The 47,235-nt window shown below is 53.5% G+C and carries 40 protein-coding genes and 2 pseudogenes; 19 read left to right on the forward strand and 23 right to left on the reverse strand.

Going from position 1 to position 47,235, the window contains the following annotated elements; all coding sequences use genetic code 11:
* Nucleotides 1-81, reverse strand: a pseudogene (locus E2F43_RS19515) (IS6 family transposase); the annotation flags it as partial.
* A gap of 626 nt (nt 82-707) precedes the next feature.
* Between E2F43_RS19515 and E2F43_RS00020 the strand changes: the two are divergent.
* Nucleotides 708-1,814, forward strand: a complete 1,107-nt coding sequence (locus tag E2F43_RS00020; protein ID WP_133208850.1) for a zinc-dependent alcohol dehydrogenase family protein — start codon at nt 708-710, stop codon at nt 1,812-1,814.
* A gap of 55 nt (nt 1,815-1,869) precedes the next feature.
* Here the strand turns inward: E2F43_RS00020 and E2F43_RS18975 are convergent, their stop codons facing one another.
* Nucleotides 1,870-2,007, reverse strand: a complete 138-nt coding sequence (locus E2F43_RS18975; protein WP_165954127.1) for a hypothetical protein — start codon at nt 2,005-2,007, stop codon at nt 1,870-1,872.
* A 737-nt stretch (nt 2,008-2,744) separates the two neighbouring features.
* Between E2F43_RS18975 and E2F43_RS00025 the strand changes: the two genes are divergently transcribed.
* From E2F43_RS00025 to E2F43_RS00070, 10 genes are all read left to right on the forward strand, one after another.
* A complete protein-coding gene (locus E2F43_RS00025) occupies nt 2,745-2,987 on the forward strand; it encodes a type II toxin-antitoxin system Phd/YefM family antitoxin (protein ID WP_133208851.1) in 243 nt (80 codons plus the stop codon).
* Complete coding sequence (locus E2F43_RS00030) at nt 2,984-3,247, forward strand: Txe/YoeB family addiction module toxin (RefSeq protein WP_133208852.1); 264 nt, start codon at nt 2,984-2,986, stop codon at nt 3,245-3,247. The genes E2F43_RS00025 and E2F43_RS00030 overlap by 4 nt, the downstream gene beginning before the upstream one ends.
* A 25-nt stretch (nt 3,248-3,272) precedes the next feature.
* Entirely contained in the window at nt 3,273-3,797 is a 525-nt protein-coding gene (locus E2F43_RS00035; RefSeq protein WP_133208853.1) for a DUF6933 domain-containing protein, read from the forward strand.
* A gap of 16 nt (nt 3,798-3,813) precedes the next feature.
* Nucleotides 3,814-4,683, forward strand: coding sequence for an integrase core domain-containing protein (locus E2F43_RS00040; protein WP_165954128.1), 870 nt, complete (start codon nt 3,814-3,816; stop codon nt 4,681-4,683).
* 35 nt (nt 4,684-4,718) lie between these two features.
* Nucleotides 4,719-5,933, forward strand: coding sequence for a helix-turn-helix domain-containing protein (locus E2F43_RS00045; RefSeq protein WP_133208855.1), 1,215 nt, complete (start codon nt 4,719-4,721; stop codon nt 5,931-5,933).
* Between the two features lie 180 nt (nt 5,934-6,113).
* A complete protein-coding gene (locus E2F43_RS00050) occupies nt 6,114-8,345 on the forward strand; it encodes a TonB-dependent receptor (protein WP_165954129.1) in 2,232 nt (743 codons plus the stop codon).
* Between the two features lie 114 nt (nt 8,346-8,459).
* Complete coding sequence (locus E2F43_RS00055) at nt 8,460-9,686, forward strand: Ca2+-dependent phosphoinositide-specific phospholipase C (protein ID WP_133208857.1); 1,227 nt, start codon at nt 8,460-8,462, stop codon at nt 9,684-9,686.
* A gap of 54 nt (nt 9,687-9,740) precedes the next feature.
* Nucleotides 9,741-11,261 (forward strand): alkaline phosphatase, encoded by a 1,521-nt coding sequence (locus E2F43_RS00060; protein ID WP_133208858.1) that lies wholly within the window; start codon nt 9,741-9,743, stop codon nt 11,259-11,261.
* Nucleotides 11,262-11,319: 58 nt separating this feature from the next.
* On the forward strand, nt 11,320-12,639 hold the full coding sequence (locus E2F43_RS00065) for a sugar MFS transporter (RefSeq protein WP_133208859.1): 1,320 nt from the start codon (nt 11,320-11,322) through the stop codon (nt 12,637-12,639).
* 432 nt (nt 12,640-13,071) lie between these two features.
* Nucleotides 13,072-13,776, forward strand: coding sequence for an integrase core domain-containing protein (locus E2F43_RS00070; protein WP_238946774.1), 705 nt, complete (start codon nt 13,072-13,074; stop codon nt 13,774-13,776).
* Nucleotides 13,777-13,874: 98 nt separating this feature from the next.
* On the opposite strand, the gene E2F43_RS00075 is transcribed toward E2F43_RS00070, so the two are convergent.
* Nucleotides 13,875-14,543, reverse strand: a complete 669-nt coding sequence (locus E2F43_RS00075) for a winged helix-turn-helix transcriptional regulator (protein ID WP_133208860.1) — start codon at nt 14,541-14,543, stop codon at nt 13,875-13,877.
* Between the two features lie 160 nt (nt 14,544-14,703).
* Between E2F43_RS00075 and E2F43_RS00080 the strand changes: the two genes are divergently transcribed.
* The 4 genes and pseudogenes from E2F43_RS00080 to E2F43_RS19155 form a co-directional block, all read left to right on the forward strand.
* Nucleotides 14,704-15,291, forward strand: a complete 588-nt coding sequence (locus tag E2F43_RS00080) for a carboxymuconolactone decarboxylase family protein (RefSeq protein ID WP_133208861.1) — start codon at nt 14,704-14,706, stop codon at nt 15,289-15,291.
* A gap of 58 nt (nt 15,292-15,349) precedes the next feature.
* On the forward strand, nt 15,350-16,138 hold the full coding sequence (locus E2F43_RS00085) for a PhzF family phenazine biosynthesis protein (protein ID WP_133208862.1): 789 nt from the start codon (nt 15,350-15,352) through the stop codon (nt 16,136-16,138).
* Between the two features lie 49 nt (nt 16,139-16,187).
* A complete protein-coding gene (locus E2F43_RS00090; RefSeq protein WP_133208863.1) occupies nt 16,188-16,745 on the forward strand; it encodes a carboxymuconolactone decarboxylase family protein in 558 nt (185 codons plus the stop codon).
* Nucleotides 16,746-17,157: 412 nt separating this feature from the next.
* Nucleotides 17,158-17,277: pseudogene (locus E2F43_RS19155) on the forward strand (IS3 family transposase); the annotation flags it as partial.
* Between the two features lie 113 nt (nt 17,278-17,390).
* Here the strand turns inward: E2F43_RS19155 and E2F43_RS00095 are convergent.
* The 14 genes from E2F43_RS00095 to E2F43_RS00160 form a co-directional block, all read right to left on the reverse strand.
* Complete coding sequence (locus tag E2F43_RS00095) at nt 17,391-18,428, reverse strand: phospholipase A (RefSeq protein ID WP_133208864.1); 1,038 nt, start codon at nt 18,426-18,428, stop codon at nt 17,391-17,393.
* A 39-nt stretch (nt 18,429-18,467) separates the two neighbouring features.
* A complete protein-coding gene (locus E2F43_RS00100; protein WP_133208865.1) occupies nt 18,468-19,049 on the reverse strand; it encodes a hypothetical protein in 582 nt (193 codons plus the stop codon).
* A 54-nt stretch (nt 19,050-19,103) separates the two neighbouring features.
* Nucleotides 19,104-19,637, reverse strand: coding sequence for a threonine/serine exporter family protein (locus tag E2F43_RS00105; protein WP_165954130.1), 534 nt, complete (start codon nt 19,635-19,637; stop codon nt 19,104-19,106).
* 14 nt (nt 19,638-19,651) lie between these two features.
* On the reverse strand, nt 19,652-19,786 hold the full coding sequence (locus tag E2F43_RS19385; protein ID WP_275259499.1) for a hypothetical protein: 135 nt from the start codon (nt 19,784-19,786) through the stop codon (nt 19,652-19,654).
* A 22-nt stretch (nt 19,787-19,808) separates the two neighbouring features.
* Entirely contained in the window at nt 19,809-21,476 is a 1,668-nt protein-coding gene (locus tag E2F43_RS00110) for a M81 family metallopeptidase (protein WP_133208867.1), read from the reverse strand.
* Nucleotides 21,477-21,779: 303 nt separating this feature from the next.
* Nucleotides 21,780-23,276: a serine hydrolase domain-containing protein gene (locus tag E2F43_RS00120; RefSeq protein ID WP_238946666.1), complete on the reverse strand. Its 1,497-nt coding sequence runs from the start codon at nt 23,274-23,276 to the stop codon at nt 21,780-21,782.
* A 130-nt stretch (nt 23,277-23,406) separates the two neighbouring features.
* Complete coding sequence (gene bla / locus E2F43_RS00125; protein ID WP_133208869.1) at nt 23,407-24,405, reverse strand: class A beta-lactamase; 999 nt, start codon at nt 24,403-24,405, stop codon at nt 23,407-23,409.
* Between the two features lie 198 nt (nt 24,406-24,603).
* Nucleotides 24,604-26,193 (reverse strand): amidohydrolase family protein, encoded by a 1,590-nt coding sequence (locus E2F43_RS00130; RefSeq protein ID WP_238946667.1) that lies wholly within the window; start codon nt 26,191-26,193, stop codon nt 24,604-24,606.
* 220 nt (nt 26,194-26,413) lie between these two features.
* Nucleotides 26,414-26,632, reverse strand: a complete 219-nt coding sequence (locus E2F43_RS00135; RefSeq protein ID WP_238946668.1) for a hypothetical protein — start codon at nt 26,630-26,632, stop codon at nt 26,414-26,416.
* A gap of 151 nt (nt 26,633-26,783) precedes the next feature.
* Nucleotides 26,784-27,191, reverse strand: a complete 408-nt coding sequence (locus tag E2F43_RS19390; protein ID WP_165954131.1) for a wax ester/triacylglycerol synthase domain-containing protein — start codon at nt 27,189-27,191, stop codon at nt 26,784-26,786.
* Entirely contained in the window at nt 27,176-27,496 is a 321-nt protein-coding gene (locus E2F43_RS19395) for a wax ester/triacylglycerol synthase domain-containing protein (protein ID WP_338054584.1), read from the reverse strand. Before E2F43_RS19395 ends, E2F43_RS19390 begins: the two co-directional genes overlap by 16 nt.
* A 69-nt stretch (nt 27,497-27,565) precedes the next feature.
* A complete protein-coding gene (locus tag E2F43_RS00150; RefSeq protein WP_133208871.1) occupies nt 27,566-28,759 on the reverse strand; it encodes a mandelate racemase/muconate lactonizing enzyme family protein in 1,194 nt (397 codons plus the stop codon).
* An 85-nt stretch (nt 28,760-28,844) separates the two neighbouring features.
* Nucleotides 28,845-32,291 carry an indolepyruvate ferredoxin oxidoreductase family protein gene (locus tag E2F43_RS00155; RefSeq protein ID WP_133208872.1) on the reverse strand — a complete coding sequence of 1,149 codons (3,447 nt, stop codon included), beginning with the start codon at nt 32,289-32,291 and terminating at the stop codon, nt 28,845-28,847.
* Nucleotides 32,292-32,637: 346 nt separating this feature from the next.
* Nucleotides 32,638-33,786: a CaiB/BaiF CoA transferase family protein gene (locus E2F43_RS00160; RefSeq protein ID WP_133208873.1), complete on the reverse strand. Its 1,149-nt coding sequence runs from the start codon at nt 33,784-33,786 to the stop codon at nt 32,638-32,640.
* 311 nt (nt 33,787-34,097) lie between these two features.
* Here E2F43_RS00160 and E2F43_RS19400 point away from each other — a divergent pair, with 311 nt between their 5' ends.
* The 4 genes from E2F43_RS19400 to E2F43_RS00180 all read left to right on the forward strand — a co-directional run bounded on the left by E2F43_RS19400 (nt 34,098) and on the right by E2F43_RS00180 (nt 38,310).
* Complete coding sequence (locus tag E2F43_RS19400) at nt 34,098-34,706, forward strand: TetR/AcrR family transcriptional regulator (protein WP_133208874.1); 609 nt, start codon at nt 34,098-34,100, stop codon at nt 34,704-34,706.
* A gap of 207 nt (nt 34,707-34,913) precedes the next feature.
* Nucleotides 34,914-35,951: a glycoside hydrolase family 88 protein gene (locus tag E2F43_RS00170; RefSeq protein ID WP_238946670.1), complete on the forward strand. Its 1,038-nt coding sequence runs from the start codon at nt 34,914-34,916 to the stop codon at nt 35,949-35,951.
* 67 nt (nt 35,952-36,018) lie between these two features.
* Nucleotides 36,019-37,161 carry an acyl-CoA dehydrogenase family protein gene (locus tag E2F43_RS00175; protein WP_238946671.1) on the forward strand — a complete coding sequence of 381 codons (1,143 nt, stop codon included), beginning with the start codon at nt 36,019-36,021 and terminating at the stop codon, nt 37,159-37,161.
* A 3-nt stretch (nt 37,162-37,164) separates the two neighbouring features.
* Nucleotides 37,165-38,310, forward strand: coding sequence for a CaiB/BaiF CoA transferase family protein (locus tag E2F43_RS00180; protein WP_133208875.1), 1,146 nt, complete (start codon nt 37,165-37,167; stop codon nt 38,308-38,310).
* Nucleotides 38,311-38,688: 378 nt separating this feature from the next.
* Here the strand turns inward: E2F43_RS00180 and E2F43_RS00185 are convergent, their stop codons facing one another.
* The 6 genes from E2F43_RS00185 to E2F43_RS00210 all read right to left on the reverse strand — a co-directional run bounded on the left by E2F43_RS00185 (nt 38,689) and on the right by E2F43_RS00210 (nt 46,756).
* Complete coding sequence (locus E2F43_RS00185; protein ID WP_133208876.1) at nt 38,689-40,638, reverse strand: serine hydrolase domain-containing protein; 1,950 nt, start codon at nt 40,636-40,638, stop codon at nt 38,689-38,691.
* Nucleotides 40,639-40,937: 299 nt separating this feature from the next.
* Nucleotides 40,938-42,020: a hypothetical protein gene (locus E2F43_RS00190; RefSeq protein WP_133208877.1), complete on the reverse strand. Its 1,083-nt coding sequence runs from the start codon at nt 42,018-42,020 to the stop codon at nt 40,938-40,940.
* Between the two features lie 124 nt (nt 42,021-42,144).
* Nucleotides 42,145-44,373 (reverse strand): TonB-dependent receptor, encoded by a 2,229-nt coding sequence (locus E2F43_RS00195; protein ID WP_165954133.1) that lies wholly within the window; start codon nt 44,371-44,373, stop codon nt 42,145-42,147.
* A gap of 22 nt (nt 44,374-44,395) precedes the next feature.
* Entirely contained in the window at nt 44,396-45,577 is a 1,182-nt protein-coding gene (locus tag E2F43_RS00200) for an NAD(P)/FAD-dependent oxidoreductase (protein WP_238946672.1), read from the reverse strand.
* A gap of 136 nt (nt 45,578-45,713) precedes the next feature.
* On the reverse strand, nt 45,714-46,100 hold the full coding sequence (locus E2F43_RS00205) for a RidA family protein (protein ID WP_165954134.1): 387 nt from the start codon (nt 46,098-46,100) through the stop codon (nt 45,714-45,716).
* Nucleotides 46,097-46,756 (reverse strand): helix-turn-helix domain-containing protein, encoded by a 660-nt coding sequence (locus tag E2F43_RS00210; RefSeq protein WP_133208879.1) that lies wholly within the window; start codon nt 46,754-46,756, stop codon nt 46,097-46,099. Before E2F43_RS00210 ends, E2F43_RS00205 begins: the two co-directional genes overlap by 4 nt.
* Nucleotides 46,757-47,235: the final 479 nt, after the last annotated feature.

The following is a 47,235-nucleotide window of genomic DNA, read 5'->3' on the forward strand; positions in this document are numbered from 1 at the left end:
GCCGAGATTGAAGCGATAGTACAGCCAGACAGCGTAGCTGATGATGTCGGGAGGGAACCGGTGGCGCTTATATGTATTCATGCGCCAATTCTATCAAGTTCGGCGAGTTAACTTGTCGATACCTAATGAACGCTACCACGAATCACTCAATAACCTGACGCCAGCTGATGTTTACTATGGACGTGGACAGCAGGTCCTTGACCGGCGAGAGCAGATTAAACTGAACACCTTGGCGATGCGCCGCAAGATGCATTACGATAATCAGATGAAATTACAGCCCCTGATGAGCTGAAGCGTCTCTTAAATCGGGACGTAATCTGTCCGGAAGGTTCTGACGACCTACAAGTTATAGCTATTTCTCCGTTTATTGCCGTCGTGGTAGGCCTTCAGATCTTTCGGCGTGCAGGAAATTATGCGGTCACAAGACCTGCCAGGGAAATGCTCTTTACCCGAGTGGACCGGAAAACTCGCTTCAAGGCAAAACCCGTAATCGATATTGTTGCATATCGCGGCGGTGATACGCTGATGGCCTGGGCATTTACTGGACTAACACAAGGCCTTGGCCTTGGTTTAGCGGCAGTGGCCATCATCGGCGCTGGAATAGCAGCTCTCTGGGCGATCGTGGGTATATATCTAGGGCGCTGGTTTGAACGCGAAGAGCAGTCTTCGCAATCAGCCAGCATACGATTTAACTACAGGACTACACTATGAAAACTCTTTCTACCGTTTCGATTTTGATATTTTTCCTGGGGGCCGTATCTTTGGCTCTAGCGGGCAATAGCAGTGGCGCTGGGCAACAAGACGGCGGCGCAAAGCTTAAATACGTCGAATTCAGCCAACTTGGTAATCCCGCAGAAGTACTCGTAGTAAAGGTAGACGCGCCGCGATCATTAAAGAACGGTGAAATAAGAGTACGAGTGCTGGCTACCCCAATTCACCCATCAAATTTGTTACAAATAGCCGGTAAATATGGCGTTGAACCCGCATTACCCTCCACTCCAGGTAGCGAAGGCGTAGGCCGGGTGGTAGAGACCTCCGCTGAGGTGACTAACCTGGTCGTGGGCCAACTGGTGCTTCTTGCCGGTGGTGGAACCTGGCGTGATGAAATAGTTGCACCGGCAGCCAATTTTATTCCCTTACCTGATCTTGGCAGTCCGAGTACTGCGGTGATCGAACAACTTTCTATGACGACGGTGAACCCGCTTACTGCATTACTCATGCTGACTTCCTTTGTTGAACTTGAAGAAGGCGACTGGCTTGTGCAGAGCGCTGCAAATTCTGCAGTTGGGGGATATGTTATCCAACTCGCAAAACAACGTGGAATAAAGACGGTTAATGTTGTTCGCCGAGAGGGCTTAGCCGAGGAGATGATGTCAAAGGGTGCAGATGTCGTATTGATCGATGGGCCAGATCTTGCCGATCAAATTGCCAGTGCTACTGGCAATGCGCCTGTTTCACTCGCAATCGATGCCGTTGGTGGTGAAACGTTTACTCGCCTGGCTAAGAGCCTCGGCCATGGTGGTACTCTAGTGGCTTATGGCGTACTGTCTGGGAAGCCCGCGACCTTAAATACAGCAATAACGATTTTTAACGACATTCGTATAAGGGGATTTTGGTTATCAAAATGGTTTGAAACAGCCGGGATGAAAGAAAAGCAGGCGGCCTTCGGAGAAATTATTCCGTTGATTGCCAGTGGCGCTCTAAAAGCCGATGTTGATTCTCGCTTTACCGTTGACGAGATCAAGCAAGCAGTCTCGCGCGCTGCGCAACGTGGCAGGAATGGCAAGGTACTTATTGTGCCAAACCCTGGCTAATAGTGCTTGACTGCAGATTGGAGCAAGAGTTCGATACTTCTCGCGCCATTTCCAACTAGCGACTGAGCACCACGCGATAGCGCGCGTTGCCACTTTCAAAACGCGCTATCGCTTCGTTGACCTGGTCAAAGCGAAAATGCTCTGTTTCGGGCTTAACATTATGGCGAGCGGAGAATTCCAGCATCTGCGCCATCGTGGTGGGACTCCCAACCTGGGAAGCTGAGACTGATTGCTGTGCATGCAGCATCGGTGGTACCAGTATTCCCAATGGCTCACCCTGGAGCTGATGAAAAAGGACTTCCCCATCGAATGGGAAGCCCAGCGCTCACACTTCGGGCTAAGTCAACTCCCCCACTAGTGACTGGCGAAAACGCCGTTAGAGAAAACAGGCGATTCTGGACCTGACGGCACGTCTCCCAATCACTGTTACGCTAGTTCCAGAAATGCAAAAGCCCGCAATTTGCGGGCTTTCGCGTGATTCTGCGGCAAGACCAGGGAGTCTCTGTCTCTACTGCAGACTGTATGGCGGTGGAGGCAGTCTCAAGAGTGATCGCATCCCTACTCTGGAGACGGTTTTCGCGCGTGAATGCCTGGGGTGGAGGCAGTCTCACCAGGTATCGTCTCCAGAAATTTCCCTGAAAGCGGGAAATCTACAGGGAATGATGTAAATCTCATGGTTGCCCTGCCTCCTACCCTACTCTAACCTTCTGTTTTTATTGGTACTTTTTCCGGCGCTCATGTTTAACACCAACAAGTAACAGGGAAATATCAGGGAACTCTACCTGCCGACCCCCAAACACTTGTCCGGATGATATCTTGTTAAGCGTTCACACTCCGAGGAGTTACTGGGTTCAGGACCACTGCACGACATTTGTAAGTGTTGACAAATGCGTACGCCTTAGCGTACGTTGATTTGTCTGGAGGTGCCTTATGACAACACTGAATGCTACAGAAGCTCGATCCAGGCTCTATGCCCTGATCGATGAAACCAGCGATAGCCACGAACCCATCCTGATCACAGGCAAGCGGGGCAACGCCGTCCTGCTGGCCGAAGAAGATTGGAATGCTATCAACGAAACGCTGCACTTGCTCTCCTTACCCGCCATGCGTGAATCCATTCGTGAAGGGCTAGCGACCCCCCTCGATGAGTGCGATCGCGAGATTGACTGGTGACCTGGACACTTCATTACACGAAGCAGGCTCAAAAAGACGCCCGAAAGCTCGCCTCTTCGGGATTGAAAGACAAGGCCCAGGAGTTACTGCGGATAATTGAGAACAACCCGTTCCAGACCCCACCACCCTATGAAAAGCCGGTCGGAGATCTCGCTGGCACATATTCCCGCCGGATCAACATCCAGCACCGTTTGGTCTACCAGGTACTGGAGAAGGAGAAGGCCATCAAGGTCTTACGGCTATGGACTCACTACGAATAGCCTCAAAGATGACAAGGCCGCCTACATGGTCGTATTGAGAGGAACCCATAAGCTGCTGAAGGTTTTGCACACGACAGCAAGCCCCTCCGATTTTTCCGATACTGCTCTCGGCGACTGGTATATCAACCGGATTGTTGTCGATCGCCAACCTCTGCTGCTCTGCGTAGTGGCGAACTCGTTGCTCGCCATGATTACACCTGCGCGAGACGTGAAAAACCTGCCACAACATTTTCCAGAGCTTGTTCAGAACCGACTCCAACGGCTCGGCGCTGACCAGACCACTGTCGATGCCGAGGTGGCAGCAATGCAAGCGGTAATGGTGGGTAAAACACAGGATCGCTCGGTAGTTGGTACGATGGTCGATTTCGCCAAAGTTATACCTTACTACCTGCCCATCGGGGGCTGGGAGATGGAAGACTTGGAGATCGCTGAAGACAAGCTTGCCGAAACCCCCTGCCGCTGCGGACGAGCACAAGCGACGATCTGGCCCGGCCGCGATTCGCTGAGGCTGTTGCAGACGCGATGGCAGCCGGTTGGAGATGTGCATTAGCGAAATAGGAACTCTAATGACTCAGTCATTTTCCATAATTATTCGACCTTCCACCCTACTCCGATTTCACGCTGCGCTTGTAAAACGGAAATACCAGAAACTGTATTCCACCCATGGAGGCAACAAGCCCGGTCCCAAAGGGCCGTCCAGAGATGTGATCAATGCCATAGTCGAGATCAAACATCGGAACCCTCGGTTCGGATGCCACAGAACTGCACAGCAGATCAATCTGGCTTTCGGGTTGGACCTGAACAAGGATACTGTCCGGCGCATACTGGCCGCTCACTATAAACCAGAGCCTGGTGGCGGCCCCTCTTGGCTTACAGCTCTCGGCCATGCGAAGGATAGCTTATGGAGTATCGATCTTTTTCGCACCGGATCCATCTCACTCAAAGCACACTGGATCATGGTGGTGCTGGATCAGCACACCCGCAGGATAATTGGTTTTGGAGTGTGTGCCGGCGATGTGGACGGACGCAGACTGTGCCGGATGTTCAATGAGGCTACTCGCAATCAAGGCTGGCCTCGGCACGTCAGCTCCGACAATGATCCGCTATTTCAATATCATCGCTGGAAATCAAATTTGCGAGTTCTCAAAATTGAGGAGGTGAAATCTCTGCCACATGTGCCGATGTCGCATCCGTTTGTAGAACGATTGATCGGGAGCGTCCGTCGAGAACTACTGGATCAGAGTTTTTTCTGGACTGCGGAAGATCTGGAGAAAAAACTGAAAGCTTACCAGCAGTATTACAACGAATCTCGATGCCACTCCAGCCGGGAAGGTGCGCCTCCGGTGGGGATTGCCAGCAATAAGGTCGCTGATCTCGATCAGTATCGCTGGGAAATGCACTGTCGCGGACTCTTTCGCCTACCAACAGCGGCCTGAATTACGAATTCGCCAGGGACAAGGAATGGATTGCGATGCGATTGATTGAGATGGACTCTACGGCTCTGAGCGCATTGCTGGGCTTGTCTCTTGTTGGGTTTATCGCTCCACTTCTGTGGTTCCAGGCGCGCGACAATCGTCGGGCCAGTGAGTATCTGGCCGTATTTGTCCTGATTGTGGGAGTCAGTCTGCTGCAAACCTTCTTGCTGCACAGCGGGCTGACGCGACGCTATCCATGGGTTTCAGGTCTGGGGCAATTTTTATTCTTTGCACTGGGACCACTGCTTTTTCTATACACGAAAACACTCACCGACCGCGAATTCAAGTTTTCCGGCAACGTGGCCTGGCACTTCCTTCCGGTATTGTTCAGCCTACTGCTGTACTTGCCTGTGTATCTGCAAACAACGGAGGCCAAGCAGGCAGCCGCCGAGTTGTATTTCGCACAACATGTGAGCGCCCAGGACCAGGCTTATCAGCTGGCAGTGCTGCCAATGGCATCAAAAATCTATGCCATACAGTTCGTGGCGTTGATGTTCCACCTTGGTAGTTATGCTGTGCTGGTACTTTGGCAACTGGAAAAACACCGCAGGCGTATTGAACTGGTTTTCTCTGATATTGAGCTGATTAACCTTAACTGGTTGCGCTGGCTCAATTGGCTGGTGCTGGCAGTAAGTTTGATCTCTTTGGTGTTTTTGATGCTGCGGCTCTTTTCCCAGGACCCTGTATCCTCAGGGGGCCGTGTGGTTCCGGTACTGGTGATGTTCCTACTAATTTATTACGCCGGCTGGATGGGTGTCCGCCAACCGCAGATATATGGTACGCAGGCCAATAGTAGTGACCCTGGAGTTGAGGGCGGTGATAGCGAATCCAAATACCACAACACAGGTCTGTCTGCGGCAGATGCCGAGAAGCACTGGCAGCGATTGCAGCATGCCATGGACGAAGAGCAACCTTATCTACGCAGTGGCCTGACGATCAAGCAACTGGCAGACACTCTGGGGATGTCGACGGCCCACTTGTCGCAGGTGATAAACAGCCGGGCTCAGGTGACCTTTTTTGACTACATTAATAGCCAGCGGGTCGCCTATGCGCAACGTCTGCTGGCTAACCCCGACCACAAGCAGCGTAAAGTGCTGGATATTGCCCTGTCCTCCGGGTTCAGTTCAGAGTCTTCTTTTTATGCCCAGTTCAGAAAACATGCCCAGTGCACCCCCAGCCAGTACCGTCGCCAACTGCAGACGCAACGTTAAAACGCCATCTTTCTCCTTTTTCGCCTCCTGACTTCTAAGATCGGAGGTCTGCAGCCCTTGCCATGTGCTTGTATTGAGCTGCAGTAGGGATTCGGTGGTCGTGTGGATACATGGGAACGCCGGGTATCTAGTCACCAGATGGAGCACAACTCCATCCGAAGAATAAGAAAAGGAAAGCGTATGCAGCCCACATCTCCATCCCGTTGGATACTTGCACCGGTCGTTGCCGCCAGTCTGGCTAGTGCCAATATGCCCGTTTCGGCCCAGGATCTGGTGATCGAAGAAGTACTTGTCACAGCTCAGAAACGCGTCGAAAGTGCGCAGGACATCCCCGTCGCACTCACCGTCATCAGCGGAGACATGATCGATAGTATTGGCATTCAGTCGACCACAGACCTGGTCAAGATTGCACCTTCGTTGACCGTCAGAGAGGCAAATCACGCCCAGAACAGTGCCTTCAGTATACGGGGTATTGGCACGATCACGTTCGGAATCGGCGTAGAGCAGAGTGTAGCGGTTATTGTAGACGAGGTTGCCGCCGTACAGTCCGGACAGACGATGGCGGGCTTGATGGATATAGAGCGGGTAGAGGTCTTGCGCGGGCCCCAGAATACCCTGTTTGGGAAAAGTGCCTCGGCAGGATTGCTGAGTATTACCACCAAAGCACCCAGTGAAGAATTGGAATCGTACCTTGTATTGACTGCTACCGACGATGATGAAACCAAGGTGGCGGCATCGATATCTGGCCCATTGGGCGATAGCCTGGGCTATCGATTGAGTGGAATCTGGAGCGATCGCGACGGTTACATTCGTAACTTGACTGCTGGGGAGAAAGACAAAAACGGTAGCAAAAACAAGAATATACGCGGCAGACTTAGATGGGATGTTAACGAGACTATACAGACTGACTTTACCGCTTATTACATGAAAGATGAAACCAACTGTTGCGCGAGGGTGTGGACGGAGTTTGACCCCGAGGCAAAACTCTTCGGGTTTATTCCTGAGGCGGTTGCCGAGGGTATTACACCCGGAGAAGACAACCAGGATTTTCGTGCCGATGACGGGCCACAAAATGACTCGACCACCAGGGGCGCTAACGTAAAAGTGAACGTCGAACTGGGTGAATTCACGCTGACGTCAATCACCGCTGTCGATAACTGGGAGTTCAACGTTAACCAGGATGTCGATTTCGGGGATATTGACGTATTGAAGTATTTGACAGGCGGTCGCGAAAGCGGCGGCCTGTATTCAGTGGGGTGGTTTGAAACTGACTTTTTCTCTCAGGAAATTCGCATTGCCTCGCCAGCTTACGACAGCTATGACTATGTGGTCGGCCTGTACTATTCAGATGCTGAAACCAAGCGAACCTTCTTCCGCAACCTGAGCCTTGCTCCCGCCGACTTTGCGTCCAGCGCCGGAAACGAAAACCTGGGCCTTTTCGGCCAGCTGACCTGGCGATTTACCGACAGCACCAGCATCACCGGCGGGTTGCGCTGGATCAAAGAGGAAATATCGGCAGATTACGAAAACTTCGCCAACGCCGAGGACACTCCCTTTTCAGACACGGCCAGCGATGAACAGGTCGTAGGTAAGCTGTCGCTGCAGCACTTTATTGGCGAGGATACGATGGCCTTCGCCAGCTATACGCGGGGCTATAAAGGCCAGGTGTTTGATCTCGATGTGGGGGTAAGGAACCTGATCGACCCCGAGACATCGGACTCTTACGAGATCGGTGTGAAAGGTAACCTCTGGGAGAGGCGGTTACAGCTTAACCTCGTGGCGTTCTATACAACCTACGAGGGCTTTCAGGTGCAGCGCGCGGAAATCGTCGATGATGTCATCAGATTCGAGCTGAACAACGTGGGCGAGCTCAATACGCGTGGTGTCGAACTGGAGAGCATCGCCTTATTGAGTCCGAATGCGACCCTGACTTTCAACGCTGCGTATATTGACGCGGTCGTGAATGACTATGACGGTGCGAGCTGTTACACCGGGCAAACTGAAGAGCAGGGCTGTGTTAACCAGGCTCAGACCATTGATGGTGGCAGCCTTCCCTATGCTCCCGAGTGGAAATATACAGCGGTGCTGGACTACCAACTGCCGCTGGACACCATGCCCTTTGATGCCTTCGCAAACCTGCTGTACTCCTGGCAGGATGACACGCTCCTGTCGATTAACCAGAACCCCAACCTGACGCAAGACAGCTATGGAGTCGTCAATTTACGGCTGGGCGTCAATGACAAGGCCAGTCGTTACAGCGTAACGCTGTTTGCCAATAACCTGTTGGATGAAGGCTACGCCACCAGCAAACTGGACGTCTCAAGGCTTTTCGGCAATGCCACGGCGCGGGCGCAGGTTACGCCTCGCAGTACTCAGCGCTACTTTGGGGTAGAGGCCCGGTTCAACTTTTAGCCCGTCATTCGGTGTGCCAGCTAGCGTGGGCCTCGCCGCCTATCGCCAGTTGGAGGAATACCAGCGACGTTGGCCCGAATCGGCAAGCGTAAATCCATCAGGCAGGACGAATGTATGAACTTTCGTAAATTGCTTTGCAACCCGCTCTTGCTCGTAGTAGGGGCGTTGGCGGGGATCAGTATAGCCGCAGCAGCCAGCGAGCTTACACAACCTCGGCTCAATCAAATCCAGGTGATCGGCACGCACAACAGCTACGCCCAGCCTCCCGACCCAAGAACAATGGCGATCATGGCGCCGAGACTACAAGCCATATTTGAAGCCATGTTCGAAAAAATGTCTCCACAAGAGAAGACCAAATTTGCAGAAGAGCACCCGGTCTTGCTCGAGCAAGGTTTTGGTGCATCGCTGGACTACGTTCACCCACCCCTGGAATACCAGCTGCGTGCCGGGCTGCGCAGCCTGGAAATAGATCTCTACGTGGATCGCGAAGGGGGACGCTTTGCCGACCCTTTGCCGTATCGACAACTGCGCGCAGCGGGAGAGAAAAACCTGGCACCGCTATATGACGATGCCTTGCGGGAAACGGGCCTGAAAGTACTGCATGTAGCGGATGTGGATTTTCGCAGTTACTGTCCGACTTTCAGGATCTGCTTAACGCAAATGCTACAGTGGTCCGAGCAAAACCCGGGACATTCACCGGTATTCGTCTTGCTGGAACCGAAACTGCCGGGGCTGGACCGGGCTATACCAGGGGCGGCAGAAGTAGAAGCCTTTTCCGGGTCGGACTTCGATGAGATGGACAACAGCATACGCGAGGTCCTGGGTCGGGAACGGGTCTTTGCGCCGGATGACCTGCGCGGCACGGCGCCTACGCTGGAACACGCCGCATTGATTCAGGATAATTGGCCCGGGCTTGATCAGTCACGTGGTAAGTTTGTGTTCTTGTTGCTGGTGCCGGGTGAGAACTTCAGTGCGCTTTCTCCCTATATTGCCAACAAGCCATCCCTTGAAGGGAGAATGGCGTTCATGCAGGGTAAACCCGGCATGCCCCATACTGCCTTTGTCATGGTGGACAATCATCTCTCCGACCCCGCTGTTATTCCCTCCCTGGTCAAGCGCGGTTATCTGGTGCGCTCCCGCGCTGATATCGACACCCATGAAGCATTGCTGAACGCGACAGAACGCAGGGATAAAACGCTGGCCAGTGGCGCACAAGTGATATCAACTGACTTTTTTACGCTGCCCAATATATACGGCAATAGCTATTCGGTTACCCCTTTTTCCGGCGGCGCGCGCTGTAACCCGGTTAACTCGGCGAGCAACTGCTCAATCGGTCAGTGATTGCATAAGAGAAAATGACCAGACCAGACGCGTAGAATTTCCTGGAGAGCATTTATGCTTCGCACAGCCCGACCTTATCTTGCAGGGCTTTTTCTTCCGGCATTGTTGTCTCTTTCATTTCCCGGCAGCACAGCGACGCCAGAGTTGTACTTACCTCAAGCGAATAGCAATTGGTTCGTTGTGGCACAGGAAACCTTGCACAAGAATCTCGCGCATGCGCCGGTGAAAGGCAAAGCGAAGAGTATTATTCTCTTTATTGGTGATGGCATGGGTGTCAGCACAGTGACGGCATCGCGCATCTTTGAAGGGCAGTCCCTGGGCATGATGGGCGAAGACCATGTTCTTGCCTGGGAGGTGTTTCCCAATGTGGCCCTGTCCAAGACTTACAACGTCAACCAGCAGGTGCCGGACTCAGCAGGTACCGCCACTGCGTTCATGACCGGCGTTAAAACCAAAGCCGGGGTTATCTCAGTAGACCAGTCGGTAACGCGAGGCGACTGTCTTTCATCCAGAGGGCATCATGTGACAAGTTTTCTGGAGCTTGCAGAACAGAGAGGCCTGGCTACGGGTATCGTAACCACGTCACGATTGACGCATGCGACCCCAGCGACGGCCTACGCGCATGTTCCGGAAAGGGATTGGGAGAATGATGTAAACGTTCCGCTGGCAGAGAAGGCAGCGGGCTGCAAGGATATTGCACTGCAATTCCTTGAGTTTCCTCACGGTAACGGTATTGAGGTGGCGTTTGGCGGCGGTCGAGAAAATTTTCTGCCCCTGTCTCTTGTTGATGGGGAAGGGGATGCAGGGAAAAGGGCAGACGAGAGAAACCTCATTGCAGAGTGGCGACAGAAATACCCTGATGGCAGGTATATCTGGAATGAGGCAATGCTCAGAAAGTTGTCCTCTCAGTCCGCAGGTCCTGTTCTGGGCCTCTTTGATGCAAGCCATATGGCGTTTGAGGCGGACCGTGTTGAAGACGTCGGTGGGGAGCCTTCACTGGCAGCCATGACAGCAAAGGCACTGCAGATCCTGCAACAACACAAGGACGGCTATTTTCTGCTTGTTGAAGCCGCGCTGGTGGACAAAGGGCATCATGCCGGGAATGCTTATCGTGCTTTAAGCGAGACGGTTGCCCTGGCCGAGGCGGTGGACAAGGCATTGGAGATGACCAGCCGGAGTGACACCTTGATTATTGTCACCGCTGATCACTCGCATACCTTAACCATGGGAGGAGCACCGACGAGGGGCAATCCTATTCTGGGCAAAGTACGTGCGAATAATAAGTATGGTAAGGCACAGGACGTATATGAGAAGGCCCTGGATGACAAGGCCTATACCACTCTGGGCTACCATTACGGCCCGGGTGCCACCCTGGAAAAACACCGTACGGACGTCCATAACACTGACACTTCGGCAAAAAACTTCAAACAACCCTCCCTGGTTCCACTGCGGGAGGGGATGCATGCCGGCGAGGATGTTGCGGTTTATGCGCGCGGTCCGTCGGCTCATCTAATCAGAGGCGTGGTTGAGCAAAACTACCTTTACCACGTGATGGTTCACGCCGCCCGCTTATAAGTGTAAGAAAAGCCGGCAATCAGCATGGTCAGAATAGCGAGAACAACGGAGACCCCATATGGCAGGGCAGCACGTTTCAACCAACGACATGGCAGCGGGTAATCAAGCCCAAGGCAATACGACGAACGGAGTAGATCAGGATACGCCGGGTAAATATCTCCCTGCGCTGACCGCGCTTACCATGTTGTTCTTTACCTGGGGCTTCATCACCTGCCTCAATGACATTCTGATTCCCCACCTTAAAGCCGTTTTTGACCTCAATTACACCGAGGCCATGTTGATTCAGTTTTGCTTTTTCGGGGCCTACTTTCTCATATCATTGCCAGCCGGGGCGCTGGTCAAGCGCATTGGTTACGGTAGGGGTGTTGTCATCGGTCTACTCGTTGCAAGTTTAGGCGCACTGCTTTTTTATCCAGCTGCCAGTTATTTGAGGTATCCGCTATTTCTGGGCGCACTGTTTGTCCTGGCATCTGGCATCACCGTATTGCAGGTTTCAGCGAACCCCTACGTTGCGGCGCTGGGAAGCCCTCATACGGCTTCCAGTCGTCTTAATATGACGCAGGCCTTCAATTCACTGGGGACTACTGTTGCACCTTTTATCGGTGCCGTGCTAATACTTTCAGTCTCGACAACGGGGCTGGATGCCGAGGCGGGAAAACAGGCCCAGGCGGATGCGGTGAAGCTTCCCTATATACTGCTTGCGAGTATTCTTGCAGTAATGGCGATCATGTTCAGCCAGCTAAAGTTGCCTGTCATTCACTCCCACCACGCTACGCAACAGACACCGACGGAAAACGGCAGCATATGGTCTCAGACGCATCTCGTACTCGGCGCTTTAGGCATTTTCCTGTACGTTGGCGCAGAGGTGGCTATAGGCAGCTTTTTGGTGAACTTTCTCGCTCAGGAAAATATTGCCGCAATGGAAGAATCGCAGGCGGCTCATTACATTGCCTACTATTGGGGGGGCGCGATGGTGGGCCGTTTTATCGGCGCAGTCGTCATGCGGTATGTCAAGCCGGGGCGGCTACTGTGCTGCAATGCTCTATGCGCTGTTATTCTTGTCACGACTGCAATGTTGGGCAGTGGCAGTCTGGCGATGTGGGCGATTCTACTGGTAGGTTTGTGCAACTCAATCATGTTTCCCACGATCTTTTCGCTGGCAATTGCCCAGTTGGGAACACATACCAGTCAGGGCTCCGGGATAGTGTGCCTGGCTATTGTGGGCGGCGCGATTGTGCCGCTTGTGCAGGGCGTCGCCGCAGATAGCCTGGGATTGCAGCAGGCCTTTATCATTCCGCTTCTGTGTTATATCTATATTGCCTACTATGGATTGCGCGGCTCTATCCCTGCTAAGTCCGTGTGCATGGCGAATCAGTAACTGTCTAATACTATCAGACTCCTAGCACTTGCTACCACACGCACCTGAATATTACCGTCGGTCGCTATGAACGGCGCGATCTTGCTACTTTTACATCGACCTTCCGCACTTGCCAAACTACTCCGGCCTGGTGGATACCGCACCGTCATTGCCGAGAATCTACTCTTGGAGCAGCCACTCATCATTCACAGCCGAGCACGCCAGAGAGCGCCGAATTTGAATACTCAAGATCGCACGATATTGGGATTCTTATCAATATTCTTGAGCCCCGGACGGGTTCGACGAGTAGCCGTCATCATCCAGCCATCCACCTGACTCGCCTTTCACAAAGCCCTGAAGAAACGGAAGTATCACCTCCTTTACTCTCCCCGTGGAGGAAGGAAGCCAGGGCCGAAAGGACAGTCAGAGGAGGTCATCGCAGCAATCGTGGAAATGAAACAGCGAAATCCACGATATGGCTGTCCTCGCATCGCACAGCAGATCAACTTGGCTCTTGGTTTAGACCTGGTAGTCCGGCGTGTGTTAGCGGTCCACTACAAACCAGATCCCGCTGATCGCGGCCCCTCCTGGCTGACTACCCTCGGTCATGCAAAGGACAGCCTATGGAATGTAGATCTATGCTGTGCCGAGTCCATCACTTTAAGGACCCACTGGATCATGGTGGTTATGGACCAGTACACGCGCAGGATTGTTGGCTTTGCCGTCCACGTTGGAGACGTCGATGGCCCCGCAGCCTGCCGTATGTTCAACGATGCTACTTCTGGCGAAGGCTGGCCGCAGCGGCTCAGTTCTGACAATGATCCCCTGTTTCAATATCGGCAGTGGAAAGCCAATCTCAATATCCTCAACATCGAGGAAATCAAATCGTTACCCTCCGTTCCCATGTCACACCCGTTCGTTGAGCGACTCATTGGCAGCGTTAGGCGAGAACTGTTGGATCAGACTCTCTTCAGGACTCAGACCGACCTCGAAAAAAAGTTGCGCGCCTATCAACTGTATTTCAACAAGAACCGGTGTCATTCCAGCCGCAGCGGCGCAACGCCAGTCGAGTCTTCAGGCACGAAAGTCATTGATCTGAACCATTACTGCTGGAAAAAGCACTATCGAGGTCTCTTTCTACTTCCAGTGGCGGCTTGATTTAACAATTCGCCAGGGACAGGTATATCAATTGGATTTTCATCGATCGCCAACTCACATACAAGGGTAACTTGTCAGCACCATACCCGTGGCAGTCATCACTGACCCGGTGCGAACATACAGTTCGACATCCATTGCGAGACATTTTTTGTCAGCATACCTGGACCAACCAGTTTGAGATCACCTGAGTTAATTTCCTTTCTGTACGTTGTCTCAACCATCCAGATATCCGACAAGCACTTCACGGTGGAGGTGAAATAAACGTCGGGCTCTTTTCCCGGATCGATAGTGCATAAATCAACTTCCATACCGTTTACGAGAATCCACCAGTCCGGTTGCTGTTCGATATCGGTAAAGTGAAACTTAATGACAGTTTCCTTACCGGGTAAGTTACCTGGCTGAATGCTTCTCCTCAGGTAAGTCATAAGAAAGTCCACATCGAAGTCGTTACTGGTCAGGTGCACCCTGGTCCAGCGCATGCCCCAATTACCAATATCTATAAAGATTGGCAGTAATTCTTCAGCAGATTTTGTCGGCAGGTACTCATGCCCCTTCTGTCCGGGCAACTTTTTCTTCACTATCAGGCCGTACTCCGCCAGTGTAGACAAGCGTTTAGTCAAAACAGCAGGCGATATCATACTTAGCCCTCTTTGCAGCTCGTTGAACCGGGAACTTCCCATAAGAAGCTCCCTGAGGATGAGTATTGTCCACTTCTCACCAAGAATCTCGGTCGCTTTTGCTATGGGGCAGAACTGGCCATACTCCATGGTTTTCTCCCGCTGATTGAGCACTTATAGTAACTTCATTCTACATAGTTAGTAACTATGTTTTGCATAGTTGGTTGCTATACGAAATGAAGCAGTCTGCTCCTGCCTTTCGGTGCATGATGCTATCGCGTTGCACAACAACCAGATCGGAGATAGACATATGAATACGTTCAAGGCACATACGGTTGATACGGCGCCCAGCGATTCACATACAGCGCTGCAAAGTGTGAAGGAAAGCATTGGCTTGCTCCCCAATGTATTCGCGGCCATTGCAGAGTCACCACTGGCACTGGAAACCTTCGTCACTCTTAACGGCGCCTTTGCAGAATCATCCCTGAGTCCAGAAGAGCAGCAGATAGTACTACTTGCCACAAGTACAGAAAATAACTGTGTTTACTGCGTGGCAGGCCATACGGCTTTTGCAAACCAGATAAACATGCCACAGCGGGATGTGGACGCGATGCGAGAAATGAGACCACTCGAAGACGAAAAACTACAGGCGCTGAACAAGCTGGTTCGCCAGATGGTAAGAGGCCGGGGCCGCGTATCTGAGACTGACATCGAGAATTTTCTGGCCGCAGGTTACAGCCGGCAGCAGTTCTTCGAAGTGATCATTGGCGTCTGTGTCAAAACCTTCAGTAACTACGTGAGTATCGGGCTGGAGCTCGAACTTGATGCTGCCTTCCAAACGTACGCCTGGGAAGGACGAAATGCGAAAGCGACCAACCAGGAGTATGCCAGACAATAACTGGCCACCTGCGCCTCCTCTTTAGGCAAGGTCGCACCCAAACCAGAGGTCCACCTGAATGAAGCTTAATGTCCATTACATCGACGCATTTACTGATTCATTATTCAAAGGCAATCCCGCCGCAGTCATTATTTCAGACACATGGCTGAGCGATGAACTGATGCAGTCAATCGCGGCAGAAAACAACCTCTCCGAAACTGCCTTTGCCGTCAAGACGAAAGCGGGTTATCGTATTCGCTGGTTCTCTCCCCTGACGGAGATAGAGTTCTGCGGTCACGCAACTCTGGCCACAGCTTACGTGCTGTTTAATCAGTACAGCAAGTTAAGATCAATCAACTTCTATGCCAAAGCCGTTGGGGAACTTGAGGTCCATAAAGCCCGGGATGGTTTTATCCAAATGATATTTCCAAACAGAATGCCTGAGCCAGTCGATGATATCCCTGAAGCACTGATTGACGGCCTGTCCATTAAACCTACTGAAGTCTACGTTAATCAACAAGCCTATTTCGCTATTTATAGCGATGCAGAGCAGGTTTTTGCGGTTGAGCAGGACCAGGATAAAATCAGGCAACTCAAGCCTTACGATGTGACCGTTACAGCACCAGCGGCGGGCTATGATTTCGTGTCACGTTATTTCTGGCCTGCCAATGGCGGCGATGAAGACCCGGTTACCGGCTCCATACACACCGGCCTTGCGCCATTCTGGTCCGAGCGACTGGGGAAACAGGATTTAAGGGCTTATCAAGCCTCCAGGCGCGGTGGCGAACTGCTGTGCAAAGTGGATAGAGACAGGGTTTTCATCCAGGGCAAAGCGGTGAGCTATCTCTCGGGAATTATCGAAATCTAAATACACACGGAGCACCCAATTATTTGATAGCCCTCAAAGGAGACACTGGATGACCGAGCAAAGCAGGCCGAGGATAGAGCCGGTTGATGTAGATCTAAAGGAACCGCTTAAGTCGAAAATGGCTACAATATTTCCCGCTGCATTACCTTCACCAAACCTGTACCGCAGTGTGGCTCGCAATGAATCTCTGTTTATCGATATGATCGATATGCGTTTTATTGGTCCGACCGGCCTGATGGACCGGAAAACGATACCGTCACGGCTTCGTGAACTACTTATTCTACGTACCTGTACGCTGGCCGGGAACGAATACGAGTTCAATCTGCACGAACGAACAATTTCAGAAAAGATGGGTCTCACAAGAGCAGAGATCGGCAATCTAAAGAACAAAACTGTCGACAGGACACTGTGGCCCGCTGCAGAGCTCTCACTGATCTCGATGACGGACGAGCTGGTGTCGACCTTGTCAGTCTCAGACCCGGTATTCGAGCAGGCTTGTGAGCATTTCTCGACAGCTGAGCTTGTTGAAATGACGCAGCTGGTTGGGCTATACACGTCGGTCGCAATGCTGGTCTCACTGATCAGGCCTGAAACAGATCCTTATTAGGGTTTCGACACGTTCACTCTTCATAAGAATCGAACACGTGGGATAAATTGAGGTAACAGAGATACTCGAAGGCGGGCGGCAACTCCCTTTGCTACTCCATTGCACGCAACGCCGCCTCCGCAATCCGTCCCTGGCGCATTGTCATTTCATCTGTGAAATCAGAGAGTTGATGGTTGCGGTTTTAGGAGAGCAAGATTACTCTCGGAACGCATGCGATAGGTCTTTTTCCTATTTTTTGACCTGCTGACCACGCTGGCGAAACTGATATGACCCGGTAGCAATAGGATAGTCGATATCAGCGGCTACCGATGGCAGAAACATTGTCGCGGCCGATTTCCGCTTCCAGTTCCAGCATAAGTCACCATTTCGCCAGGGGCAGGAAGAAGGCCATCAAGGTCTTAAGGCCGGTGCGCCGCGCGTTATCCAAGGCAGGCACCCGATTATCACACCGAACAAACTGAAGCGGGCTTTCACCGCCAACCTCCCGGACACCGTCCGGGTGACCGACATTACTTACATTCGAACCTGGCAGTGATGGCTCTATCTCGCAGCTGTGGTCGACCTATACTCACGTAAGGTCGCAGGCTGGTCCAGAGTGAATAGACATTCCGATGATGCAATCGTGACTTTCTTCAATGAGGGTGATCAGAAACGCTGAAGGTAATCGTTCATTGCAATCCCGATGCCGAAACGCTCCATATCGAAATCATAGTCCAGCAGGCTTTCGCCATAGCCGTTATAGTATTGCGCGTAGATGCGAAATACCTTGCTGATGGGGTAGCTCCAGGTCAGTTCGAAAGATGTCTCCCGCGTGCCGGGACGCAGCATTGCGGTAATGGTATTGCGATTGGGCGCCCAGACCGCGCGCAGATCACCGTACCCGTAGTAACGATGCATTCCCGGATTGTCGTCGTCCTCCTCGTCTTCAGGAATCCGGTACCAGGCCCTGGCCAGGACCCCCAGATCGTCGGTGATGGAGATAGCGCTTTTGGCCATTATGCGATTCCAACTCCTGGAATACCGCTGGCTCTGCCCGTTCGACTGGTGGTTGAAGCCCAGCGACCACCCGGCAATCTTAAAGCCCAGTAAATCGTATTCTCTGAAGTCTCGCACGGTGATCTCCGGTTCGTAATTCGTCTCGCGAAACGGCGCAGAAAATTTATCATTGAACAACTGCCAGTAGGACCTGGAAGTGTAAGAAACGAATGTGTCGAGATTGGTTCCGAACATCTGCCGCCATACCGGTGCCTTTATGCTGACCTGAAACTGCATTTCATCGTCCTGCACAGGATGGGCTACGTCGGTCTGGTCTTCAAACGGGGCCTGGTTGGGTTTGTCCATGACCGTGTACAGGATGTAGTTGGGCAGGTTAGCCGTGATAGCGAAGGGACGTTCCTCGATTTCCGACTCAACAGCGTAGCGAGAAGCAATAACATCCTGTTGTTCGTATACAGGCAAAGACGTTAAAACTTTCTCTTCTTCTGTAGATAATCTGTCCAGGGCAGTCGCACAAGCCTTGCGAAGTTCCCCAATGCTGGTCGACTCGGCCGCAGTGGCAATGGCCTTTAACATGCACCTGTCCAGATCGCTTGCCAATACGGGCGAGGGTGCAACTAGAGGGCTGGCAATCAGCAAAGCCAGACCCCAAGCGGCAAACTGAGGTGCTCTAAATTTCATTTTCATCAACTGCTCCTGTCGTGCGGTAGAAAGATTCAGATTGACTTACGCCATCCTTGACATCCAAGTGTACAGACTCAGGTTGTTATTCTTCATCGCAAGACTTGCTATCAGTAAAGTGGAACCACGGGGGCCCAGCGAAAAGCGAATCTGGAAATCAGGCCCAGGGCTGTCAGCACCGACCAGAACCATTTTGCTCGGGAGTGTTTTACCGATAGCCACGTCACAACCGATGTCGCCCAGTGCCACACCAGAATCGTTGAATGCCCCCGACAGAATGCCGAACTGGCCGTCGCCTGTAGGAAAAAAATCCGCGTCGCCAACCCGGGGAATCGGCTGCTCGTACAACACTGGAAAGTTGGGACGAACGAAGAGATTGACTCCTTCCCTCAGCGGGCAAGGCAGCACGGGCTGGACCCTAACGCGGTATGCCTCCTGACCGTCGGCCGCGGTCAGGTCGCCCTTATAGCTGGTGTAGTCCAGGTTGAAATTGAGAATGCCAAGGGTGGTATTGGGATTGGCCAGCTCTCGCGCGATCTCTACATTGCTCTGCTCGTCCTGCGCTGAAACGCCCGTAGCCGCCAAAGCGAGCGCCAATCCTGCTAACAACGTTGTGTCTCGCTTCATACGGTTTCCCTTATTTTGCTCGTGACAGGGATGCTAGTTTGTTTTGGGATTGGATCATAAAGCGGCCCTCAGGCGGAGGCCGAAAAATGTGCTCCAGTCATCAGTTGGATTGAGGATCGGATTTTGGATGACCTGGAAAATTGGCGTAAGCGCGATTCCCTGGGTGAGTTGAAGTAGCGGCGCCAGCCCCTTTCCAGGAAAGGCGTAACCCAGCATGCTCGCAAACTTTCCCCACGGTGGCGGCAACTTGTCAATGGCGTCGAGTCGGGCAGAAGAGCCGGCGAGCGACAGCGTGCCGGCTGTCATGTCCTGTAACGGGTCGCCCAGGCGCGCCAGCTTGTCGAGATCGACGCGCTGAGGTGCATAGGACCTTTCCCGCACAGCAAAGACGATATACGACGGGGTCGACCTGAATACCCCCTCGTAGCCTAACTTCCTGGAAAGACATGCAAGGAAGGACTCCAGCCGGCCAGCGGTGGAACCGTATCCATGGGCCGCGAGTCCTATCTTGACGATATATCGCCACGCTTCCTCGAAGGAAACACTTGCGAGTCCCTGAAACTCTTCGGCAGCGGTTTTTCCGACCACATGATACCTGCTATTCAAAATCCGAGAATTCGCCACGAATCAAATACACCAGCATCGAGCCAGTGCACATCGATCATGCCTGGCATTATGGTTTTGACATTGCCTTCTATACCGTCAGCTCCTTTCGGCGCTTGAATATCTTTGGCCATTCGGTTTTTCCATCGAAAATTTTCACGTAGCCGTAACATCAAACGTTGCGCTTTCGTCGAGAGGGTAGATGGGATACGTTAGCTGGGTGTGCTCGAAAAGCGTAATATCGCGGCTGGTTGTTCCGGGAACATCAGCGATCAACAACTTATCGGTGAAGTTTTCATAGAACGCTCGAAAGTGCATCCCGCTTTTGACACCTATAACGTCATATTCCTGAATGATGATGCCATGCGGCCGTCCCTGCGTATCATCATAGGTCTGGCATAGGCCGGAAATAACGATGACATCTACCGTATTCGCCGCTTCGATGACCAACCTGGCGGTAGGGCCAAGCTGGAATGGGCCGTTGAAAGCGGTCCCCCCGCGAACGATCTCATTCCCATCGGAAAGGGACTTGACATAGGCTTTGGTCTTGATTGGTTCGCCCGCCAATTTCTCAAATTTGCCACCGAGGCTCACATCGATTGTTGCTCCGACACCGGCAGCGACTGCGGCCTTTGCGGTTTCCGGATCGTGTATGGACATGAAAGCGACTTTCCCCAGGCCTTTGGTCTCCATCAGGGCCTTCAGTAGGTGGGTGCCGCCACCGCCGGCTCCGCCACCCGGATTATCCGCAGCGTCCCCAATCACGATCGGGGTATGGTCGATGACATCGCCTTTCGTTGGCAATTGACGAACATAATGGCCGTCCCTCTCGAGCATGGCCAGCACCGTGCCCATCGTTTTGTCCAAAGTCTCTAATGGGATAATGGACTCTTTCCGGTGATCCCATATCCACTGCGCCAGTTCGTCCACCAGTTCCTGTGCCAGCTCGAGGTCATTTTCGGTCGTGACCATCGGATACACGCCACAAAAATCACTGTCCTGGTAGGGGAAACCATGCATCACAGAGCAGTTGAGAACGCCGGGGCGCTGTTCTATTTCAATGCACATTTCTTTCAGACGATTTGCAAAGGTGCCCTGCTCTTCGGTATTGCTCATGCCCATCATCAGGGGCACTTTGCGATAGGCGGGGGTAGGATGCGATTCTCCTGCCAGGATTGCAGCGCCACGATACATGGCATCACGTGCACACGCATTCATATCCATATGAGGATATTGTTTGCAGGCACTGAAGAAATTCATGTTATCCATCATTTTGTCGGTGATCTTGCCATGCAGATCACCCGACCAGACGATCATCGTGTCCTTTCCGACCAGGGCTCTGACCGCCTCCGCCAAGTCTCCCTCAAGATCGTGCGTGCTATTCACCATCCCGGCACCGTGGACAGACAGGTAGACGATATCCATCGGCAACTGTGTTTTCAGCGTGTGCAAGATGTCCTTTTTCGCATCTGCCCAAGCTTGATCATTCACCGTGCTAAAGCACCAGTCTATGTAATACATAACACCGGGAAGCAGCTCCCAGCCCTCTTCCTCGCATACGTCAACGGCTCCACCAATGGCAGTTCCTTTTATCTGCTGCTTGATCTCATCGCCGCGGAAAACGCGCATTCTGTCCAGCGTAGTTTCGCCCATGCCTTCGGTGAGGTAGGTGTTGGTTTCATGGAAAAAGCCAACATAGGACACTCTTAATTTTTTTGAATTTGGCATTTCTTTCTCACTGTCCCCCCGGAACGCAAGTAAAGGTGACGATGCTGCAGCAATACCCGCAGAGCCAGCAAGCGTAATAAATTTTCTACGTTTCATGAGCTTTGATTGCTACCTATACGATAATTAAGTGAAAAGTGTTTTTACAGAGTTTTCGATCAGGGCCCCGTTCACGCCGTCAAAGACGTTGACGTTCGTGAACAGAATTGACCGGTGGGTTCTTGAGCAGCCGTCGGCAGGGCGAAGCTCACCGCGACGACAAGCGCCGTGGTCAGGTTCCTTAGGTTTATTTAGTTTCCGCATTGGATTTGTCCTGTTGTCGATGCAGCGGGTTCGGTGGAGAAGTCAATCTGCGCCGTGCAGGATCGCCCCCCACCGAATCCGTGGCTGATGTCGCCCCGGTTAGTCGAAGACAGAACCGGTGGCCGGGAATTCGTCGACCGGCCCGTCGCCGCGAATGAAGATCCGGTGGTTGAATCGCACGTAGTTGAGTGCGCCAGACGGATCTTCGAGCAATTCGCCAAGGGCTCCCTCGTTCGGGCCTTCGGTGATGATGAAAAAGCCCTCGGCCGTGTTGGCCACATTGGCCGGCGCGGGATCCGCTCCCTTGGTCAATGCGGAGAACTGGACAAACACATATTTGTCGCCCTCTTTGCGGATCTCGATGTTTTGGGAATTACCCTTGAAGACGCCGACGAAGGGGTCGAGCACAGACGGATCAACGCCCGCTGCGACCGGAGAGTCGGCCTCGATTTTCGTGAAGGCTTTGACCATTGCGTTCGCAACTTTTTTGTAGGCCTCGACTCCGCGATCACTGTGGACCAAAACCACCACGGCAAAGTCGTGATCCGGGATCAGCTGCAGAAAAGAACGCGTGCCGGGCCAGTTCCCCCCGTGGCTGGGACTGATGACCCCGTCGTAGTCGTGGACGAACCATGTCAGCCCGGTAAAGTCGCCGGCCTCAGCCTCGACTGCCGGAGCGTGGGCATAGTCCAGTGCTTCTTCCGACAACAGCTGGTTTCCGGAGGTGTCCTTGCCGTCCAGCTGAAAGCGGGCGTATTTCAGCATGTCGGTAACCGTAGAACGGATCCCGCCGGAGGCTGCGGACTCTCTTATCAACGGAATGTAGTACGGCTTTAGATCACTGATGCTGCCTTCCCCGTAGATCGGCGGATGACCCCATGCGTAATTTTCAGCCGGAGGGGTGGTGTCGTAATTAAAGGATGACGCATCCATGCCGAGCGGGGCGAACAGGTACTCTTCGATCAGGGTCTCGATCGGCTTTCCGCCGACATGCGACACCACATGGGTCGCGAAGGTGATACTGGTGTTGTTGTACATCCAGGTTTGACCAAACGGATAGATCTGCGGGATGTAAGCCCCCTGGAGCATGACCTTCTCGGATATCGATCCACCCGGAGGAACACGAAGGAACCCATGGTCGCCATACCAGCCAGCGCGATGGTGGAACAGGTCAACGACCCGCGCTTTCGACGTTGCGTCGTAATCCGCAACCCTCCACCACGGCAGGATGTCGACGACACGCGCGTTCAAATCCAGATCGCCCTGTTCGGACAGCTGCATGGCCACCGTCGACAGGAAGGTTTTTGTCACAGAGCCAATTTGAAAATGCGTATCAGGGGTAACGGCCTCGTCGGTGCCTACCTTGGTGACACCGAGGCCGGTGCTGTAGGAGTTGGGCCCATGGATGACCCCGACAGCAAGTCCCGGTATGTGCATTTCCTTAATCAGTCCAGAAGCTTCAGCGACGACCGCATCGAAGGTCGCCTGGCCATCCTCCTGTGTCATGAACTGTTGGTTGTTCTGCGCTAGTGCTGGCTGAAAGCCAAGTGATGACGTAACAATTAGGGTGAATAATGGTTTCATCAGGGCCTTCACTGGATTTTTCCTTTTCATTGGATTCCTCACTGGTTTTCTCCTGTCGGTATAACGATGGTTCTTCCTGGGGAGTTCTGTCTTCGCCGCGCAAGATCGCACTGGCAGAGCCTGCACGGCGAAGTTTCCCCGATTACTGCTTCGCCATCTGCCCAACGTAGTAGTAGTCGTATAGCGAGCGGGCGACCTCAGCAATTGCCCGATCCCTGTTAGCCTCCGATGTCTCGCTGCTCTTGGTGAACACAGCGATTGCAAACCGACGACCGTCGGGGAGCGTGATATAACCGACGTCATTGGCCACTCCCCCAATGGTTCCGGTCTTGTGCGCCACGGGCGTACCCTTCGGCAGCAGCCCCTTGAGCCGGCCAGCGCCGGTGCGCGTGCGCGACATGACATCAATCAGGAAGTCGCGGCTCTCGGCACTCGTCGCCGTGCCGCTGTCGATGGCAAGCAGGAGTTTCAGCATCGCAAGGGGCGTTGCGTGGTCGCGGGGGTCCGCCTCAAAGTCCAGATTGCGGTCACTTACGATCGTCGCAAGCTCCGGCCGGGCCTTGAAGGCCTCTGTGGCGACTTTCATCGTGGCAGGTCCCGGCAGGCCATAGAATTCCCCGATGATCTCGCCGGTCAGCCGATCGACCCTGAAATCGGTGATCCCGAGCCTGCGCAGATTCTCGGTCACTGCCGCGGGTCCGCCAGCCTGCCCCATCAAGGTGTCGGTCGCCGTGTTGTCGCTCTCCGTGATCATGATCTCCATCAGGTTCGCCACCGAAAGCTGAAGCCCTGGATGCACGAATGTGTCGCTAAGCGCAGCGTCGCCGATCATCATCATGTCGGGTGTGATTTCGACCATCTGGTCGAGGCTCAGTTCCTCCCTGTCCACGCGGTCCAGAATCGCAGTGGCGATCGCCACCTTGTAGGTGCTGGCCATGGGGAAGGTTTCATCGCCATTCAACGCGATGACTTCGTCGCTGCCGATCTCCTGCGCCGCAAAGCCGATGCGCCCGACAAGCTTCGCCGCGAATTGCTCAATCGCGGCGGCAACAGGCTTGCCGTCTGATGTCTGGCCGTACGCTGGGCTGAATATGGCCGCCGCGGAAACCGCAAGAGCCATGATGATGTTGCGAAGTTTCATTCCAGATATCTCCTTCCTGTGATACAGGTTTCAGGACTGTCCCATTCGGTGTTGATGCCCCGGAACGCGCAGCCTGCGCGCAAGACCTGGGCGAATAGCAGCCAGGAGACGGAGATCAAAAACTGCATGATCCCGTCTTCTTGCCTGTTCACGCCACACTCAGTTGCCGTGCTTCGCCGGGACGGCAGACGTGACATCCTAATCCGGCATCCCGGTCGAGAATTCGGTATTCCACGCAGCTTCCGAGTAAGGCTCGAAGCGTGGCTTGGCTTCGGGTTCAAACCGGATCGGCTGGCCCGGGAAGACAGGAAGCACCTTGTCGTCGCGAACGGAGACAACACCGTTGACGATCACGGCTTTCATGCCCGTTGAAGGGACGGCACCCTTCTCGTAGGTTGAATTGTCAGTGAAGTTTTCGGGGTCAAAGACCACGATATCGGCGACCATGCCGGTCTGGATGCGGCCGCGCTCTTGCATGAACGTCAGGCCGGTATCGCCCAGATGCTTGGCAGCGTTATAGCTGAGGATCGACAACAGCTGCATCATGGGGATGTTGTGTTCCCGACCGAGCCGGATCGTCGCGCCTCGGGAGCCAGCCGCGCGGGGGTGGGTGTTGCCGAGCTTCTCCAGCGGGAAATCCCACGGGCCGAAGTGCGGTTCGGCAGGAAGCGCGTCGCTGCCCACGGTGACGCCCTTCAGCGTCAGCCATTTCGGCGGATCTTCGGCGGGCATCTTGAATACGACGATCGGTTTGGTCGGATTGGAAGCCATGTCGGCCTTGAATGTCTCCAAGGTATAGAACTTACCCGTGACCGGATCCTGCACGGTATCCTCATAGCGGTTGCCCAGATCGTCGATCCAGCTATCCGGCTGCAGAAAAGAGGCATTCAACGTGGTGGAACCCGCAGCGTAGGGATAGATTTCACCCCAGATGTTGTGGCCCTGTTCCTGAAGCCCAACAATCATTTGGTGGGCAAGGCGCCAACCCGGGTTGTTGAAGTGAAGGACGATCGCCGGGGCGTCAAGCGCCAGGGCGTTGGCAATGAGTTCCTGCGCACCGTTGTTCTCGGTCGTATCGGTGCCAAGCGTATAGCGTGTATGTGCGCCAGTCGGGCGGCCATAGCGAGCGCCAACTTTCTGCACCTCGAACATCTCGCGGGAGGAGACGCCCTCTCTCATATAACCCACGGTGCTGCCGATGCCCGGCGCGCCCGCCTGCAGACCCTTGTCAATCTCTTCAAGAATCGCGTTGCTCTGTTCCAGGGTCGGGCGCGTCACGCTCCAGCCCGCATTCTTCCGGGTTTCAAGAGCGGCAATGGGACCGTTTATCAGGTAATCGCCCTCTGACCCGTCGATCACCATCGCGCGGGCAATTTCGTGGCTGACCGCGCAGCCATAGTTGGCCTGGGTCACGCCAGCGCGCGCCTCGTACCAGGCCGCAATATATGATCCCGCACAGCCCGCCTCGAAATCCATGCTGCTGGTCAACCCGTCGCGCAACCCGATCCGGTAGCCGATTGGCGTCTGCCAATGGAAATGGGTGTCGATGAAGCCCGGCGCCACTATATGGCCGGCGGCCTCTATCGTCTTGGCACCCTTCAGCGGTTTCTTGCTGATTTCGGCAATGCGGCCATCTTTGATACCGACGTTGGCGACACTGTCAAACAGCGTTTCAGGGTCCATGACCCGACCGTCGATGATCACCAGATCATAGTCCTGGGCAAACAGCGTGGGTGCCGCCAGTGCGTTGAGAATGAGTGAGAACGCAAAAATTTTCGTTCTAGACATTAGTTAACTTCTCCGTTTTCCAATTCCCGGCTCGAACATCGAATCCACTTTTACGCAAAAACCTAAACCCAATCCTCATGAGTTCTACTGTATGTATTCGCTAAAAATAGACCCAAATCTGAAGCAGCAATACCTGCATAAGTATAAATTTACTGAACGACTTTCACTTCTTTGTTACCTATTCACCCCATGCTCTAAACACGGTGTAAATGCGAACTTTCTAGTATTGAAGGAAACGCGTCCTTGCCAGACGCGTATTTGCTGTTGTCTGAGGCCGTATCCGGATTGAAACGACGATGTCGGCATCAGCACCCACCTGCACCCGACCCTTGGTTCTGAACTGGCTACAGCCGCCCAACTCGTCAAAATATTTGGCGTGCAGATAGCTCAACTCGGAAATACCTTTCATAGACGACGTATTCTTTTCTTCACGCACCATACGCAGAGCACCTTGACGTGGGTATCTGCACTACGCGGATGGACTAGCTTGCCATCGTAGAGGGGGCGGGATCCCATGGGCAGCACAGAACCTACTATCCGGACGGTATCTTAGCTAATTGGCGGCGTCAATAGCCTAGATCAAAGATAAATCATCCCGCCTGGACAAAATCCAATCTATCTCGTGGCGTCACCAGCCTGGTTGTAGATAAGAACACCTGGGGTGAATGGTAACCGGCAGCCTCGACTTCAGCGACTCCCGGGGGAATTCGCCGTAATTCTTGGGGAAGCTGCACAGGGCCACCGGCACACATGGCCAGTACCGCGTCATTGAAGGTACCATCCAGCGCCTTGCCGACCGCGCAAATGTGGGCAAAAGGCCAGGACTGGGCGACAAAGCGGCGTGCTCCATCCACCTTGGTGTTGATTAGAGAACGGGGCACATTCTGCCATGGCACCAGCAGGGACCCGCCAGAACCGGTCCAGGCGCCGAAGTACGTACGTTGCGCGCCCAGCAGGTTTGCACTACTGTCGAAGGTGGCCTTCAGCGCCTCCGCCACGTTACGAAATTCCTGCTCGGCCGGGGCATCAGCACAAATGTGGCCACATACCGATCTCTGGCCGCCATCGACAGCGGCGAATAGTGGATACGCCCGTTGGGGTCTGTGGACCACATACTCCGCAGCAGGTGTGCGGTGCCCACACCGTCGAGAGCCGCGGGATGGAACCTGGCGTAAACGGCAAACTGCCGGTCCGGCAGGAACTCCTGCTCGTCGGCTCCCTCGGACCGGGTAAACAGATTAAAACCGCCCGTGTGCATGGGCGTTTCCCTGCTCTCCATCTTCAGGAATGCGCTGTCAATAATGCTTAACTTTTTCTTTTGGTTACCAGTTTTATTATCCGGTACTAACTAAGCGCTTTTCGCGGCTTTTGACTAGAAAATGGGCGCTTCAGCCATCGGAGGGAAGGCGTTCTCTCCCATATAAGGGTTGGCATCAGCCAGCGCTTCGTTCAGTTCAAAGCCAAGACCCGGCCGGTCGGGGACGGTTACATACCCGTCTTCCCACTGAATCGGCGTGGTAAGCAAGTCGTTGAAAAAGCCGTCGAAGTTGTCGATGCTTTCGAGAATCAGAAAGTTCGGCAGGGTGGTAGATAACTGAATGTTCGCTGCGGCTTCGATGGGACCGGCATACAGGTGCGGTGCAAACTGCGCATAATGTGCCTCGGCCATAGCAGCGAGCTTCTTACCCTCCAGAATACCGCCCACGCGACCCAGGGCCGGCTGCAGGATTTGAACCGCCTGCGCCTCCAGCACTTTCGAAATCTCGAAACGGCTGACCAGCCGTTCGGCGCCCGAGATTGGAATGGTGGTGGAGCGGGCAACGCGCGCCATTTCTTGAGGATTGCATGGCGGTACAGGCTCCTCGAACCAGAGCGGATCGAACCTCTCCAGGCGGCGGGCAAGACGAATTGCACTTGACGTGGTTAGCTGACCATGTGTCTTGATCATCAAATCACACTTGCTTCCCGCCACCTCGCGCAAACTTTGCATCAGCTGCTCCGCGCCTTCCAGGGCCTCGAGGGAAAGCTGGCGCGGATCGAAAGAACCCATCGGCATTACCGGATCGAAACCGACAGCGGTAAAGCCCATATCCATGTAATGCTGTAAGCGTTTGGGTGCCGCAGCTGCATCGCCATGAAATTTCTCTGCGGTCAATTCATCAACGTCAGGATAAAGGTAGGTATACGATCTCAACTTCTCATGCACCTTCCCTCCCATCAGGTTGTAGATGGGTTGATCCAAAGCCTTCCCAATGATATCCCAGCAAGCGATTTCGATACCTGAGAGGACTCCTCCGGTGCTGACATCAGGGCGCTGCACAAATCCGGCCGAGTAAATGATGCGCCACATTTTTTCAATATCAAACGGGCTCTGCCCCACCACATGGCGTTCGAACACGTTCTCGATCATCTTGCGGACAATACCGGGCCCAAAGGGTACGCCGTAGACTTCACCGTAGCCGGATATCCCATTGTCAGTCGTCAACTTGACAAATATCCAGTATGCGCCTCCTTTGTGAGGCGGAGGAGTCGCTACAGCCCAGGTTTTTACATCTGTGATTTTAATATTGTACTCCTTCGGAACCTCGCGCTTTTACCGCGCATTCCTGCAACTGCCCAAATAAGTGCTCTCAGATCGTGATGGCTTCAAATCAGGCGGCCTTCACCTCACGACTGAGGATTACGGTGCGCAGTTCGTCACGGATTTTGCTCACGGCATCGGCATGACGTTCACGAACATGACCGTAACCTCGAATATGCTCGGGCAGGTTCATTAGCTGAGCGATGTTGTCAGAGACTTCAGCCGAGTTATTCGACAGAGCGAACGCAATATCTGCCTCATAATCAGCAAGCAGTTTGGCGGCGAGCTTACGCTCCTCTGAATAGCGAAATGGATCCAGGATGGAACCGCGCAGGAACCGGAACCGGTTCATCATTCGGAAGAAGAACATTGCCCTGCTGCTGGATACTTCTCCCTTGGTGAACTTTCCGGTCTCTTTGTCGAGCCCGCCATAGGGCCACGCACCAAAGTGGAAGGTGAGCTTCATGTCGCCGTCGAAGGTATCTGCCAGGGCTTTGCGGAAAGACGGCTTCGTGTAGAGTCTAGCCACCTCCCATTCGTCCTTGTGCGCGAGCAGCTTGTAATAGCCGCGCGCCACAGCCTTGACTGCGGCCTCGTTCAGTCCAGCACTGCGCACCCGTTCAACCATGTCTGAGTAACGTTTGGCAAGGTTCGCGTCCTTGTAGTCAGTCAATTCAGCGACCCGGTGTGCGACGATATCGTCCACCGACGGCTCGCGATGCATCTGCACTACAACCGGCTCCTCCTCGCCCGCCAGACGGCGAGCGGCGGGCGCATCTGCATACGCCAGTCGCCCGAGATCGAATGCCTGCTTGTTCTTGGCAACGGCTACACCGTTCAGCTCGATGGCACGATGAATTGCTTCCAGCGACAGGGGAATACCTCCCTGCTGCCAGGCAGCACCCATCAGCAACATATTGGCGAAAACACGATCTCCCATTACTCGGTCTGCCAGCGTCTGCGCATCCAAAGCTCTAAGGTTGTCTCCCAATACCTGGCTCAAACGCCCTATCTGCGCTTCACTATCTACCTTCCAATCAGGATTCATGGAGAACTCGGCGGTAGGCACCACTGTTGTATCAACAACAGCAACGGATTTGCCACTGACAACTTTTGAAAGCGCTTCGTCACCAGCGGCGACAACGAGGTCACTGCCTATCATTGCGTTAGCTTCGCCCACAGCGATGCGAGTAGCTCTCATCTGCTCAGGGCTTTCCGCTATCTTGACATGGGAATGAACAGCCCCGTACTTCTGGGCCAAACCGGTAATATCAAGACTGGTTGAGAAATAGCCATCGGCGTGAGCTGCGACTGCTAGCGTCTGACCTATAGTGACCACCCCAGCGCCACCAATCCCTGAAACAAGTATCGACCAGGTTCCATCAATAGTCGCCTCCGGGACGGGCAGGTGACTGGCACCTATCTGCACTTCAGCAGCCTGCGCCTTCTTGGGCTGCGCACCCGAGACACTGACGAGTGAAGGACAGAATCCCTCAAGGCAGGAAAAGTCCTTGTTACACGAGGACTGGTTAATTTTACGCTTGCGACCCAACTCGGTTTCCAGGGGCTCAATCGCCATGCAGCCTGAAACCGTGGAGCAATCACCACAGCCTTCGCAAACTTCCGGATTAATGAAAACGCGCTTATCGGGGTCCTGCCATTTGCCGCGCTTACGCAGACGGCGGCGCTCTGTAGCACAGGGCTGGTCATAAATAATGACCGTTACCCCGCTTAACTCGCGAAATTCCTTCTGTACTGCCTCCATGGCGGTACGGTGATAGACCTTAACGCCAAGCGCGCGAGCGTCAAACTTCTCAGGTTCATCCGATACCAACGCAATACGCGCGACACCTTCTCCCGTCAGCTGCCTGATCATCTTCTCGGGCGAAATATCACCATCGTGTTGCTGCCCCCCTGTCATGGAGACAAAACCGTTATGAAGAATTTTGTAGGTTATATTCGCCTTTGATGCCACGGCGGCGCGGATGGCAAGATAGCCGGAATGGAAATACGTTCCATCACCCATGTTGGCAAAGACATGTTTCTCATCAGTAAATGGGAATTGCCCCGCCCACATCATACCTTCAGCGCCCATATGACTCATCGAATTGGTTTTCGTTGCGTCACGTAGAATAGCCAGGGAATGGCAGCCAATGCCGGCTAGAGCGCGACTTCCCTCCGGGACTTGTGTTGAGCGACCGTGCGGGCAGCCGGCACAAAATGAGGGTGGTCGTTCGACACCGCCTGGCAGGACAGTCTGGCTTTGCAGATAGTCGGGAAGCGAAAAGCCGCAATCTGGATAAACATCATTTAGCACTCGCACCAGAACCTGCGTAACCAGATTTGGGTTTATTTCACCATAGGTTGGGAAGGCGCAATCACCGCCGCCAACCGCGTCGACGGCAGGTGTGAAGTTCTTACCCACGATGTTGGGGCGAATATCTGAACCGTAGAGAATGGCGCGGACCTGGTCTTCAAGTAAAGGACGTTTCTCCTCTACGATCAAAAGGGTGTGCAGGTCTTTGGAAAATTCGCGAACGATATCGTCATCCAGCGGCCAAACCATGCCTATTTTTAACAGACTTATGGGTGTATCCCCCAATTTCCCGTCAGCATAACCCAGGCCGGACAAAGCCTGGCTCATGTCCTGCCAGGCTTTGCCGGCGGCCATGATGCCAATTCGGGCCTCAGAGGCGCCCTCCCGACGATTTATCCCATTGGCGCGCGCATAGGTCAGCACCTTTTTTAGCTTTACGTCCCACAGAAGACGCTCTTGCTCCAAAAATGGGGTAAACGTTTTGATCGTGGTATCCGGACCCGTGTCTTCTGGCGTGGTGATCTTCGGGCTATCCGGGGACACATAGACTGAACCGCCACCCTCGACCACATCGGTAACCAGTTTCATGCCGACAAGGGTAGAGGCATAACGGCTCATCGCTATGCCATGAAGACCGTAATCAAAAACATCCTGCACATTGGCCGGGGCCAGAAAAGGCAGTCCCAGGGATGAAAAATTCAAATCCGAATAACACGCCACAGTAGATGACTTGGCACCATGGTCGTCACCCACCAAGAGCAAGGTCCCGCCCTTGGCGTTGGTGCCTGCAAGGTTGGCATGACGAATAGCGTCCATTGAGCGATCCAGGCCTGGCGCTTTTCCGTACCAGATCGAGAAAACACCATCAACTTTCGCGCCCGGAAACAACCCCACCATCTGCGAGCCCCATGCAGCCGTGGCCGCCAGGTCCTCGTTCAAACCCGGCTGAAAATAGATGTTGTGGGCCTTCAGTTCTTTCTCCGCTTGCTGTAGCGACATATCGTAGGCGCCAACTGGCGAGCCTCGATAACCAGAGATATAACCACCCGTATTCAAGCCTGCCGCTTCGTCGCGCATGCGCTGCTGGATCGGCAAGCGCACCAACGCCTGCATGCCGGTCATATAAACCCAGCCTTCTGCCTGATGAAGGCGATCATCAAGTGTCATGTCTATGCGCTGTTGCCGCGAATACTTATTCATCTTCTGATATCCTCTCTAAAAGGGAAATGCCCTGTAGTATGATCATAAAATAGACAAGTCTTGTAGCTCGGTTGAATTTGACAAACCTGTCTCTGCCGTGGCCTGGTTGTAAAACAAGCTCAGAGAAGCCGGAGTTTTATTGGAGCCGGGTGACGTTATACTTTCAGGAGCAATGAAGAACGCACAGCCGGTTGAGACTGGCGGCAACATCATTGCCCGCTTCGACAACGGCCTAGGCGATATCAAGCTGAGCTTCAGCTAAATACATAGGTATAGCGTACCCGGTTCAGGCTAGTGTAAATCGCCTTCCACGGCCAGTTTTGACCGATCCGAAAAAGCCGGAGACCTATACTTTTTGGGGCCATGCTTGAACCATTTCCATCTCAGCTGAGTTCTTCGGCATGGCGGCCGCGATTTCTTCATCCGTAAAACCCAGTTCGTGCAACACGGCGTAGGTCTGGTTGCTTTCATCCACCTCGCCCCGGTTCAGGGGAGATCGGCTCAGAGCAGGCGCAGGTGGTACAGATCGATCCTGGACGGACTGGCAGCGCGCCTGAATCTGCGGATGTGCCCATACTTCGTCAGGCGTTAAAACAGGCGCCACGCAAGCATCAGAGCCGTCAAAGATCTGCTCCCATTCGCTACGCGTTCTGGTCTTGAACGCGGCTTCAAATTGCTTTGCGGTAGACTCCCACAATGCGGTATTCATTTGTTCAGGCACATCACCAAGACCCAGCTTTGCACACAAAGATGCATAAAAATGCGGTTCTATTGCGCCCACCGACATATATTTCCCATCAGAACATTGGTAGCAGCGATAAAACGGAAAGTGGCCGCCGGTGAAATTCTGACCACGCTCGGCCATGAACGGCGTTCCCCAGATTGGAAAATGCATTGCCATCATCGATAGGCAACCGTCTATCATGGCGGCATCTATGTACTGGCCCTGACCGGATTTTTCGCGTTCATAAAGTGCCGACAAGATGCCGTTCAGGGCAAACAAACTACCGCCCGCAAAATCGGCAACAAGATTGAGCGGCGGCAAAGGCGGTTCGCCACTTGGCCCCAGGGAACCCAGCACCCCGCTCAGGGCGATATAGTTAATATCGTGCCCAGCATCTGAGGCCATAGGGCCGGTCTGCCCGTATCCGGTCAATGAGCAGTAGATCAGCCTGCTGTTCACCTCGCTGACCGTTGCATAGTCGAGTCCCAGGCGTTTCATCACGCCCGGGCGATAGCCCTCAATAAGGATATCCGTTGTCTTGATCATTTCTTTTAATATCTTGGTGCCGGCGGGCGACTTCAGATCCAGGGTGACAAAACGCTTCCCCGGCGAAAAGGTGCTGACGGGGCCCCCTGCCCTACCGCCTCCAACGACAATCACTTCTGCCCCCATATCAGCCAATAACATGGTGCAGTAAGGCCCGGGGGCATTGCCGGTCAAATCCAGCACCTTGATACCCGCGAGGGGGCCAGTTTTAGTGTTTTTCATCATTCCTTCTCAATCGCTGCATATGTGGTATGGCTGTTAAACGGCTTGTCTGGACCCGCCTGTGCAGGCCTCAAATTTAATATACTAACCGGATAGTATCTTTATGTTCTTTTGGAGTCAATTCCTCCCCCATCTACGGCAAGGTCGAGGCGGCTTTCATATTTCACGTTGAAAATTGTTTTCGCCGGAACTTCGCCCATAAGGTCAGGTGGCAATCAGGGGCAGGTGATCGCAGGCGCGCAGGCGGCTATTGCATTGGACAGAATGCAATCGCATCTGCGACCATACGCTCTCATCAGGAGTGAAAAAAAACAATGAAGCCGAAGAAAAACCGTGAGCAAAGCACGAGTAAAATAAAAGCCGCTGCCTTGCACCTGATTGCAACAAAAGGATATTCAAACACCAGTCTTGAAGAAATTGCGAATACGGCGGGGTTTACCAAGGGGGCGGTTTACTACCACTTCAAAAGCAAAAAACGCCTAATCCTCGAAATTCTGCATGATATTGAATTCCGCTCCATTGAACTGCTTGCACAGGAACTGTCTGCGGCGGATGAATCCGCAAAAGACCTGCTGATCCGATTTGTTAACTTTCAAGCCGACTGGGGGGCGAAGTACCCTGACGATATCGGTGTAGTGATTATGATGTCCATTGGCTTCACCCACCTGGATTCAGATATACATCGAAAAATCGAAGGTAGCTACGAAAAGTTAACGCGCCTGTTGACAGATATCATCTCTCAGGGTGTGAGAAATGGGGAACTCTCATCGAGTATCAGTATTGACAACACTGTTACCTCCCTTATCGCAATGCGAGACGGCAATATGCTGCTCTGGTACCGCTCAGGCCGGGACCCCGAGATAGGCCGCCAACTGATCAGATCACTCAGGGATGCATTGCTTCACCCCGTCATTTTTCGTTGATAATTCACCTTCAGCGGCCGCGCCTTCTGATCCCCCCGCAGCCCACCTCGCCCAGGATTGTTTGATGCTCCGCCGGGTTGCCTGCGGATCGTCGAGTTGCCTGGCCATCGAGTAGCCCCCAGCCGACTCAGCCGGCGAAGTATTGACAAGCCCTCTCTGCAAGAATACTATCCGGATAGTTTTTTACAACCCACGGAGTGTTGCACGATGAAAGTTCAGGTAATGGAACAATTGGTGAAGCAGGTAACAGCCTTTACCCTGGCAAACAGTGCTGAACGAGATTCCTGGGAAAAGGCCATTGCCATGTCCGGGTTGCTGGCCTGGGGCGACGGTGATGCCTTGGCCGTAGTGCAGCGATGGCTGGATCGTGCAGTCGCGACGCAGAACTCGTCGGGCAACTTATGTTACGGCGATGCGTTTAAGGCAGCTCAAGCCGGCATTGATTACACGCCCACCGGTTCCCTGTCCTCCGCGCTGGGTATGCCACTACTGCAGGTTTACGAAAACTCCAGGAAACAAGAATATCTGGATGCCGCTGAGCGTCAAATTCAAGCGCTCGTCAATTCGCCACGGACCAGCGATGGGGGCATCTGCCCGCGTTACGAAGCCCGTGAGCTATGGGTGGACTTTACTTACCTGACCTGCCCCTTCCTGGTCCGGTTCGGCCAGATAACAGGTGAAGATAAATATATTGAAGAGGCCGTCCTTCAATTTGAGGTGCATGTAGCGCACCTACTGGACGAAAAAGCGGATCTGGCACGCCATATGTGGTGTGAAGTGCCCAATTGCTACCCCCAGTCTACCTTCTGGTCCCGGGGTTGTGGTTGGTTGCTTCTGGCCGGTATTCATTTACTGGAGTTGCTGCCATCGCATCCGAAAGCAGGTCTTTTCAAGGACGTTGTAAGGCGCCTGCTTACTGCTATGAGCAAACACCAGGATCGCAACGGTTACCTGCGCAATACCCTGGACGACCCGAGATCCAATTTCGAGGCGTCCGGGACCCTGATGTTTGCATTTGCGATTCCCCGCGCGCTTGAACTGGATATGGATCTGGTTGACAAGGCATTGATTGAAAATGCCCTTAGGGCCTTCGGCGTAGTGGCGGGATCCGTTGAGCCATCTGGCAAGATTCCGGGCGTGACCGTACCGCCAGGCGGGCCGAATGTAGTTTATGACTGGGCGATGTACGGCCAGGGTTTTTTCCTGCTGGCTGCAAAGGCCTTGAAACCTTATCTGACTGAGTGACCCCGGTGATTAAGGGCGACCGCGCCTGATTTATATACAGTCTATTTGTTGAGAAAAAGTGATTTTTATGCGCAATGACATGAATGAAATTTACGAAGAGTTTCGCAGTACCGTAAGACGTTTCGCCGAGGAAAAAGTCAAGCCACATGCCGCTATGATTGATCGCGATTCCCTTGCGCCAGAGGAGGCCTTTGAGGCTGCAAGGGCTTTGGGTTTGCAGGGCATTCCGTTCCCTGAAGAGTTTGGCGGCAGCGATGGCGATCTGATGCTACAGGTTATTGCCAGCGAAGAGTTGGCCCGTGTATGCGCGTCCACCTCCCTGACGATCGCAAGCAGTTGGCTATTCAGTATTATCGTGGAGAATGGAAATGATCAGTTAAAAGAGCTGGTGCCCGGTGTTGCCAGTGGCGAGAAAAAAACGGGCTGGTGTATGACTGAGCCCCAAGCGGGTTCTGATTTGATGGCTATAAAAACCACCGCAAAAAAAGTAGATGGCGGCTGGGTAATCAATGGTAATAAGCGTTTTATTACCAATGGTGGCTGGGCTGACTGGTATCTGGTGCTGGCGCGAACCGGCAGCAGTGATGACCGATCGTTCGGTGTCTTCGTGGTAGGTAAAGATGACAAAGGGATATCTTTCGGTGCCAAGGAAGACAAAATGGGACAGCGCGGCAGTCCTACATGTGATGTGATTTTTGATGAGTGTTTTGTTGCGGATTTTCGCTGTATTGGTGAACCGGACAAGGGGCTTTCTTACTTCAAGGAATATCTTCTCACATCCCGCTTGAGTATTTCAGCGCTGGGACTGGGCATTGCCCAGGGAGCCCTGGACGAGGCCGTTGCATATACCAATGAGCGTGTCCAGATGGGGCGTCCTATTGCACAGTTTCAGATGGTTAAGGGCATGATCGCTGACATGGTGGTCAAGGTGGAGTCCAGCCGCGCACTGCTTTATAAGGCAGTTAACATGCTGATTGAAGGACAACCGGGCGTTGAGGCTTTCAGTTCCATGGCAAAAATTGCCTGCACAGACGCGGCTATGGATGTGGCAAACGATGCGGTTCAGTTGCATGGGGGTTATGGCTACTTGAAAGAGTATGCCATCGAACGAATGTTTCGTGATGCCAAAATCACCCAGATTTATGACGGCAGTAATCAGATCATGAGGCAAATCGTTGCCGACCAGATCAACAAAGTGCAGGTGGGCTGATCTATGGGTATTCTCAGTGACTACAAGGTTCTTGAATTAAGTGAAGTTTACCAGGGGCCTCTGGCGGGTCAGGTGCTTGCTGATTACGGTGCGGAAGTCATCAAAGTGGAAAAAACGCAGGGTGGCGATATCCTCCGCAACACCGACATCCATGCACTGATGAATAATTCCTTAAGCAGCCATTTTGCGGCAGCTAACCGCAACAAGAAGTCGGTATGTATTGATATCACAGCGGACAAGGGCAAAGAGGTTTTAATGGCCCTCGTCAAGGAAAGTGATGTATTTCTGCATAACTACCGCCCCGGTGTTATGGAGCGCCTGGGCTTTGGTTACGAAGCTCTTGCCAAAATTAATCCAAAACTGATTTACGCCGTTGCTACGGGTTATGGCGAAACCGGTCCACTGGCCTCGTTTGGCGGTCAGGAAATGGTCATTCAGGCGCTGAGTGGCTATTGCGCCAACAACTCAGGTGACAAAGCGCCCGTCATCGTCAATGCCCCAGCCATCGATTTTGGTTCCGGCATGGTTCTTGCGCAGGGAATTCTTCTGGCTCTGATGGAGCGTGAAAAATCCGGCAAGGGCCAGAAGGTCACCACCTCATTGCTGGGAACGGCGGCTGCGATACAGGGGATTGAAGTCGCCTCCGTATTAAATACCGGCAGGTCCATCAACTGGTTTGAGACAGGCCTGAACTTTATCTTTCCCACAACCGACGGCTGGGTACTTGCCCTGGGCTTTTTCAAGGAAAATCCATTGGGTCTGATGTGTGAGGCGCTGGGCGTCGAGGATATGAGTAAAAAACTGGGTATTGAAACCGCCTCAGTGCTTGAACTCGCCAAACACAAGAGCACAGTTGAACCGATGTTGGCGGCGGCATGTAAAGACCTCAGCACTGATGAACTATTGTCCCGCTTGCAAGCCAAGGACTTGTTGTGTGCACCTATCATGAGTATTGCAGATGCCATGGCGCAACCACAGATCAAGGAAATAAATGCCCTGACTGACGTTCCGGTCAATGGGCAAAAAGATCTGCGGGTCGTCGATAGCCCATTGGCTTTTTCCCGCACGCCAAAACGAGAGCATAGCTCGGTGCCTTTGCTTGGTGAGCACACGGAGGAAGTGTTAGCTCGCCTGGGATTGAACCAATAATATCGATATTTTCCAGTAATATTGATATGAAGATTACGGATGTCACGGCAGCGCTGCTCAAATGGGAGAATATCCCGGTTAAAAGCTATTTGACCGTATACCCTTAATTCGAGCCATTCAGAATGTGGGAGCCCCTCAAAGGCAACACATCAAAGATCTTCAGGTTGACACCACCTGGATAGCCAAACCACGTATCCACGCTCTCGGCAACGAGGCTCATTGCGAGTAGCTCGGCACCGCGCCGAGAAAAGTGCGATGCTCAGGACGAATATCATTAAGACTGCCGCCAGCGACAGATTGGGTATTGACGCAGGTGTTATAGTCCGTGTTCATAAGCGTGCCCTGTACTCAATAACAAGGGTATCGAGCCCTCTTTGCTTAGCTGAAATAATTGAAACCAAGCAAGTTCCAGTAATAATAAAACCAAGCCATAAACAGAGCACAAAGAGTGACCAGGCTATACCGAACACGGGCCCAGAAACTAACGAGCACTCCCTGACGCCAAACCTGCACAGAGCAATAAACATGGTACAGAGCCGCTAAAGTAGCCAGGATTGGAAAAATCAGAGAAAATTTCAAAATAGCCGGCAGTTCAGACATGAGCGCTATGAAGCCCACGCTGACCCCGATAGAGGCAAAGATAATGAATAGAAAATTAGTCACTGCCACGGAAATTGACGCAACAAAGGCTTTTTTCTCCGTACCCTGTAGGGCACGAAAATCAGACCATTGATAAGCCAGCCGTAAAAATACCCCGACAAAAATCAACAATGACAAGCCGACCAGTGACCCTGTAAAAACACGGGTTTCGTAAAAGGGTGCCTTATATAGCTGCATGACACCGAAGCCATCCATGACAAAACCTGTAATCTTGCCATTCGCGTCTTCCTGAAAGGCGACTCGCCCATAATCATCCACTTCTCGGAACAGGTTATTGTCGACCTCAACATAACGCGTTTCTCCGATCATCAGCGTGTTGTCCGGCAAGGAAACAACCTTCACACCAACAAACATGCGCCACAAAGATTCGATCTTAGTAAAACTTGAACGCCAGCTGTGATAAGTACCTTCATACCGTTTTGCCCGCTCTGAGAAATCAGCAGGTGGTGTCACTACCGTCACTTCAACGGGAAAGAATTCATCATAAAAAGATTTTACAAACGCCTTATGGGTTTGCTGCATACCGGGACCGCTGAAGGATGAAAAAAGCATAAAGTTTTCTTTTTGTGACATCCCGAAATGAGAGTTAAATATGAGCGTTCCGCCATCATGACCAAAATTTTCAAAATCAGCAGGGCCATAATTACGTTTGAGAAACCCTAGTCCCATACCCCGAACACGCTCGTCATGGGCGAAGCCGTCATCTATCATCATCTGTAGCGTTTCTGCTTTTAAGATACGCTTTCCGTCAAAGGCGCCACCCTTCAGAAGGGCATGGGCAAAAAATGACATATCATGCGCAGTTGCGGCCACGGACCCAGCAGGCCCGAAGTTTGAAATGATTTCATAGTTTCGTTCTTTGTAACGCCCCTCTGCATAAACATAGGCTTTGGCCATATTGGCATCAAGTTCTGGCGGCAGCGGCTCAACGAAGGTTGCGTTTTTCATGCCCAATACATCAAAAATATTCCGTTGAACATAATCGTTGAACGGCACCCCGGATACATTGGCTACGATCAAGCCGGCCAGGGCCGTCGCCCAGTTGGAATAGGCGGTATGTTGCCCCGGCGCATTGACCCGTTGCGGTTGATATTTAGCCAATGACTGGTTAAGCGGTATGATCCGGCTGGCATCATCAATAATCAGATACCCCATTGCGCCATCTTCAAAGCCAGCGGTGTGGGTCAAAATATGGCGTAGCGTAACGGGCTGCCCAGGCCAACTATCATCAATTTGAAACGTCCGGAGATACTGATTAACGTCGGTATCAAGGTCAAGATTCCCTTGTTCCACCTGCTGCATAACCGCAACCCAGGTAAAAAGTTTGGAAATGGAACCAATCCGGAAAAGGGTGGATTCCGGCTCGACAGGAATACGATTCTCAACATCACGAAAACCATAGCCCTTGGAGAATATCATCTTGCCGTTTTTCATGACCGCGACAACGCCGGAAGGGCTATGAGCGCTTTGCATGTGGTTTTTTACAACACCATCAACGAAAGCTTCTACTACAGCCGGGTTTGTCACATCCGGATGATCAAAGGTAGCGGCCACCTTGCCCGATGTCGCACTACTGGTTGTCGGCTGCGGTTGGCCAAGGGCGTTTGCAGCAGCCAGCACGGTGCCGAGGGCTATACCAAGAAGTCCGGGTATAAGGTTTCTGTTCATTGGGAGTTTCCTCTCATAGAAGTTTGCGGCATCGGACCTGTAACCTGACGGCGGATTCTCGGTGCAATTGTCCCCATCACAGCTTTTTTGCACCCCTGACGCCCAGTCGATTCCGGACATCCTGCAAAGGAATTTGGGCCTGCTCAGGCTCTTACCGCGGCCCCTTTGCCAACGATCTTTCGAGGGCCATTCGCACACGTCCCGATTCGTTACTGGCCAGATCGCGCATGGCAAGCTTCACAATGAGATCTCTACTGCTCGACTTGCGACAGAACCAACTCAACACGCTTTAGGTCAACTTATGAGGATTTCAATATTTTTGCGATTCCCAGCGTACAGATGGGAATGATGTAGACCAGCGCAAAACCCACGGATAATGCCGAGTACCCCTTGGCCACCAGGGAGACGATGCCCAGTGAGCCCAACAGCCCACCCAGGCCGAGCGTCACTATCGCTATAGCGGCTCTGGCCGGATGGCCCAGCGCCTCATCCGCGCCGGGCTTCAGCACCGCCTCGATGCGCTCGATAAATCCCTGCACCAGCCCTGCACCGGTTTCCACCAGGGTACCGAGCAAGGCAACCAGGAAAATCCCCAGCAACAGGGGCGTGGTGTACTCGGACATCATCCAGTAGTTGGGTACGGGTTCTTCCAGCACAGCGGGATACCCCGCTGCATAGCTGACGTGAAACAGCACCGCGGGGATCATCACCGCCAGGCCGGTGACCAGGCCAGCCAGTAAGGCTTCCGAGCGCGAACTGATCGCCCGGGTAGAAAACAGCAGAACGGGCGCTATGGCCAGGTTATACATCGCATACAGGGCGCCGCCCTGAAGCCAACCCACTTCCACGGCACCATTTTTTACCGCTTGCAGGACATCTACATCTCCGTGGTTCATCACCTGGATAAAATAGGCCACAAACACCGCGTACATGCCGATCGACCAAAAGGTGAGGACTTTCTCCACTGCCTCGCGGCCGAAGTACACCAGCGCAATAACCAGCACCAGCACCCCAGCCATCCCCACCAGGCTGGAAATGCCAAACTCCTCCTCGAGAATATTGCCCGCAGCCGAACCGACCACGCCCAACACCAGCAGGAACAACAGCAGGTAAAGAATCTCGAAGCAGATCCAGAAAGGACCGATGAGTTTGCCAAAAAAAGTTCGGTAATCGTAAACCTGGAACACCCGCGCGAACTCGTAGGTGCAGGCCAGTACCAGAGCAAACACACAGGCGGCCACGCCGATACCCAGCAGTCCTCCCAGTATGCCGTAGCGGGTGAAGAACTCGACCACTTCGCGGCCGGTGCCGTAGCCGCCGCCCATGACCACGGAGATAAATACCGCGGCTGGAACGACATAGACCTGCATCCAACGGTTCACTGAGAGGCTTCCCCGCGCTTGATAATATGGACCCAGCGCTGTTCGGCGCAGCGGGACAGCCTGCGCCGCTCAAATGCCCGGTGTTGACTCACATCACTATAACAGCACCGATTGGCAGTGATGCCTATTGCCCCAGGAGGTATTTAAACTCGACCCCATACAGTCGTGGCATACCCCAGATAACACGTTCAGCACCTGTGAGGGCAGCCAGGCTATGACCAACGTAGTACTCATCGTCACCAATATTACGAATCCAAGCCGACAACTCCCATTTGTAGCTTGCGGGGGTGAAGCTTACACGACCATTCCACAGGTCATAGCTGGGAACCAACACCGTATCGACGTTAGTGGCACTAGTGTACATATCATCCTGGTACGTGTAGTCAAGATTGAATGTTAATTCCCCAGCGTCACCAACCGGCAGCGCGTACTGGACACCCGCGTACACCTTCCACTTGGGGGCGTAACTCATGTCATTGCCGTCGAAATTTTTGGGCTGGGTAGGGTCTATCGCCGAGATAGGATTATCAAACTTGTCGTAGGTTGCATCCAGATAGGTGGCGTTAAAAGTCAATTGCAGGCTATCCGTGGGCAGCCAAACAGTTTCCACTTCTGCACCCTGGCTTGTTACCTCACCGGCGTTAGAAACTACTGTGACATTGGTACCACCGACAGGCACATTTTGGAACAACTGGTAGTCGGAGAATTTCTGTACGAACACATCGGCGTTGACACGAAGCTTGCCGTCAGCCATGGTGGACTTAATCCCCACCTCAAAAGCATCGACATACTCAGTATCAAACTTAACACCGGGAAGATACGGGTTAAAGTCGGCATTAAAACCACCGCTCTGATAGCCACGCGAATATTTGGCGTAATACATTACATCATCATTAAGCGTGTAATTAATACCCACAGTCGGCGACCAGTTGCTGTCACTGAATTTATCCTCGTAGCTCAAGTCAAACGCGCCAAACAACGAGCCCGGAGCCTGAGAAGCCAGAAAAGCGGCGGTAGCTGGCGGCAACCCAATCAACTCCAGGAAAGCACCGCCAGCAGCGGGGTCGCTGGGTGCATTGACCTGATTGAAGTCCAACTCCTTTTCCTCGTCAGTAAAACGCAAACCAGCGGTCAGTTCCCACTTCTCACTCAGGCGGTAGTTGCCGTGGATATAGGCGGCATAGCTGGTAACGTCAACCTCACTCGGAATCGCGATCGTTCCACTGAGTGCCTGGGAAGGCAAAACCGGCGCACCAAAAACGAGGAAGCGCTCAGTAGCAACAGTGCTTTCAAAGTAGTAGATACCGGCAACCCAGTCGTAGGAATCATGTTGCGGAGAGACAATACGAAACTCCTGTGAAAACTGGTCCGTGTCTTCGTCGAACACGGTCTGAAACGCGTCAACGACTGGCGTAAAATCTTCGTCGCCGAAAATATAATATTCGCTCTCGCGATAGGCCGATATGGAAGACACGGTGTAATCACTTTCGGTGGTGTAGTTGAGTGTCAAGGCTCCACCCCAGAATTCGACTTCGTCGAGCTCTTCGTCCTTGCCGGTCTCATACGCGGGACGCGACTCCAAGGTGAATACCGGCGCTTCACTGGATGTCTTACCCCAGTCTCCGGCGACAACCACCTCCAACTGGTCGGTCGGCAGGAATCGAAGCTGGCCTCTTGCGCCTTCCTGCTCCCAATCTCCTACTTCTTTATCGAGCACCACATTGTCGAACAAACCATCCCGTTCCTGTTTGCTGTAAGCAATCGACGCGAAAACGGTGTCACCCAGCGGACCACTCACGTACCCTGAGCCAGTCCAGTAACCTTCGTTGCCGAAGCCGGCCTTCAGCTCTCCAGTGAACTCTTCGGAGGCCTTTTTGGTGTTCAGGTTGATCGCACCGGAAACGGTGTTCTTACCGAATAGTGTACCTTGCGGACCACGCAGGATTTCCACGCTCTCCAGTCCCAGCAAGGGCTGGTTTGCCGATGACGAACGTCCCTGATAGACGCCGTCAACATACACACCCATGCGCGCATCGATACCAATATTCCTGGAATTGTCGACGATACCACGCAGACCACTCGCGGCCTGGCTACCGGGTATTCCGCCGGTGCTTAGCGAGGGGGCGCTTTTGGCTAAATCAAACAACTCGGTAGCGCCCAGCTTCTCCATACCGTCGGCGCTGAACGCCTGGATGCTGATGGGAACATCCTGGCTGCTTTCGCTACGTTTCTGGGCCGTGACTATCACTTCCTCCAGTGCGAAAGTCGAAGTTTTTCCGCCCTGGGCCAGGGCGGTGGTTGCGGAAAGTGCCGCGAGGGCACCGATATTCAAAGCCAGGATTGTCTTGCGCATGGCGCTCTTCCTCAGAGTGGTTTTATTGTACAAAATTGGTTTGTGGGTGAGATTGTTTCGTTGCCGGTTCATGCCTTTCGAGTCGCCGCGGAGATACCCAGGCAGGGTCAAAGCCCGCTTGTTCGAGGTCGACCGGCAAGCCGCTGCCCAGCAGGAGAGAGGCCGCCAGCCTCGCCGCGGCGGGTGCTGTCTGGATACCATGCCCCCCCTGCCCCGCCGCCCAGAAAAAACCTTCCGCATTCGGGGCGAAGCCGATAACGGGGGTGCGGTCGACAACAAAATTGCGCAGGCCAGCCCAGCTGTGCTTGATCTGTCGCACCTCAAGTTGCAGCGCCTGTTGGGCATAGTGCACCGCATAGGCGATATCCAGCTCCTCAGGCTGCGCATCACATGCCTGCGAAGGATGTTCGTCCGCGGGTGAGGCGAGGATCAGGCCGGCATCCGGCTTCAGATAGAACGAACCGTCACTGGCCATGACCAGCGGCCAGCCCGACACATCACACCCGGCGGGCGGGTCCAGCAGCACGGCGGTGCGGCGCAGTGGGGTCAGGCCAATAGCATCAACGCCGGCCAATGCCGCGACTTCATCAGCCCAGGCACCCGCTGCATTGACCAGCAGCGGCGCCGAGTAACTTGCCTCGGGGGTCTTGACACACCACACATCGTCCCTGCGTTCGAGACCAGTGATATCGGAGTTGCTCAACAGCCTGCCGCCCCGCTGCCGCAGTACTCGCAGGTACCCTTCATGCAGCGCGTGCACATCCATGTCGAACACATCGGGTTCGTACCAGCCGCTTGCCGCATAGTCTTCATTCACGATAGGTAACTGGCGCCTGATAAAGTCCCGGTCCGCTCGAACGATTGTGGGGATGCTTTGCTGCAGTAAGGACCACTCCTGGTCCATGGCGGCTTCTTCGCCGGGTGCGCAAAGCACCAGCAGACCCCTGCGGTGTAACAGGGTCTTGGTCCGGAAAATGTCAGGTGGGTCGAGCAGGAAATTGAGACTGCATTTTGTCAGTAACGAGAGGCTCGGGTTGTCATGACCGTAGGACGGTATAAAAGCAGCCGCCGAGCGGCCTGTGGAGTGGTAACCCGACTGCTCCTCGCGCTCCAGCAGCAGCACGCGTGCCTGCCCACTGAGCTCCCCGGCGATGGAAGCGCCGGCCATGCCGGCGCCAACTATTATTATGTCAAAGGTTTCCACAGTGCCTGAATGTCCGCATCACGCCTGAATATTTGCAGAACATAGCAAATTTTTTCGTTTTCGAAAACATTTTTCGATAATTATTTCTTCCCCCGAATCATTTTAGGTGTGGACTACGAAGGGGAGCGCGCCTGCCTCAGTAGGCCGCGATGGCCTCTATCTCCACTTTTGCGCCGGGAAGCATAAGATCAGACCGAACCGTCGATCGCGCGGGGCGGTGCTCGCCAAAAAACTCACTGTAGGCCGCATTGAATCCGCGGAAATCCGAGGCATCCGTAAGCCAGATATTGACCTTCACCACATCCTGCAGGGACAGACCCTCGTTAGTCAGCAGGCGGTGAATATTCTCGAGGCACAGACGGGTCTGCTCTGCGATATCGCCCGTGTGCAGTTTACCCGCCTCATCAAAAGCCAGTTGCCCGGAAGTGAACAAAAATCCCGCGGCGGCGTAGGCCGCCGACAGTGGGGCGCTACTGCCATCGGGCAGTGTGATCTCTTTTCCTACGGGTCTTTTATTAGTCATGATACTTTTCTCTTGCCGGAGCGGAAGGTGTCAGACACGTTCTCGTAGCCTTGCAGGGACATGCTGATCAAAATTTCGGCATGCTTGCGGCCGAGCGATACGTAATGGTGCCCCATCGAGGAATCAAACAGGATGCTGTCGCCCGCCTTTAGCTGCACCGGCTGGTAAAGCTCTGTATGCAATTCCAGGCGGCCACTGAGGACATAGATAAACTCCTGTCCCTTGTGACGATGCCAGGGCAGTTCAGGGTCAAATTCATGGGATTTCACCACGCCTTTCAGGTAACCCTGCTGGTGATTGGCCACCTCACTGCACAGCACCTCATACGCCACATCGGGTGTGTCGAACATGGCGCCCTGCCCGCCCATCGTGATGGCGCGCCTGCCCTGCATGCGACTACCCGGATTGGTCAGGTCAGATACCGGCAGACCGAGTCCATTGGCAAGTTTATTGACACTGGTGAAGTTCAGGTCTGTCTTGCCGTGCTCCAGTTTCGATAGCGTGCCAACGGAGATGCCGGTCCGCGCGGCAACCTCGGCCAGCGTCCAGTCCTGCTCCTTGCGCAATTCACGCAGACGGCGCCCGATCTGGTTAACGGCTTTAGTGTCCGTCCCGGGATCGGTAAGCTTTTTTTTCTTACTACCGGCGTCACTCAAATCTGAATTCCTCTTACATCACATCGCCTGCAACAAAGCGGCTGTACACACTACCCGAATTTTTTCGATAACGAAATATGAGCTTTCATTATAACCTGTGGATGGCGGTATCGCACTGTTCAAATCCATCCGCCTGGATCTGTTGGCGCGTCAAGCGATCTGGGAAGAAGTGCAAGCGGTACCAGCCAGAAACCGCAGTAACAACGCCTCACGGGCTAGCACAAAATACCCCAGCCTGCGTGGCGTCTGGTCTGGAATGATAGGGGTAACCGGATGAGCCCGACCTACACACGCCGCAAAAATCGACACTATCCCTACTACATCAGTCAGGCAGTACTTCAGTACAAAGAGGACTAAGGCGGAAACGTGTTGCGCGTGCCGGATGCCGGGTGCCGGGTGCCGGGTAGAACCTTGGAAGCCACAACCACCGATCTGTTGTTGAACTTCCTCAGCAGTTCAGATCACATTCTTGACCTTCT

The organism is Seongchinamella unica (genome assembly GCF_004354085.1).
GTDB classification, from domain to species: domain Bacteria; phylum Pseudomonadota; class Gammaproteobacteria; order Pseudomonadales; family Halieaceae; genus Halioglobus; species Halioglobus unicus.

Bases quoted from the DNA above. Each gene is read 5' to 3' on its own strand.
- E2F43_RS00080 (WP_133208861.1), top strand. From the start codon at position 14,704: ATGAATACGTTCAAGGCACATACGGTTGATACGGCGCCCAGCGATTCA.
- E2F43_RS00040 (WP_165954128.1), top strand. From the start codon at position 3,814: ATGACTCAGTCATTTTCCATAATTATTCGACCTTCCACCCTACTCCGA.
- E2F43_RS00035 (WP_133208853.1), top strand. From the start codon at position 3,273: ATGGTCGTATTGAGAGGAACCCATAAGCTGCTGAAGGTTTTGCACACG.
- E2F43_RS00095 (WP_133208864.1), bottom strand. From the start codon at position 18,428: ATGAAAATGAAATTTAGAGCACCTCAGTTTGCCGCTTGGGGTCTGGCT.
- E2F43_RS00130 (WP_238946667.1), bottom strand. From the start codon at position 26,193: ATGTCTAGAACGAAAATTTTTGCGTTCTCACTCATTCTCAACGCACTG.
- E2F43_RS00185 (WP_133208876.1), bottom strand. From the start codon at position 40,638: ATGAACAGAAACCTTATACCCGGACTTCTTGGTATAGCCCTCGGCACC.
- E2F43_RS00025 (WP_133208851.1), top strand. From the start codon at position 2,745: ATGACAACACTGAATGCTACAGAAGCTCGATCCAGGCTCTATGCCCTG.
- E2F43_RS00205 (WP_165954134.1), bottom strand. From the start codon at position 46,100: ATGACTAATAAAAGACCCGTAGGAAAAGAGATCACACTGCCCGATGGC.
- E2F43_RS00155 (WP_133208872.1), bottom strand. From the start codon at position 32,291: ATGAATAAGTATTCGCGGCAACAGCGCATAGACATGACACTTGATGAT.
- E2F43_RS19400 (WP_133208874.1), top strand. From the start codon at position 34,098: ATGAAGCCGAAGAAAAACCGTGAGCAAAGCACGAGTAAAATAAAAGCC.
- E2F43_RS00045 (WP_133208855.1), top strand. From the start codon at position 4,719: ATGCGATTGATTGAGATGGACTCTACGGCTCTGAGCGCATTGCTGGGC.
- E2F43_RS00090 (WP_133208863.1), top strand. From the start codon at position 16,188: ATGACCGAGCAAAGCAGGCCGAGGATAGAGCCGGTTGATGTAGATCTA.
- E2F43_RS00075 (WP_133208860.1), bottom strand. From the start codon at position 14,543: ATGGAGTATGGCCAGTTCTGCCCCATAGCAAAAGCGACCGAGATTCTT.
- E2F43_RS18975 (WP_165954127.1), bottom strand. From the start codon at position 2,007: ATGGCGCAGATGCTGGAATTCTCCGCTCGCCATAATGTTAAGCCCGAA.
- bla (WP_133208869.1), bottom strand. From the start codon at position 24,405: ATGAAACTTCGCAACATCATCATGGCTCTTGCGGTTTCCGCGGCGGCC.
- E2F43_RS00175 (WP_238946671.1), top strand. From the start codon at position 36,019: ATGCGCAATGACATGAATGAAATTTACGAAGAGTTTCGCAGTACCGTA.
- E2F43_RS00100 (WP_133208865.1), bottom strand. From the start codon at position 19,049: ATGAAGCGAGACACAACGTTGTTAGCAGGATTGGCGCTCGCTTTGGCG.
- E2F43_RS00195 (WP_165954133.1), bottom strand. From the start codon at position 44,373: ATGCGCAAGACAATCCTGGCTTTGAATATCGGTGCCCTCGCGGCACTT.
- E2F43_RS00170 (WP_238946670.1), top strand. From the start codon at position 34,914: ATGAAAGTTCAGGTAATGGAACAATTGGTGAAGCAGGTAACAGCCTTT.
- E2F43_RS19385 (WP_275259499.1), bottom strand. From the start codon at position 19,786: ATGGCCAAAGATATTCAAGCGCCGAAAGGAGCTGACGGTATAGAAGGC.
- E2F43_RS00135 (WP_238946668.1), bottom strand. From the start codon at position 26,632: ATGGTGCGTGAAGAAAAGAATACGTCGTCTATGAAAGGTATTTCCGAG.
- E2F43_RS00110 (WP_133208867.1), bottom strand. From the start codon at position 21,476: ATGAAACGTAGAAAATTTATTACGCTTGCTGGCTCTGCGGGTATTGCT.
- E2F43_RS00160 (WP_133208873.1), bottom strand. From the start codon at position 33,786: ATGATGAAAAACACTAAAACTGGCCCCCTCGCGGGTATCAAGGTGCTG.
- E2F43_RS00060 (WP_133208858.1), top strand. From the start codon at position 9,741: ATGCTTCGCACAGCCCGACCTTATCTTGCAGGGCTTTTTCTTCCGGCA.
- E2F43_RS00085 (WP_133208862.1), top strand. From the start codon at position 15,350: ATGAAGCTTAATGTCCATTACATCGACGCATTTACTGATTCATTATTC.
- E2F43_RS00180 (WP_133208875.1), top strand. From the start codon at position 37,165: ATGGGTATTCTCAGTGACTACAAGGTTCTTGAATTAAGTGAAGTTTAC.
- E2F43_RS00050 (WP_165954129.1), top strand. From the start codon at position 6,114: ATGCAGCCCACATCTCCATCCCGTTGGATACTTGCACCGGTCGTTGCC.
- E2F43_RS00065 (WP_133208859.1), top strand. From the start codon at position 11,320: ATGGCAGGGCAGCACGTTTCAACCAACGACATGGCAGCGGGTAATCAA.
- E2F43_RS00070 (WP_238946774.1), top strand. From the start codon at position 13,072: ATGAAACAGCGAAATCCACGATATGGCTGTCCTCGCATCGCACAGCAG.
- E2F43_RS00055 (WP_133208857.1), top strand. From the start codon at position 8,460: ATGAACTTTCGTAAATTGCTTTGCAACCCGCTCTTGCTCGTAGTAGGG.
- E2F43_RS00020 (WP_133208850.1), top strand. From the start codon at position 708: ATGAAAACTCTTTCTACCGTTTCGATTTTGATATTTTTCCTGGGGGCC.